The organism is Pseudomonas sp. NFR09, assembly GCF_900111535.1.
GTDB lineage: Bacteria > Pseudomonadota > Gammaproteobacteria > Pseudomonadales > Pseudomonadaceae > Aquipseudomonas > Aquipseudomonas extremorientalis.
On sequence record NZ_FOIH01000001.1, the window covers coordinates 402,193 to 459,863 of the forward strand.

Annotated in this window: 54 protein-coding genes (2 of these 54 only partly in view); 23 read left to right on the forward strand and 31 right to left on the reverse strand. The window is 61.2% G+C overall.

Going from position 1 to position 57,671, the window contains the following annotated elements; all coding sequences use genetic code 11:
• From BMX59_RS01775 to BMX59_RS01815, 9 genes are all read right to left on the reverse strand, one after another.
• A protein-coding gene (locus BMX59_RS01775) for a putative bifunctional diguanylate cyclase/phosphodiesterase (RefSeq protein WP_093119542.1) crosses the window boundary here: on the reverse strand, positions 1-1,857 show its 5' portion. Its footprint begins 480 nt before the window's first position; only the first 1,857 of its 2,337 coding nucleotides appear in the window; the start codon lies at positions 1,855-1,857; its stop codon lies beyond the left edge, outside the window.
• A gap of 464 nt (positions 1,858-2,321) precedes the next feature.
• Entirely contained in the window at positions 2,322-3,497 is a 1,176-nt protein-coding gene (locus BMX59_RS01780) for an ABC transporter substrate-binding protein (RefSeq protein ID WP_092240976.1), read from the reverse strand.
• Complete coding sequence (locus BMX59_RS01785) at positions 3,494-4,468, reverse strand: CobW family GTP-binding protein (protein WP_093119546.1); 975 nt, start codon at positions 4,466-4,468, stop codon at positions 3,494-3,496. Before BMX59_RS01785 ends, BMX59_RS01780 begins: the two co-directional genes overlap by 4 nt.
• Positions 4,465-4,764, reverse strand: coding sequence for a hypothetical protein (locus BMX59_RS01790; RefSeq protein ID WP_071488653.1), 300 nt, complete (start codon positions 4,762-4,764; stop codon positions 4,465-4,467). Before BMX59_RS01790 ends, BMX59_RS01785 begins: the two co-directional genes overlap by 4 nt.
• A 13-nt stretch (positions 4,765-4,777) precedes the next feature.
• Positions 4,778-5,527, reverse strand: a complete 750-nt coding sequence (locus BMX59_RS01795; protein WP_093119549.1) for an SDR family NAD(P)-dependent oxidoreductase — start codon at positions 5,525-5,527, stop codon at positions 4,778-4,780.
• 142 nt (positions 5,528-5,669) lie between these two features.
• On the reverse strand, positions 5,670-6,431 hold the full coding sequence (locus BMX59_RS01800) for an SDR family NAD(P)-dependent oxidoreductase (protein ID WP_092240970.1): 762 nt from the start codon (positions 6,429-6,431) through the stop codon (positions 5,670-5,672).
• A gap of 10 nt (positions 6,432-6,441) precedes the next feature.
• The gene (locus tag BMX59_RS01805) at positions 6,442-7,782 is read right to left on the reverse strand and encodes an MFS transporter (RefSeq protein WP_093119553.1); all 1,341 of its coding nucleotides are present in this window, start codon (positions 7,780-7,782) and stop codon (positions 6,442-6,444) included.
• Positions 7,783-7,812: 30 nt separating this feature from the next.
• Positions 7,813-8,691 (reverse strand): polysaccharide deacetylase family protein, encoded by an 879-nt coding sequence (locus tag BMX59_RS01810; protein ID WP_010212857.1) that lies wholly within the window; start codon positions 8,689-8,691, stop codon positions 7,813-7,815.
• An 11-nt stretch (positions 8,692-8,702) separates the two neighbouring features.
• Positions 8,703-10,025 (reverse strand): amidase, encoded by a 1,323-nt coding sequence (locus tag BMX59_RS01815; RefSeq protein WP_093119556.1) that lies wholly within the window; start codon positions 10,023-10,025, stop codon positions 8,703-8,705.
• 334 nt (positions 10,026-10,359) lie between these two features.
• On the opposite strand from BMX59_RS01815, the gene BMX59_RS01820 reads away from it, so the two are divergent.
• From BMX59_RS01820 to cmoB, 7 genes are all read left to right on the forward strand, one after another.
• A complete protein-coding gene (locus tag BMX59_RS01820) occupies positions 10,360-11,349 on the forward strand; it encodes a GntR family transcriptional regulator (protein WP_175486654.1) in 990 nt (329 codons plus the stop codon).
• 92 nt (positions 11,350-11,441) lie between these two features.
• Complete coding sequence (lon, locus tag BMX59_RS01825; RefSeq protein ID WP_092240961.1) at positions 11,442-13,862, forward strand: endopeptidase La; 2,421 nt, start codon at positions 11,442-11,444, stop codon at positions 13,860-13,862.
• Positions 13,863-13,999: 137 nt separating this feature from the next.
• Positions 14,000-14,389 (forward strand): protease inhibitor I42 family protein, encoded by a 390-nt coding sequence (locus BMX59_RS01830; protein ID WP_058425770.1) that lies wholly within the window; start codon positions 14,000-14,002, stop codon positions 14,387-14,389.
• 1 nt (position 14,390) lies between these two features.
• Positions 14,391-15,065, forward strand: coding sequence for a lysoplasmalogenase (locus BMX59_RS01835; protein WP_092240957.1), 675 nt, complete (start codon positions 14,391-14,393; stop codon positions 15,063-15,065).
• A 135-nt stretch (positions 15,066-15,200) separates the two neighbouring features.
• A complete protein-coding gene (locus BMX59_RS30015) occupies positions 15,201-15,611 on the forward strand; it encodes a hypothetical protein (RefSeq protein ID WP_139212839.1) in 411 nt (136 codons plus the stop codon).
• A 160-nt stretch (positions 15,612-15,771) separates the two neighbouring features.
• Positions 15,772-16,515: a carboxy-S-adenosyl-L-methionine synthase CmoA gene (gene cmoA / locus BMX59_RS01840; protein WP_093119564.1), complete on the forward strand. Its 744-nt coding sequence runs from the start codon at positions 15,772-15,774 to the stop codon at positions 16,513-16,515.
• Complete coding sequence (cmoB, locus tag BMX59_RS01845; RefSeq protein ID WP_092240953.1) at positions 16,512-17,468, forward strand: tRNA 5-methoxyuridine(34)/uridine 5-oxyacetic acid(34) synthase CmoB; 957 nt, start codon at positions 16,512-16,514, stop codon at positions 17,466-17,468. The genes cmoA and cmoB overlap by 4 nt, the downstream gene beginning before the upstream one ends.
• Before the next feature lie 142 nt (positions 17,469-17,610).
• Here cmoB and tadA read toward each other — a convergent pair whose 3' ends face one another.
• The 10 genes from tadA to lptF form a co-directional block, all read right to left on the reverse strand.
• Positions 17,611-18,108, reverse strand: coding sequence for a tRNA adenosine(34) deaminase TadA (gene tadA, locus BMX59_RS01850; protein ID WP_093119568.1), 498 nt, complete (start codon positions 18,106-18,108; stop codon positions 17,611-17,613).
• Positions 18,108-19,490 carry a multicopper oxidase family protein gene (locus tag BMX59_RS01855; RefSeq protein ID WP_139212840.1) on the reverse strand — a complete coding sequence of 461 codons (1,383 nt, stop codon included), beginning with the start codon at positions 19,488-19,490 and terminating at the stop codon, positions 18,108-18,110. Before BMX59_RS01855 ends, tadA begins: the two co-directional genes overlap by 1 nt.
• A gap of 130 nt (positions 19,491-19,620) precedes the next feature.
• On the reverse strand, positions 19,621-20,364 hold the full coding sequence (gene pdxJ / locus BMX59_RS01860) for a pyridoxine 5'-phosphate synthase (protein ID WP_093119575.1): 744 nt from the start codon (positions 20,362-20,364) through the stop codon (positions 19,621-19,623).
• 51 nt (positions 20,365-20,415) lie between these two features.
• Complete coding sequence (recO, locus tag BMX59_RS01865) at positions 20,416-21,105, reverse strand: DNA repair protein RecO (protein ID WP_058425777.1); 690 nt, start codon at positions 21,103-21,105, stop codon at positions 20,416-20,418.
• Between the two features lie 163 nt (positions 21,106-21,268).
• Positions 21,269-22,171, reverse strand: coding sequence for a GTPase Era (gene era, locus BMX59_RS01870; protein WP_033902448.1), 903 nt, complete (start codon positions 22,169-22,171; stop codon positions 21,269-21,271).
• Complete coding sequence (gene rnc / locus BMX59_RS01875) at positions 22,164-22,853, reverse strand: ribonuclease III (protein ID WP_012722401.1); 690 nt, start codon at positions 22,851-22,853, stop codon at positions 22,164-22,166. Before rnc ends, era begins: the two co-directional genes overlap by 8 nt.
• A gap of 150 nt (positions 22,854-23,003) precedes the next feature.
• Positions 23,004-23,858: a signal peptidase I gene (lepB, locus tag BMX59_RS01880; protein WP_071488638.1), complete on the reverse strand. Its 855-nt coding sequence runs from the start codon at positions 23,856-23,858 to the stop codon at positions 23,004-23,006.
• Positions 23,859-23,863: 5 nt separating this feature from the next.
• Entirely contained in the window at positions 23,864-25,663 is a 1,800-nt protein-coding gene (lepA, locus tag BMX59_RS01885; RefSeq protein WP_003188853.1) for a translation elongation factor 4, read from the reverse strand.
• Positions 25,664-25,814: 151 nt separating this feature from the next.
• Complete coding sequence (gene lptG, locus BMX59_RS01890) at positions 25,815-26,894, reverse strand: LPS export ABC transporter permease LptG (protein WP_071488637.1); 1,080 nt, start codon at positions 26,892-26,894, stop codon at positions 25,815-25,817.
• Positions 26,887-28,005 carry an LPS export ABC transporter permease LptF gene (lptF, locus tag BMX59_RS01895; protein WP_093119577.1) on the reverse strand — a complete coding sequence of 373 codons (1,119 nt, stop codon included), beginning with the start codon at positions 28,003-28,005 and terminating at the stop codon, positions 26,887-26,889. The genes lptG and lptF overlap by 8 nt, the downstream gene beginning before the upstream one ends.
• 284 nt (positions 28,006-28,289) lie before the next feature.
• On the opposite strand from lptF, the gene BMX59_RS01900 reads away from it, so the two are divergent.
• The 6 genes from BMX59_RS01900 (at position 28,290) to rlmF (ending at position 37,584) form a co-directional block, all read left to right on the forward strand.
• A complete protein-coding gene (locus BMX59_RS01900; protein WP_092240945.1) occupies positions 28,290-29,780 on the forward strand; it encodes a leucyl aminopeptidase in 1,491 nt (496 codons plus the stop codon).
• A gap of 51 nt (positions 29,781-29,831) precedes the next feature.
• Entirely contained in the window at positions 29,832-30,260 is a 429-nt protein-coding gene (locus tag BMX59_RS01905) for a DNA polymerase III subunit chi (RefSeq protein WP_012722396.1), read from the forward strand.
• A gap of 4 nt (positions 30,261-30,264) precedes the next feature.
• Complete coding sequence (locus BMX59_RS01910; RefSeq protein ID WP_083351543.1) at positions 30,265-30,651, forward strand: DNA polymerase III subunit chi; 387 nt, start codon at positions 30,265-30,267, stop codon at positions 30,649-30,651.
• 200 nt (positions 30,652-30,851) lie between these two features.
• On the forward strand, positions 30,852-33,698 hold the full coding sequence (locus BMX59_RS01920) for a valine--tRNA ligase (protein WP_093119584.1): 2,847 nt from the start codon (positions 30,852-30,854) through the stop codon (positions 33,696-33,698).
• A gap of 453 nt (positions 33,699-34,151) precedes the next feature.
• On the forward strand, positions 34,152-36,380 hold the full coding sequence (locus BMX59_RS30020; protein ID WP_139212841.1) for a hypothetical protein: 2,229 nt from the start codon (positions 34,152-34,154) through the stop codon (positions 36,378-36,380).
• A 187-nt stretch (positions 36,381-36,567) separates the two neighbouring features.
• On the forward strand, positions 36,568-37,584 hold the full coding sequence (gene rlmF / locus BMX59_RS01930) for a 23S rRNA (adenine(1618)-N(6))-methyltransferase RlmF (protein WP_093119588.1): 1,017 nt from the start codon (positions 36,568-36,570) through the stop codon (positions 37,582-37,584).
• A 67-nt stretch (positions 37,585-37,651) separates the two neighbouring features.
• Here rlmF and BMX59_RS01935 read toward each other — a convergent pair whose 3' ends face one another.
• Entirely contained in the window at positions 37,652-37,933 is a 282-nt protein-coding gene (locus BMX59_RS01935; protein ID WP_092240941.1) for an HU family DNA-binding protein, read from the reverse strand.
• 397 nt (positions 37,934-38,330) lie between these two features.
• Here BMX59_RS01935 and yejK point away from each other — a divergent pair, with 397 nt between their 5' ends.
• Positions 38,331-39,335 (forward strand): nucleoid-associated protein YejK, encoded by a 1,005-nt coding sequence (gene yejK, locus BMX59_RS01940; protein ID WP_010212893.1) that lies wholly within the window; start codon positions 38,331-38,333, stop codon positions 39,333-39,335.
• The gene (locus tag BMX59_RS01945) at positions 39,335-39,685 is read left to right on the forward strand and encodes a glutaredoxin family protein (RefSeq protein WP_093119592.1); all 351 of its coding nucleotides are present in this window, start codon (positions 39,335-39,337) and stop codon (positions 39,683-39,685) included. Before yejK ends, BMX59_RS01945 begins: the two co-directional genes overlap by 1 nt.
• Here BMX59_RS01945 and BMX59_RS01950 read toward each other — a convergent pair whose 3' ends face one another.
• The 5 genes from BMX59_RS01950 to BMX59_RS01970 are packed head-to-tail and all read right to left on the reverse strand — an operon-like array spanning position 39,686 to position 43,447.
• Positions 39,686-40,663: a FecR family protein gene (locus tag BMX59_RS01950; RefSeq protein ID WP_092240938.1), complete on the reverse strand. Its 978-nt coding sequence runs from the start codon at positions 40,661-40,663 to the stop codon at positions 39,686-39,688.
• A complete protein-coding gene (locus tag BMX59_RS01955; RefSeq protein ID WP_071488629.1) occupies positions 40,660-41,238 on the reverse strand; it encodes an RNA polymerase sigma factor in 579 nt (192 codons plus the stop codon). The genes BMX59_RS01950 and BMX59_RS01955 overlap by 4 nt, the downstream gene beginning before the upstream one ends.
• 8 nt (positions 41,239-41,246) lie before the next feature.
• Positions 41,247-41,573, reverse strand: a complete 327-nt coding sequence (locus tag BMX59_RS01960; RefSeq protein WP_092240936.1) for a DUF3325 domain-containing protein — start codon at positions 41,571-41,573, stop codon at positions 41,247-41,249.
• Positions 41,574-43,148 carry a PepSY-associated TM helix domain-containing protein gene (locus BMX59_RS01965; RefSeq protein WP_093119596.1) on the reverse strand — a complete coding sequence of 525 codons (1,575 nt, stop codon included), beginning with the start codon at positions 43,146-43,148 and terminating at the stop codon, positions 41,574-41,576. It abuts the gene before it with no gap.
• Positions 43,145-43,447: a DUF3649 domain-containing protein gene (locus tag BMX59_RS01970; RefSeq protein ID WP_071488626.1), complete on the reverse strand. Its 303-nt coding sequence runs from the start codon at positions 43,445-43,447 to the stop codon at positions 43,145-43,147. Before BMX59_RS01970 ends, BMX59_RS01965 begins: the two co-directional genes overlap by 4 nt.
• Before the next feature lie 170 nt (positions 43,448-43,617).
• Between BMX59_RS01970 and BMX59_RS01975 the strand changes: the two genes are divergently transcribed.
• From BMX59_RS01975 to fecA, 3 genes are all read left to right on the forward strand, one after another.
• Complete coding sequence (locus BMX59_RS01975; RefSeq protein WP_071488625.1) at positions 43,618-44,106, forward strand: sigma-70 family RNA polymerase sigma factor; 489 nt, start codon at positions 43,618-43,620, stop codon at positions 44,104-44,106.
• Positions 44,103-45,044: a FecR domain-containing protein gene (locus BMX59_RS01980; RefSeq protein WP_093119598.1), complete on the forward strand. Its 942-nt coding sequence runs from the start codon at positions 44,103-44,105 to the stop codon at positions 45,042-45,044. The genes BMX59_RS01975 and BMX59_RS01980 overlap by 4 nt, the downstream gene beginning before the upstream one ends.
• Positions 45,045-45,135: 91 nt before the next feature.
• The gene (gene fecA / locus BMX59_RS01985; protein WP_092240930.1) at positions 45,136-47,472 is read left to right on the forward strand and encodes a TonB-dependent Fe(3+) dicitrate receptor FecA; all 2,337 of its coding nucleotides are present in this window, start codon (positions 45,136-45,138) and stop codon (positions 47,470-47,472) included.
• Here the strand turns inward: fecA and BMX59_RS01990 are convergent.
• Entirely contained in the window at positions 47,469-48,341 is an 873-nt protein-coding gene (locus BMX59_RS01990) for a LysR family transcriptional regulator (RefSeq protein WP_093119601.1), read from the reverse strand. The two genes, fecA and BMX59_RS01990, sit on opposite strands and share 4 nt — an antisense overlap.
• Positions 48,342-48,446: 105 nt before the next feature.
• On the opposite strand from BMX59_RS01990, the gene BMX59_RS01995 reads away from it, so the two are divergent.
• A complete protein-coding gene (locus tag BMX59_RS01995; RefSeq protein ID WP_093119603.1) occupies positions 48,447-49,958 on the forward strand; it encodes an MFS transporter in 1,512 nt (503 codons plus the stop codon).
• Positions 49,959-50,009: 51 nt separating this feature from the next.
• Here the strand turns inward: BMX59_RS01995 and BMX59_RS02000 are convergent, their stop codons facing one another.
• A complete protein-coding gene (locus BMX59_RS02000; RefSeq protein ID WP_092240924.1) occupies positions 50,010-50,420 on the reverse strand; it encodes an HPF/RaiA family ribosome-associated protein in 411 nt (136 codons plus the stop codon).
• 212 nt (positions 50,421-50,632) lie between these two features.
• Positions 50,633-51,580 (reverse strand): LysR substrate-binding domain-containing protein, encoded by a 948-nt coding sequence (locus BMX59_RS02005; RefSeq protein ID WP_092240922.1) that lies wholly within the window; start codon positions 51,578-51,580, stop codon positions 50,633-50,635.
• Between the two features lie 137 nt (positions 51,581-51,717).
• Between BMX59_RS02005 and BMX59_RS02010 the strand changes: the two genes are divergently transcribed.
• Together BMX59_RS02010 and BMX59_RS02015 are read left to right on the forward strand one after the other, a co-directional pair.
• Positions 51,718-53,094, forward strand: a complete 1,377-nt coding sequence (locus BMX59_RS02010; protein ID WP_093119606.1) for an L-serine ammonia-lyase — start codon at positions 51,718-51,720, stop codon at positions 53,092-53,094.
• Between the two features lie 334 nt (positions 53,095-53,428).
• A complete protein-coding gene (locus tag BMX59_RS02015; protein WP_093119609.1) occupies positions 53,429-53,743 on the forward strand; it encodes a DUF3509 domain-containing protein in 315 nt (104 codons plus the stop codon).
• Here the strand turns inward: BMX59_RS02015 and BMX59_RS02020 are convergent.
• The gene (locus BMX59_RS02020) at positions 53,740-54,228 is read right to left on the reverse strand and encodes a phosphate-starvation-inducible protein PsiE (RefSeq protein WP_058427808.1); all 489 of its coding nucleotides are present in this window, start codon (positions 54,226-54,228) and stop codon (positions 53,740-53,742) included. The two genes, BMX59_RS02015 and BMX59_RS02020, sit on opposite strands and share 4 nt — an antisense overlap.
• A 248-nt stretch (positions 54,229-54,476) precedes the next feature.
• On the opposite strand from BMX59_RS02020, the gene BMX59_RS02025 reads away from it, so the two are divergent.
• The gene (locus BMX59_RS02025) at positions 54,477-54,737 is read left to right on the forward strand and encodes a YebG family protein (RefSeq protein ID WP_003171979.1); all 261 of its coding nucleotides are present in this window, start codon (positions 54,477-54,479) and stop codon (positions 54,735-54,737) included.
• A 54-nt stretch (positions 54,738-54,791) separates the two neighbouring features.
• On the opposite strand, the gene BMX59_RS02030 is transcribed toward BMX59_RS02025, so the two are convergent.
• Positions 54,792-55,811 carry a Glu/Leu/Phe/Val dehydrogenase family protein gene (locus BMX59_RS02030; RefSeq protein WP_071488616.1) on the reverse strand — a complete coding sequence of 340 codons (1,020 nt, stop codon included), beginning with the start codon at positions 55,809-55,811 and terminating at the stop codon, positions 54,792-54,794.
• A gap of 187 nt (positions 55,812-55,998) precedes the next feature.
• Here BMX59_RS02030 and BMX59_RS02035 point away from each other — a divergent pair, with 187 nt between their 5' ends.
• Positions 55,999-56,802: a SirB1 family protein gene (locus BMX59_RS02035; protein WP_093119616.1), complete on the forward strand. Its 804-nt coding sequence runs from the start codon at positions 55,999-56,001 to the stop codon at positions 56,800-56,802.
• A 142-nt stretch (positions 56,803-56,944) separates the two neighbouring features.
• On the opposite strand, the gene BMX59_RS02040 is transcribed toward BMX59_RS02035, so the two are convergent.
• A protein-coding gene (locus BMX59_RS02040) for an MFS transporter (protein WP_092240914.1) crosses the window boundary here: on the reverse strand, positions 56,945-57,671 show its 3' portion. Its footprint extends 644 nt past the window's final position; 727 of the gene's 1,371 nt are visible here — the last part of the coding sequence; its start codon lies beyond the right edge, outside the window — the gene reads right to left on this strand; its stop codon occupies positions 56,945-56,947.

The following is a 57,671-nucleotide window of genomic DNA, read 5'->3' on the forward strand; positions in this document are numbered from 1 at the left end:
GTCCACCGAAATATTCACCGACAACTGGATCAGCATGCCGCGCTGCGCCCACTCGGCGATCTGGCGCACCGCTTCTTCGATCACCCACAGCGTCAGGCTGCTCATGCTGCCGGTGCGTTCGGCCAGGGGGATGAACTCGGCGGGAGACACCTGGCCCAGGGTCGGGTGCTGCCAGCGCAACAAGGCTTCGGCCTGACGCACATGGCCGTGCTTGAGGTCGAGTTTGGGCTGGTAGCACAGGAACAACTCGCCCTCGATGGCCGCACGCCGCAGGTCGCGGATCAGGGTGATCTGGCGCTGATGGGCCAGGTCGCGGTCCTGCTGGTAGATCTGCAGATGCCCCGGCAGGCTCGCGGCGTCATGCCGGGCGATGGCGGCGCGGCTGACCAACTCTTCCACTTGCTGGCCGTCGGCGGGGTAAGCGGCGATGCCGATGCTGACTTCGTGGCGCAGTTCGTCATTGCCGATGCGCTGGGGCTCGGTGAGCAGCGCGTAGAGGCGGTCGGCGCGGGCCACGGCGCGGTCGACCTCGGTGTTTTCCAGCAACAGCAAAAACTCACTGCCGGCAATACGTGCCGCGGTGTCGCTGGCCAACAGGCTCATGGCCAGGCAGCGACTGGCTTCGCGCAGCATTTCCTCGACACCTTCGGGGCCAAAGCCTTCGTTGATCACCCGGTAATTTTCGATCCCCACATACAGCAACACCACCGGCCTGCCGGCGCTGATCGCACTGCCCAGGCGCTCCATCGCCAGGGCGCGATTGGGCAGGCCGGTGAGCGGATCATGCAACGCGTTGTGCGCCAGTTGCCGCTCACGCACAGCGATGCCGCTTTGCATGGCGTTGAACGCACGGGCCAACAGGCCGAACTCATCATGGCTGCGCACCCGCACCGGCGTGCGGTAGTCACCGGCGCCGATGCGTTCGGCCGCCTGCACCAGCGCATTGAGCGGGCGCGACACTCGCCGCGCCAAAAACAACGCGCCGGCCAACGACACCACCAGCACCGCCAGGGCAATCCCGAGGAACTGCCGGTCCAGCGGCGCAAAGGATTCCAGGGCGTGGTCCAGCGGACTTTGCAACAGCACCCGCACGTCATCGCCGTCGCCGGTGTTGGCCAGCGGTAATACCTGGCTGAGCACACGCTGGCCGTAGAACAAATGGATCCGCGGTTCGGGGTCGACATGCCCGTCGCGCAACAGGCTGAGGGTACCGGCCTGGTAGGCGTCCGGCTGCGTGCTGAACAACGGGCCGGGCTTGCCGTCCTGCACGCTGAGGAACGACACCTCCAGGTTGCTCATGGAACGCAGTTCACTGGCGAACAGCTTATCCATGGGGAACCCCATGACGATGCGAGCGATAGGCAGCGGGTCGAGTACTTCATCCTGCACCAACAAATACGGACGCCCATCCATGGCCACGATCAACATCTGCAGCCCCGTGCGCCGCGCGTGACGCAGGGCATCGTCGTAGGGGAAAAACTGGCCACGGGTGAGGATCGGCAACGTGCTGACCATGACCTTGCCATCCAGGCCCAGCACAAACACCTCGCTGGAGCGGATACCCGTGCCGTGACGGCGCAGCGCAGCAAGGATCGGCACGGTCTTGCCGTCGGCCACGGCTTGCTTGAACGGCAGGTCGGCGGTCAGCCAGTCCAGGCCGTATTGCAGGCGACGCCCGCGCAGATCGAGCAAGCGTTCGAACACCTGGCTGCCGGTTTTCAGTTGGACTTGCGCCTGGTTTTCCACTGCGCGGGCGGTGGCGGTCTTTACCGAGAAATAGGTGGCGGCCACGACTACCAGCAGCAGCAGCGCAAGCACCCCGGCGATGCGGGTCTGGAACGTGTGGCGCCACTTCATCGCAGTGCCCTCTGGCAGCGTTCGCCTCTCTCTGCCACTACGTCCCTTTGTCATGTGCATTCCCTGCGACTGCTGACCTGGCGTCAAAAAAATATCCATTTTGATTGAATATTCGATTTGAGGAGATTAGCTGGGAGTGGGCGTATGTGCACCCAATAAAGCCGGGGAACTGGGTGGCGGTTTTTTGGCGACAAAGGGTTGGCTGAGGTTTTGAGTTGAGTACATATCCGTTATTTTGATAACGGCGACTTATGGCTCCACTCTTACAGTTGCGAACACTGCAATTGTGGCGAGCGGGCTTGCCCCGCGCTGGGTTGCGAAGCGACCCTGAAGAAGGAATTCGTTGAGTCAGATACTCTTCGGTCGCCGGTTTTGGGGCTGCTTCGCAGTCCAACGCGGGGCAAGCCCGCTCGCCACAGGGTAGTTATCGCCGGCTCTACTTAACGACCTTGATATGAACACAATCACCCACCCCGAGCCCGCATGAAATCCCCCCACCGCCGCACCAGATAATTGTGCTCATCCATCACCGAATTCCACACCGCAATATGCCCCATGCGCTGCTCATACGACCCCCCGTCCCGCACTTCCCCCACATCGATCAACGGCAAACCATCGCTGCCCAACAACTCCTCCCGCGCCGGCAACCCCGCATACCAGTAATCCCATTCGGCACTGCTCAAGTGATCACGACTGCGCGCGGGGTTACCAATGTAGTAACCCTGGCGCGCCATCACCGCCCCGGGCCAGCCGGACAGCCACCAATTCAAGTACGCATACGCCGCATCCAGCACCGGCCCCTTGGCATGCCGCGACAACGACAACCCGCCAAACCACGCGCGATACCCTTCACGCGGCACGGCAAGGCGGTATTTCACCCCTGCGCGATGCAGACGCATCAGGGTCGGCGACCACAGGCTCTGGATATCGATACTCGGGCTGAGCATCAACTGCGCAGCTTCTTCATCGTCGGACCAGAACGCCGCAAAGTGCCCTTCTTTCTGTTTACGCACCAGGATGTCAGCGAGCACGTCGATCTCTTCGATGCTCATATTGCCGATGTCCCTGAAGCTGGCCAGCCCCGCGCCCTGCACCGCCAGTGCGGCATCCAGGGCGCCGATGGCGGCGTCGCTTTGCAGCGCAGTGCGCGCACGCCAAGCCGGGTCCAGCAGCCAGCCCCAGCTCTCGTTACCGTGGCAAAAACCGTCGGGCAAGCGCTCGGGGCGGTAGGCGAAACTGTCGGCGTTGTGGGTCAGCGGCAGCATGCTGATGCGCTCGGTGACCGTGCTGCCGAGGCTGCCGTCGTGCTGCACGAACAGCCGCTCACTGGGCACGCTGCCACTGCCCAGGCGGTCGTCGGCCGACAGGCGCCCGCGCTTGGGCAGGTCGTTGATTTCATGCCACAAGGCGATGCGCCGGGTGTCGATAGGCTGGATCGCCTGGGCCGGCCACACAAAGTCGACGTTGTGGAACCACTGGTCGTACAGGTCGTAGCTGTCGGGCTGCATCACCGCAATACGCTGGGCCTGTTCGACATCGTGCACCTGGTACACCAGACGAATGCCCAGCTCTTGTTCGGCACGTACGCGCAGGCATTCAAGCAGGGTCACGGAGGTGCCGAGGACGCGCAGTGTGATCATGCCGCCCACCGCCGCGAAAAGACTTCAAACGAGCGCCTTAACAGCGCAGGGTCGAGGCCACGCAGGATAAACACCAGGCGCGATTGGCGATCACTGCCCGGCCACGCCGGCAGATGCACCGGCGCGTGCAGGCAGTGCTGCACGCCATGGATGACGATGGGAGCGTTACTGGCGTTCACGTTGAGCAGCCCTTTGACCCGGAGGATTCGTTCGCCGTGGCATCTTAACAGCATCGACAACCACACCCCGAACCCCACCCAATCCAGAGGCTGGTCGAACGTCAGGCTGCACACTTGCGCGGCGCCGTGAGTGGCAGTGGGGATGCGATGCAACTGCCAGCGACTGACTTCAACGGCGGGCTCGGCGCTGCGCAGGCCTTCGCCGAGCAGCAGCTGGTCACCGCTGTGGATGTCGTGGGTATCGAGGATCGGCGTGCCGGCATTGAGTGCCTGCAAATGGGTCCGTAGCGCTGCGCAATCCCCCGCCAGATCGGTCTTGCTCAGCAGCAAGCGATCCGCCGCCGCCACCTGCGCCAGCCATTCCGGGTGCAGGCGTTCTTGCAGGGCTGCGTGGCTGGCGTCGACCAGGGTGATCACCAGGCCGATATGGAAACGCCCGCGCAACTGCACGTCGTTGTTCAGGGTGGCGAGGATCGGTGCCGGATCGGCCAGGCCCGTGGTCTCCAGGATCACCCGTTTGAAGGCCGGGATTTCACCGCGCTCGCGGCGCTGCAGCAGGCCAAGCAGCGCGTCTTTCAGCTCGCCCCTGATCGAGCAGCACACACAGCCGCTGGGTAGCAGCACGGTGTCCGGCGCAACCTCCTCAACCAGCAGATGGTCGATGCCGACGTCGCCGAATTCATTGATCAGCAACGCGGTGTCGCCCAGGCTTTCGCCTTGCAGCAGGCGCTTGAGCAAGGTGGTCTTGCCGCTGCCGAGGAAGCCGGTGATGACGTTGAGGGCGATGCTCATACGCAGGCCTCCAGATGATCCAGCAGGCGCGGATCGAGCGGGTCCAACGGACGGCCAAGCAGGGTCTCGGCAGCTTGCCAGAGTTGATCCAGGCCGCTGGCCAATGCCTGTTTACCGGTGGCGCCCAATAGCAGATAGGACGCGCCCTGGAAGTCTTCGACCTTGAGCCGGAACACCGCCAGTACCTGGTTGATCGCCGCAATCCGGCGCAGGCGTTCGCGACGCCGGGGCAATTCATCGCCCAGGGGGTCGCTCCAGTGCAGGTCTTCACCAAGCAATCCACAGAGTCCGCACATGGCTACACCTCACTCATGGCATGACATCGCCGGAGTTCGGGCCCAGGGTCTGGCCAACGAACAGGTTGCCGCCCGGCTCGCTGGCCAGCAGCACCGCGACCGGCGCCACTTCATCCGCCAGGCCGAAACGGCCCAGAGGCAGTTCCCTGGCCTTGGCGCGTTTCCAGTCGTCGCTGATGCCGCCGACCAGGGGCGTCTCGATCGGGCCGGGGGCGATAGCGTTGACCAGCACATTGTCCTTGGCCACTTCCAGCGCCAGGGATTTGGTAAAGCCGATCACCCCCGCCTTGGCCGCTGCGTAATGGGTCAACTCGGCGCCACCCTTGATGCCCAGTTGCGAAGCCACATTGATGATCCGCCCCCAGCGCTGCGCGAGCATGTGCGGCAACGCACGCTGGCTGGCGACGAACACACTGGTAAGGTCGACGCGCAGCATGTCGTTCCACATTTCAAGGGTCAGGTCCACGCAACGCGCCTGGGTGAGCATGCCGGCGTTGTTGACCAGAATGTCGATGCCGCCAAAGTGCTCGACGCAGCGGTCGACACTGGCCTGGGCGCCTTCGACGGTACCGACATCGGCCAGGCATTCGAACACCTCGGCGCCGAGGTTGCGGCAGCTGATCGCGGTTTCCGCGAGGCTGGCCGCATTGCGGTCGGCCAGCACCAGGCGGGCACCTTCAGCGGCGTAGGCACGGGCGATGGCGGCACCGATGCCGCTGCCGGCGCCGGTGATCACGGCGCGGCGGTTTGAAAGTTGGGACATGTAAATTCTCCTGAACAAAACACAGGTCCAATGTGGGAGGGGGCTTGCCCCCGATGGCAGTGGTTCAGATAAAACAACGGTGACTGATGCACCGCTATCGGGGGCAAGCCCCCTCCCACACTGGACCCAGTAAACCAGTTAGTCAGTCGGGCCAGCGCACGGTCAGGCCACCGTCGATGACGATGCTTTGCCCGGTCAAATAACTCGACGCCTCACTGGTCAAGAACTGCACCAGCGACGCCACTTCATCCGCCCGCCCTACCCGGCCCAAGGGAATCGCCCGCGCCGCTTTCGCCAAGCCTGCCGGCCCCAGCGAATTCTTCGCATCCAGCGACTGCGGCGTCTCGATCAACCCCGGGATCACCGCATTGCAACGAATCCCCAGCGGCGCCAACTCCACCGCCAGCGACCGGCACAACCCCGGCACACCGGCCTTGGCCGCCGCGTAATGGCTGTGTTCCTGCCAGCCGTATACGCCACCGGCGATCGACGAAATCGCCACCAGCGCACCGCCTTCAGCCATATGGCGGGTGGCCGCACGGAAGGTGCGCATCACCCCCGTGAGGTCGACATTGAGCATTTCGTCCCACAGCGCGTCGGTCATCTCCAGCAACGGTGCGCGGCGCAGCAGGCCGGCGTTGGCCACGGCGTAGTCCAGCCGGCCGAAATGCGCCACCGCCTGTTCGGCCAGGGCGTCCACCGAGGCGGTATTGCCCACGTCCAAGGGCAGCATCAGGCATTTGCCGCCGGCCTCTTCCACCAGGCCTACGGTGGCCTGCGGGTCATGGGGATCGGCCGGGTAATACCCGCCCACCACCGCCACACCCACGCGGGCATAGGCCACCGCGAGGGCTTGGCCGATGCCGCTGGCGGCACCGGTAATCAAGGCAACTTCAGGGATCATCGATCACTCCTTACTGAACGGTTTCCGGACGCACATGCCGTGCGGCGAACATCAGCGCGCCGGAGAGGAAGCACGGCAGTGCGCCAAACCACAGCGCGGCGGTCTGCCAGTCGCTGCCGGCAGACAACACTTGGGTCGCGCCAAAGCCTGCGACTACAGCGCCGATCGGCCCCATGGCATGGATGATCGCGCCACCGGTGGCGCGGATGCTGGTGGGGAAACTCTCGCTGATAAAGAACAGCGCCGCCGAGTACGGCCCGATCAGGAAAAACAGGCCCAGGCTGTACAGCCCGACCACCATCGGCATATTGCTCGGGCCAAACAGCATCCCGGCGAACGACAGCCCGCCGAGCATCCAGCCCAGGCCGATCACGTTGCGACGGCCGATCTTGTCGCCCATCCAGCCGTGGCTCAGATAGCCGCAATAGCCCACCAGGTTCGACAGCACGAGGATGATCAGCGAGTTCTCGAACGAGATGTGGTGCACGCTGACGATCACCGAAGTGCCCAGCACGCTGAACACCTGGATCGCGGCCCAGTTGAGCAACAGCGCGGTGCCGATCACCAGGGTGGCGCGGCGCGCCGGGCCACGGAAGGCGGCCTTGAGGCCGGCCTTGCTGTGTTCGTCGTAATCCACGCCGTAGGTCACGGCGACGTTCTGCGCTTCTTTCACCGCACCGCTTTTACGCAGCTCGCTGATGCGCTGGTGGATCTGGAACTGCGGGCTCTCCTTGAGCTTGCGCGCCATGATCGCGATGACGATGGCCGGGATCGCGGCAAAGATAAAGCAGCCCTGCCAGCCGATGATCGGCAGCAACAGCGCGGTCAACCCGGCGGCGATCAACGCACCGACCGGCCAGCCGCCTTGCACCAGGCTGTAGATAAAGCCACGGCGTTTGGTCAGGCGCGGGTCTTCCGAAGCGCCGTACAGCTCGCTCAGGTAGGTGGCGTTGACGGTCTCCTCGGCATAGCCCAGGCCGCCCAACGAACGGATCAAAATCAGCGGCGACTTGCCCCACGCACCACCGATAGCGGTCAGCGCCGAACACAGCGCGGACCCCGCCACGGTGAAGATAATGCCTTTGCGCCGGCCCAACTTGTCGACCACCGGCCCAATGGCAAACGCCACCACCGCCGTGCCCACCGCGACCCAGGTCGCGATTTCCGCTTGCTCCACTTCACCCCAGCCGAAGTGCCGGCCAATCTCCGGCAGCAAGGTGCCGAACAGGATGAAGTCGTACACCGCAAACACCCAGGCGAAAAACGCGATCCAGGTGGCGAAGCGCACTTCCTGGGACGTCAGTTGCCGGGGTTTCCAGCCAGTCAGGTCAAGCTTGTTGTAGATGGACATGGGTCGCGCCTCAGGGGTGGTTGCAAAGGTTCAGGTACGCGGTTGGCGGCGGATGAAGTCGTCGGCGATTTCGTCGAAGGTGACGAAGCGCACGCCGGCATGGCTCTGGATGTGTTCGATCAGGCGCTCCAGCATCAGCAGCACTTGCGGGCGACCGGACACGTCCGGGTGGATGGTCATGGTGAACACCGCGTGTTCGTGTTCGCGGTAGACCCAATCGAACTGGTCGCGCCACATTTCTTCGAGGTGACGCGGGTTGACGAAACCGTGGCTGTTGGGGGCTTTCTTGATAAACATCATCGGCGGCAGGTCGTCGAGGTACCAGTTGGCGGGGATCTCCACCAGGTCGGTTTCTTCGCCGCGCACCAGGGGTTTCATCCAGGTGTCGGGGTGCTGGCTGTAGTCGATCTTGGTCCAGCTGTCGCCCTTGCGCACGTAGTAGGGATGGAAGTCGTTGTGCATCAGGCTGTGGTCGTACTTGATGCCTTTTTTCAGCAGCAGTTCGTTGGTCACCTTGCTGAATTCCCACCACGGCGCGACATAGCCGGTGGGGCGCTTGCCGGTGACCTGGGTGATCAGTTCGATGGATTTATCCAGCACGATTTCTTCCTGCTCGGCCGTCATCGCGATAGGGTTTTCGTGGCTGTAGCCGTGCACGCCGATTTCGTGACCGGCGTCGGCCACGGCCTTCATCTGTTCCGGGAAGGTTTCCATCGAATGGCCGGGGATGAACCAGGTGGTGCGCAGGCCGTAGCGTTCGAACAGCTTGAGCAACCGTGGCGCGCCGACTTCACCGGCGAACAGGCCACGGGAGATGTCGTCCGGCGAGTCTTCGCCGCCGTAGGAACCGAGCCAGCCGGCGACGGCGTCAACGTCGACGCCAAATGCACAGAGGATGTCTTTAGCCATGGTGTGTATCCTTAAACGTTAAGTACGGTTTCGACGGACAACGCCGCGCGCAACAGGCGAGCGTCTTCTCCGGTGGGGGCGCTGAGAAGCAGCCCGGTGGGCAGGCCCTGGGCATCGCGGCCGCTGGGCAGGTTCACGCAGGCCATGTCGAGCAAACTGCCGGGCATGGTCAGGCGCAGGGTGGCGAGATTGGTTTTGACAAACAGGTCGTCGTCGGCCTCCAGCGGTGCCAGGGCTGGCGCGACATGGGCGACGGTGGGGGTGATCAGGATGGCGCCGTCGACGTCGTCGATCAGTTGCTGTTGCAGGCGGCGGCGTGCATCGGTCAGGTGGATAAGCTGACTGGCGGGCAGTGCGCGCGCGGCTTCGAGGCGGCGACGTACGCGAGGGTCGAGTTGCTCGGCATCAGGGCCGTCGAGCAGCGCTTCATGCAGGGCAAAGGCTTCGAAGGAACCGAGCCAGCCGTGGTGCTTGATCAGGTCCAGGGTGGCCTGGAAGGTCGCGCATTCACGTTCTTCAACCAGTGCGCCCCGGGCCTTGAGTTGCTCCACGGCGCGCAGCAGATTGTTGCGCACAGCGGGCTCGACGTCCTGTTGCGCCAACACAAAGCGCTGGCCCTTGAGGCTGCGGGCAGTGTGGATCTGGGTACGGCCATGCAGCAGGTCGTCGATGGCCAGTGCATCGCGCACGCTGCGGGTCAGCGGCCCCAGGCTGTCGAGGGTATGGGCCAGGGGGAACACGCCGTCACGGCTGTAGCGTCGGCGGCTGCTGCGGTAGCCCACCAGGCCATTGAACGCCGATGGGATGCGGATCGAGCCCGCAGTGTCGGTGCCCATGGCGATGGGCACGATCCCGGCCGCCACGGCCACCGCCGAGCCGGACGACGAGCCGCCAGGAATGCGCGGCTGGTCGTCGCCATGGGGATTGTGCGGCGTGCCGAAATGCGGGTTCAGGCCCAGGCCGGAATAGGCCAGTTCGCTGAGGTTGGTCTTGCCGACACTGACCATTCCGACGCGGCACAACAGGCCGACCACAGGTGCATCGAGCAACGCGGCAGGCGCGTTGCGGCGATAGGCAGCGCCTGCGGTGGTGACGCTGCCGGCCACATCGAACAGGTCCTTCCAGGCCAGCGGCACACCATCGAACACGCTCAATGGCTGCCCGGCGCGCCAACGGGCAGCCGAGGCTTCGGCTTCACGGCGCGCACGCTCGGCAGTCAGGCTGATAAACACGGCCGGGGCCTGGCTGGCCTTATCGAGTGCCTGTTCGAGGGCTTGCACCGGGTCACTGCGACCGCTGGCAAAATCCTCGGCCATGGAAGTGGCGTCTGACATCGGCTTGATCCTCAAAACGTACATATTCATAAAATGTACATTTTACAAAGGCAGATTCCGTGCCAGTCTGTATCGGCACGTGTGTGCGCGATGAGGGAAGCTTGCCCAGAGCATCGGGATAGATGCTTTTAGACGGCAGGAAAAATCTTGCCAGGACGAGGGAAAACACCTTCAATGAAATAATGTATCTTTTATTAAAAAGTACATTTTGGTGCAGAAAAGTAACATCCTCGCTTTCAAGGCCCCAAAAAAGTGCCACCGACGTGGCGCAGAGTGACAGGCACGACTTATGAGAGAATCCTCGGCCACCTTCCTACAGCCTCCAGAGAAAACGATGAAAGCAGTGTCCGCCTCGGCCTCCCGTTACGCGATGATTCACAAGGTGATGCGTGACGCGATCGTCAACGGCACTGCGCGCCATGGCCTGGTGTTGCTGGAAGCGCCGCTGGCCGAATTGTTCGGCACCAGCCGTGTCCCAGTGCGCAAGGCCCTGGACCTGCTGCATGACGAAGGCCTGATCTGCCGCTTCAACGGCCGGGGTTACCTGATCAATCCCGAAGGCCTGGCCATGGAACCGCTGCGCCTGCCGCTGAGCCATGCACACCTGGGGCTCAACCGTGACGATGAACTGGTGGACACGCGCCCCCTGGGCGAACGCATCGTCGAAGAAATCGGCGCGGCGCTGTCCACCTGCATCGCCTTCGGCCATTACCGCCTCGACGAGCAAGCCGCCGCCGACCACTACGGCGTCAGTCGTGCGGTGGTGCGCGAAGCGCTGATGCGCCTGCGCGACCGTGGCCTGGTGGAAAAGGAGCCCTACTCCCAATGGCTGGCGGGGCCTTTGACGGCGCGGGAAGTCACCGAAGACTACGAACTGCGCGCCTGCCTGGAACCCGAAGCGCTGCGCCAGAGCGCGCCCCACCTCGACCGCGAGTTGCTCGAAGCCATGCTGCAGCGCGTGCTGGCCGCCCAGGACAGCCCCCACTGCAGCCTGGAGGCCATCGAACAGATCGAGGACGACTTGCACCAACGCTGCCTCGCCGGCCTGCAGAACCGCAAGATCGCGGCGTTGATCCGCCAGGGCCAGAGCCCCATGATCATCAGCCGGATTTTCTACCGCTTGCTGGGGATCGGCGCGGATCCAGCCATGCTGGCCGAACATCGGTTGATATTGGAGCTGCTGCTGCATGGTGCGTTTGATGCGGCGGCGTTGAACCTGCGCGAGCATTTGCAGCGGGCCAGGCAACGTATGTTGCAGCGGTTGAAGGTGCTGTCGGTGTTACCGGAGCAGCCGTTGCCGAGTTATCTGCACAAGATCAGCTGAATTCATGCAATTTGTTGCTAACTCCACCCCGCCATTGAAACCACCACTGCCCCGCCCCATCTAAGCACCATACTTCCTTATGCAGGTGCCCCATGAGCGACCAGCAAGATTTCCCCGATTACGACCTCAACGACTACGCCGACCCCGAAAACGCTGAATCCGCGTCGTCCAATACCGGCCTGGCCCTGCCTGGGCAAAACCTGCCGGACAAGGTCTACATCATCCCGATCCACAATCGGCCGTTCTTCCCGGCGCAAGTGCTGCCGGTGATCGTCAATGAAGAACCGTGGGCCGAAACCCTGGAGCTGGTAAGCAAGTCCGACCATCACTCCCTGGCCCTGTTCTTCATGGACACGCCGCCGGAAGACCCGCGCCACTTCGACACCTCCAGCCTGCCGTTGTACGGCACCCTGGTGAAGGTGCACCACGCCAGCCGCGAGAACGGCAAGCTGCAATTCGTCGCCCAGGGCCTGACCCGCGTACGCATCAAGACCTGGCTCAAGCACCACCGCCCACCGTACCTGGTGGAAGTTGAGTACCCGCACCAGCCCAGCGAGCCGACCGACGAGGTCAAGGCCTATGGCATGGCACTGATCAATGCGATCAAGGAACTGCTGCCGCTCAACCCGCTGTACAGCGAAGAACTGAAGAACTACCTCAACCGTTTCAGCCCCAATGACCCGTCGCCGCTCACCGACTTCGCCGCCGCGCTGACCTCGGCCACCGGTAACGAGTTGCAGGAAGTGCTGGATTGCGTGCCCATGCTCAAGCGCATGGAAAAAGTGCTGCCGATGCTGCGCAAGGAAGTCGAAGTCGCACGCCTGCAAAAAGAACTCTCCGCCGAGGTGAACCGCAAGATCGGCGAGCACCAGCGCGAGTTCTTCCTCAAGGAACAGCTCAAGGTCATCCAGCAGGAGCTGGGCCTGACCAAGGACGACCGCAGCGCGGACGTCGAACAATTCGAGCAACGCCTGGAAGGCAAGGTGCTGCCGGCCCAGGCGAAGAAACGCATTGACGAAGAGTTGAACAAGCTGTCGATCCTCGAGACCGGTTCGCCGGAATACGCGGTGACGCGCAACTACCTGGACTGGGCCACCTCGGTGCCGTGGGGCGTGTACGGCGAGGACAAGCTCGACCTGAAACATGCGCGCAAGGTGCTGGACAAGCACCATGCGGGCCTGGACGACATCAAGAGCCGCATCCTCGAGTTCCTCGCGGTGGGCGCCTATAAAGGCGAAGTCGCCGGTTCCATCGTGCTGCTGGTCGGCCCGCCGGGTGTGGGCAAGACCAGTGTGGGCAAATCCATCGCGGAGTCCCTGGGGCGGCCGTTCTACCGCTTCAGCGTCGGCGGCATGCGCGACGAGGCCGAGATCAAGGGCCATCGCCGTACCTACATCGGCGCGCTGCCCGGCAAGCTGGTGCAGGCGCTCAAGGACGTGGAGGTGATGAACCCGGTGATCATGCTCGACGAGATCGACAAGATGGGCCAGAGCTTCCAGGGCGACCCGGCGTCGGCGCTGCTGGAAACCCTCGACCCGGAGCAGAACGTCGAATTCCTCGATCACTACCTGGACCTGCGCCTGGACCTGTCCAAGGTGCTGTTCGTGTGCACCGCCAACACCCTGGACTCCATCCCCGGCCCGCTGCTGGACCGTATGGAAGTGATTCGCCTGTCGGGCTATATCACCGAAGAAAAAGTCGCCATCGCCAAGCGTCACCTGTGGCCCAAGCAGCTGGAAAAAGCCGGTGTGGCGAAAACCAGCCTGACCATCAGCGACGGCGCCCTGCGCGCACTCATCGACGGCTACGCCCGCGAAGCCGGGGTGCGCCAGTTGGAGAAACAGCTGGGCAAACTGGTGCGCAAGGCGGTGGTCAAGCTGCTGGATGAGCCGGCCTCGGTGATCAAGATCGGCAGCAAGGACCTGGAAAGCTCCCTGGGCATGCCAGTGTTCCGCAATGAGCAAGTGCTGTCCGGCACCGGCGTGATTACAGGCCTGGCCTGGACCAGCATGGGCGGCGCAACCTTGCCGATCGAGGCCACGCGCATCCATACGCTCAACCGCGGCTTCAAGCTCACCGGGCAATTGGGTGAAGTGATGAAGGAATCTGCCGAAATCGCCTACAGCTACATCAGTTCGAACCTGAAGTCATTTGGCGGCGATCCGAAATTCTTCGATGAAGCCTTCGTTCACTTGCATGTGCCGGAAGGCGCCACGCCCAAAGACGGCCCGAGCGCCGGGGTGACCATGGCCAGCGCGTTGTTGTCGCTGGCGCGTAACCAGCCGCCGAAAAAAGGCGTGGCCATGACCGGCGAACTGACGTTGACCGGGCATGTGCTGCCGATTGGCGGGGTGCGTGAGAAGGTCATCGCGGCGCGGCGCCAGAAGATCCATGAACTGATCTTGCCGGAGCCGAATCGCGGGAGTTTTGAAGAGTTGCCGGAGTACCTGAAGGAAGGCATGACGGTGCACTTTGCCAAGCGCTTTGCGGATGTGGCGAAGGTGCTCTTCTGACAGCTATCCATCGCCTGGTAGGCCCCCTGTGGCGAGCAGGCTTGCCCTGCTCGCCACAACAAGCCCGCTGCCCTGTTGTCACACCTTGTCTCATCTTCGGTTATGCTCGCCCTTCGTCGTGAATGAACGGAGCCCCCATGACCGCTGCCCGCCTGCTTCTCCCCTTGAGCCTTGCCCTGCTGGCCGCGTGCGCCAGTGCACCGAAGCAAAACGTCACCGTGGACAACCAGAGCGCCTGTCCGCTTCAGCTTAAAAGCGGGCAAAACCTGACCCTCACCCTCCCGAGCAACCCCACTACCGGTTACCGCTGGGCCATCCAGGATTCCGCCGGCGGCGTACTGCGCGCGTTGAGCCCTGAGGTCTACAGTAGCAGCGAGTCGGGTGTGATCGGCGGCGGCGGCCAATCGACCTGGCGCTTCCAGGCCTTCGCCGCCGGCCAGGGCCGTTTGCGCCTGACCTCCCAGCAACCCTGGGAGCCGGAGGCCGAACCTGTCGAAACCTTTGACTGCGCCATTACGGTGAACTGATATGCCCTGGCTGATTCTTGCGTTGATGGGCGCCGGCACTTTTATCTACGGCCTGAGCACCCATGCCACCTTGCTGTGTCTATTGGTCAAGCCGCTGCCGGTACTTGCGCTGCTGGGCTGGCTGCATGATGCACCGCCCACCGACTATAGACGCTGGATCAGCCTTGGGCTGATTTTTTCCCTGGTGGGCGATGTGCTGCTTGCCTGGCCCGGCGACCTGTTTATCTTTGGCCTGGGGGCGTTCCTGTTTGCGCACCTGGCGTATCTCAAGGCCTATTTCAGTGATTGCCGCCGCCTGGCGCTGCTGCCGCTGGTATTGGCGCTGGGCATGGGGGTTGTGCTACTGAGCATCCTGATCTCGCACGGCCTCGGTGATTTGCTGATCCCCGTGGTGGTTTACGCCGCCGTGATCAGCGCGATGCTCTGGCGAGCGTTGGCACGCCTGGGCAGCGAAGTGCCAAAACGCTCGGCTCTGCTGGCGGCGGCGGGTGCCGTGTCGTTTGTGTTTTCCGACACACTGATTGGCATCAATCGGTTTGTGGTGGCGTTCGATGCGGCCCCGTACTTGCTGATCACTAGCTATTGGCTGGGCCAGTGGGGAATAACAGCAGCGGCATTCTCTCCAACCGCTACTCAGCCATTCGCGAATGTACCAACGAAAGAACTTATTGATTAGATCAACGCTAACATTTATAGCCAAAACTTCTACAACACTGTCATTACTAACAGTATCCGACCTCTCGAATCAAGAATAGCCTTCCTACTACTCGGCAAGTCAAACCTCATTCACCGAAGATGGGAGTCTTGAATCATGAGCACAGCACAACCTAAAGGACAAAAAGCAACGGGACGCCTTACGGGCACCATTACCAGGAATGATCAACCGACAGCGTTCAATGGTACAGATCACTATATATATAAAGACAACAACGAACTTGAGATTTACTCAGGCGAAGAAACTCCCGGAGGAGCTTGGAAATCAATAAGTTTGAATCTGGACCCAAACATTACAGCAGGCACACATAAGCTAGGTTCTTTTTCAAGTTTTCGGAGCGCCACGGTCGTTCCAGGCAACACTGATGTTCTTCTAAACTACTCGGGCACTCTGGATATAAAACCCGACCATGCAAATCGACATTACACTGGCAGCATTTCTCTCTCTGCAAAAAACAATGGCTCAGATACCTACCAGATAGAGGCAACGTTTGATCTCAAAGAATGAAAGTAGCCAACGCCAGCAATCATCCACTTTAAAAACTGTGCTCGCCTCATAAGCGAGTGCAGTTTTTTTCTGAATCGATGATGTCTTTCAGACAAACCGCGCACGCCCCCTTCAACCTGGCTAAAATACTGGCCTTTCCCAGATCAATGCCGGAACAGCCGTGAGCAAAGAACCCGATCGCCTATTCGCCCAGCCCCTGCCCCAGGTGCCGGACTTCGCCTTCAACGAAGACGTGGTGCGGGTGTTCCCGGACATGATCAAGCGCTCGGTGCCCGGTTACCCGACCATCGTCGAGAACCTCGGCGTACTCGCGGCGCAATTTGCCCAGCCCAACAGCGTGCTGTATGACCTGGGCTCGTCCCTCGGCGCCGTCACCCAGGCCCTGCGCCGCCATGTGCGCACCGACGGTTGCCGGGTGATCGCGGTGGATAACTCGACAGCCATGGTCGAGCGCTGCCGTGAGTACCTCAATGGCCAGGACTCGATGTTCCAGGAGTTGCTGCCGGTCGAGGTGATCGAGGGCGATATCCTCGCGCTGCAATTTGCCCCGGCCTCGGTGGTGGCGCTGAACTTCACCCTGCAATTCATTGCCCCCGATGAGCGCCTGGCGTTGCTCTCGCGCATCCGCCAGTCTCTGTTGCCGGGTGGTGCGTTGATCCTCTCGGAGAAGCTGCGCTTCAACGATGCCGAAGAACACGCGCTGCTCACCGACCTGCATATCGCGTTCAAACGCGCCAACGGCTACAGCGAACTGGAAATCGCCCAGAAGCGCAGCGCCATCGAAAACGTCATGAAGCCCGACAGCCTCGAAGAACACCGCGAACGCCTGCTGGCAGCCGGGTTTTCGAAAGTCGTGCCGTGGTTCCAGTGTCTTAACTTTGCCTCGTTGATTGCCTTGCCATGATTGATCTTTCCCCCCTCGCCCGCCATCTGGTCGGCACTCCCCTGGCCGTGTGGGCCCAGGGCCTGCAAGCGCAGCTCGACAGCAAGATGGAAAAGGGCCATGGCGACCTGGAGCGTTGGCAGAGTGCGTTGGATGCGCTGCCAAAGATCCAGCCCAGTGACGTGGATTTGCTCAACGGCCTGACACTCGATACCGACTGCGACGATGACACCCGCGCGCAGATGCACACTGCATTGATGGGCCTGAGCCCGTGGCGCAAAGGGCCGTTTAACCTGTTCGGCGTGCATGTGGACACCGAATGGCGCTCGGACTGGAAGTGGTCGCGGGTTGCGCCGCACCTGAACTTGAAGGGCAAACGTATCCTCGACGTAGGCTGCGGCAACGGTTACTACATGTGGCGCATGCTTGGCGCCGGCGCTGACAGCGTGATTGGCGTGGACCCGAACTGGTTATTCTTCTGCCAGTTCCAGGCGGTACAGCGCTACCTGTCCGAGCCCAGGGCCTGGCACCTGCCGTTCCCGTTCGAAGACCTGCCGGCAAACCTGGAAGGCTTCGACACAGTGTTTTCCATGGGCGTGTTCTACCACCGTCGTTCGCCGATCGAACACCTGCTGGCGCTGAAAGACACCCTGGTCAAAGGTGGCGAACTGGTGCTGGAAACATTGGTGGTCGAAGGCGATCAGCAACAAGTGCTGGTGCCGGAAGATCGCTACGCGCAGATGCGTAACGTGTGGTTCCTGCCCTCAGTGCCGGCGCTGATGCTATGGCTGCGCCGTGCAGGCTTCACTGATGTGCGCTGCGTGGATGTGAGCGTGACCACCGTCGAGGAACAGCGCGGGACGGAGTGGATGAAGTACCAGTCGTTGAGTGACTTCCTCGATCCCGAAGATCACAGCAAGACCATCGAAGGGCTGCCGGCGCCGATGCGGGCGGTGATCATCGCCAGGAAATGACGCTGATACCTCACTGATAAAATAGAGTTCCAAATGTGAGAGGGGGCTTGCCCCCGATGGCGGTGCATCAGTCATAAATATGCTTACTGACACACTGCTATCGGGGGCAAGCCCCCTCCCACCTTTTGATTTCCAGCGTCGTTTAGAGAGCAGATTTGGCCCGGCGGGCCTTGAAGAACTCGCTCAAGACCGTCCCGCACTCCTCAGCCAGCACCCCGCCTTCAAACAACACTCGATGATTCAGAAAGCCCTGGGTAAAAAACTGCCCCTGGCTTTGCACGACTCCCGCCTTGGGCTCCAATGCGCCATACACCACCCGCGCAACCCGCGAATGCACGATCAAACCGGCGCACATGCTGCACGGCTCCAGGGTCACATACAGCGTGCTGCCCACCAGGCGGTAATTGCTGATGGCTTGCGCGGCGGCGCGGATGGCGACCATCTCGGCGTGAGCGCTGGGGTCGTTGCCGCTGATCGGGCAGTTGAAGCCTCGGCCGATGATCTCACCGTCCTGCACCAGTACCGCGCCGACGGGCACTTCTCCCAGCGCGGCGCCTTGGGCGGCGAGGGCCAGGGCTTCGCGCATGAAGTCCTGGTCGCGGCTGCGATCAATGATTGCGGTTGGGCGGATCTGGCGCATCACGCCACCTCGATGGCGGCCATCAGGCCGGTTTCCATATGGTCGATCACGTGGCAATGGAACATCCAGACGCCTGGGTTATCCGCCACCAGTGCCACGCGGGCACGCTCGTTCTTGCCCAGCAGGTAGGTGTCGGTGAAATACGGGATCACCTTGTGCCGGTTCGAGGCGATCACCTTGAAGCTCATGCCGTGCAGGTGGATCGGGTGCTGGTACTGGGTCATGTTCTTCAATTCGAAAATGTAGCTCTTGCCCTTATCCAGCTTGGCAATCGGGCGGTCGGCGCACGTCTTGTCGGTGATGTCCCAGGCCTTGCCGTTGATCTGCCACAGGCTGGGTGGCTTGCCGTTGTCGGTGTTGACCGAGACCGAACCCACCCACTCGAAATTGAAGTTGAGTTTCTCGGCATTGGCCAGGTCCGGTTCGCTGATCGGGTTGGCGGGCAACGCAGGCGGCCATTCGCCGGGCGCATCGGTGTTGGCGACCGAACGGAAGGTGCCGAGGCGTACCGGGCCGTTGCGGATCGACAGTTCCTCACCCACCGGCGGCGCCTTGATCGCCAGGCAGATACGCATGCCCGGGCCCAACCAATATTCCTTGCCCAGGGGGCGTGGCTCGATGGGGTTGCCGTCCAGCGCGTAGATCTGCGCTTCAACATCCGGGATGTTGATGCGATAGGTCAGGGTGTTGTCGAGGTTGAGCAACCGCACGCGGGTGATCTGCCCGGCCGGCAAATCGATCACCGCCTGGGACACGCCGTTGATCGTCGACAAGCGCCCTGCCGTACCGCCCCGGGCCGCCTCACGCGGGATACTGAATGCGACGAAAGCCCCCTCTTCGTCTACATGCCAGCTTTTCAGGCTGAGGGTGCGCTCGTGCTTGAAACCGGTGGGTTCGCGCTCTTCGATGATCAGCGGGCCAACCAGGCCACGGCCAAGTTCTTCGCTGCTGTTCACGTGGGGGTGGTACCAGTAGCTGCCGGCGTCGGGTACGCGGAATTTGTAGTCGAAGTATTCGCCGGGCAGGACCGGCAATTGAGAGACGTAGGGCACGCCGTCCATTTCCAGCGGCAGGCGGATGCCGTGCCAGTGAATGGTGGTGGCGACCGGCAGGTGGTTGATAAAGCGTACCCGCAGCCATTCGCCCTGGCGCACCCGCAACTCGGTGCCCGGCGCCGAAGGGCCGAACGCCCAGGCTTCGGTCTTGTGCCCTGGCACCAATTCCACGTCCAGTGGCGCGGCGATCAGCTCGTAGTCGTGCCCCGCCTCGGCTTCGGCAACTTTCCCCAGCCAGTAGCGGTAGCCGCCACCGGCACCGACGCCCACTACGGCCAGGCCTGCAAGACCACCCAGGATTTGTCGACGGGAAAAGGATCGGGACACAACAACCTCACGTATCGGCCGCAGGCCCAAGGCCTGCAAAGGGCAGATACGATACACCTGCAACGGCTAAACAGTAAGGGTTCGCATGTGGGAGGGGGCAATCCCTCCCACATTGCAACTGCATCGTTGTTTAGTGCTTGGCGGCAGCCAGGATCAGGGCTTTCATTTCGGCGACAGCGCCTTTGAAACCGACAAGCAGCGCATGGGCCACCAGCGCATGGCCGATGTTCAGCTCGTTGATACCCTTGATCGCGGCCACGGCTTCGACGTTATGGTAATGCAGGCCATGGCCGGCGTTGACGATCAGGCCTTGCTTGAGGCCGCAGCTCACACCGTCGATGATGCGTTGCAGTTCCTCGGCCACTTCGGTGGGTGTGGTGGCGTCGGCGTAGCGGCCGGTGTGCAGCTCGATCGCCGGTGCACCGACACGACGCGACGCTTCGATCTGGCGCTCGTCGGCGTCGATGAACAGCGAGACTTCACTGCCGATCTTCGACAGGCGCTCCACGGCGGCTTTGATCCGCGCTTCCTGGCCGGCCACGTCGAGGCCGCCTTCGGTGGTCAGCTCCTGGCGGGTTTCCGGCACCAGGCAGATGTGTGCCGGGCGGATGCGCTCGGCGAACTGCATCATTTCTTCGGTAACGCCCATTTCGAAATTCATGCGGGTTTGCAGCACATCCTTGAGCAGCAGCACGTCGCGCTCCTGGATGTGGCGGCGGTCTTCGCGCAGGTGCACGGTGATGCCGTCGGCGCCCGCTTCTTCGGCGTCCAGCGCGGCCTTGACCGGGTCAGGGTAACGGGTGCCCCGGGCCTGGCGCAGGGTGGCGACGTGGTCGATGTTGACGCCAAGAAGAATGCGATTGCTGGTGCTCACGGAAGCGCTCCTGAAAAGGGAAAGAAACGCCGCACAGCATACACGGGGTTGTCAGGGCTTTCGAAACAACTCGCGGCTGACCAGCGGCCGTCCGCCCAGGTGCACGGCCAGGGCCTGGCGCATCAGGCGCTTGGCGGCGGACAAGGCGCCGGGCGCCGTCCAGTCCGCTTCGCTCATGGCCAGCAGCTCGGTGCCCTGGAACAGGCCAGGTTGCAGCAGGTACACGCGCTCCAGGCCGGCGTCCACTTGCAGGCGATACATACCATCGGCGGCGATGGGCTCGCCGTGCAGGTCGTTGGCCAGTTCGAAGCCGTAGCCCAGGTCGTCGAGCAGGCGCCATTCGAACGCACGCAGCAAGGGTTCCAGGGGACGGCCTTCGGCCAGGGCGAGCAAGGTGGCAGCGTAGTGATCGAATACTGCCGGGTGCGGGTCTTCGGCGGGGAGCAGGCGGATCAGCAGTTCATTGAGGTAAAGGCCACTGAACAGCGCATCGCCGTTGAGCCAGGCCGAGGTACCCACGCTTTCCATGCGGCCGACGTTTTTCAGCTCACCCTTGCCGCGAAACTCCACGTCCAAGGCCACGAACGGCCGCGCCAACGTGCCCGCCTTGCCCCGTGCACTGCGCAAGACGGCGCGCAGGCGGCCTTGGGGCGTGAGGAAGTCCACCAGGGCGCTGGTCTCGCGGTAGGCGCGGCTGTGCAGGACGTAGGCAAGTTGGCTTGGGGGTGGGGATTGGGACATGGCTGCTCACTGCTGGAATGCACTTTTGAAAACGACACAAACCTAATGTGGGAGGGGGCTTGCCCCCGATGGCAGTGTGTCAGTCACTTATTTGTCAACTGACCCACCGCTATCGGGGGCAAGCCCCCTCCCACATTTTCAGCCCCGCGGTGCATTCAGGACCTTACAGGTCGCCATAGCCCAGGGAACGCAGTGCACGCTCGTCATCGGACCAGCCGCCCTTCACCTTCACCCACAGGTTCAGCATGATCTTGGAATCGAACAGCAATTCCATGTCCTTGCGCGCCTCGGTGCCGATGCGCTTGATACGCTCGCCCTTGTCGCCAATGATGATTTTCTTCTGACCGTCACGCTCGACGAGGATCAGCGCATGGATGTGCAAGGTCTTGCCCTGCTGCTTGAACTCTTCGATTTCCACGGTGATCTGGTACGGCAGCTCCGCGCCCATCTGGCGCATGATTTTCTCGCGCACCAGTTCAGCGGCGAGGAAACGGCTGCTGCGGTCGGTGATCTGGTCTTCCGGGAAGAAGTGCTCGTTCTCCGGCAGGTGCTCGGCGATCACGCGCTCCAAGGCATCGAGGTTGTGGCCGTGCTGGGCCGAAATCGGGATGATCTGGGCGTTCGGCAGTTGTTCCTGCAGCCAGCTCAAGTGCGGCATCAGCTCGGCTTTGTCTTCGATACGGTCGGTCTTGTTCAGCGCGACGATCAACGGGCCGGTGACGTACTGCACGCGCTCCAGGACCATCTGGTCTTCGTCGGTCCACTTGGTGCGGTCGACCACGAAGATCACCACGTCGACGTCTTTCAACGCCGCCGAAGCGGTCTTGTTCATGTAGCGGTTCAGGGCTTTCTCGCCACCTTTGTGCATGCCTGGGGTGTCGACGTAGACCGCTTGCACGGTGCCTTCGGTCTTGATGCCCAGCATGTTGTGGCGGGTGGTCTGCGGCTTGCGCGAGGTGATCGCCAGCTTCTGGCCAAGGATGTGGTTGAGCAACGTGGACTTGCCCACGTTCGGGCGGCCGACGATGGCAACATAGCCACAGCGTGTTGCGGTTGAATCAGTCATGGCCATTCTCCACGCCCAGGGCAATCAGTGCTGCGGCGGCCGCTACCTGTTCGGCAATACGGCGGCTCACACCCTGACCTCGGCTTTTTTCGTTCAGTAAGGTGATTTCACATTCCACGAAGAACACGCGACAATGGGGCTCACCCTGGATATCCACCACTTCGTAGCGTGGCAGTTCGCACCCGCGGGACTGCAAAAATTCCTGCAGGCGGGTCTTGGGATCTTTGTTGGTGTCGACCAGCGTGAGGCTTTCGATCTCGGAAGTCAGCCAGGCGGTGACACGTTCCTTGGCGGCTTCCATGCCGGCATCGAGGTAGATGGCACCGATCAGCGCTTCAAGGGCATCGGCCAGGATCGACTCGCGACGAAAACCGCCACTCTTCAACTCGCCGGACCCCAGGCGCAGGTACTCGCCCAGGCCAAAGCCACGGGCCAGCACGGCCAGGGTCTCGCCCTTCACCAGGCGCGCACGCAGGCGCGACAACTGGCCTTCACGGGCTTGGGGGAAGCGCTCGAACAGCGCCTCACCGGCGACGAAGTTGAGGATGGCATCACCGAGGAATTCCAGGCGCTCGTTGTTACGCCCGGCAAAGCTGCGGTGTGTGAGGGCAAGGACCATCAGTTCCTGGTCCTTGAAGGTGTAGCCGAGCTGGCGCTCGAGACGTGCTAGAGAAACGGTCACGGTTTATCCATATCTAGTTGGTGGCACCGGCGGCCATCGACGATTGACGCAGTGTTCAAATTCAAATCCTGGTTGGTGCCGCATGAGGCAGGACCGATTTGTCCCCACCCCAGAAAAGCATTCGGCGCTGTGATCACAGCGCCGCCTGTATTACTTGATCAGCCCGATCCGCGAGAAGTTCGGCAGGTGGCTGAGTTTGGGTTCCGGCCAGCTCATCCAGACCGCAAAGGCCTTGCCGACGATATTCTGGTCGGGAACCATGCCCAGCAGGTCCTTGGGAATGTTGGGGTCATCCCAGTACCGGCTGTCATTGGAGTTGTCTCGGTTGTCGCCCATCATGAAGTAGTGCCCGGCCGGAACCTTCCACTGCCCATCAGGCTGGGCACGGTAGCGGCTCATTTCCTTGCGGATTTCGTGCTCCACCGCACCGAGTTTTTCCTGGTACAGCTCGGCGCTGCCCAGGCTGTTCGGCTCGGAACCCAGCAGCTTTTCAGCCACCGACTCACCATTGATGAACAGGCGCTTGTCACTGGTGTAGCGAATCACGTCGCCCGGCAGACCAACCACACGCTTGATGTAATTGACGTTCGGGTCGCTCGGGTAGCGGAACACCATCACATCGCCGCGCTGCGGGTCACCGACTTCGATGACCTTCTTGTCGATCACCGGCAGGCGAATGCCGTAGGAAAACTTGTTCACCAGGATGAAGTCGCCCACGTCCAGGGTAGGCTTCATCGACCCCGACGGGATCTGAAACGGCTCCACCAGGAACGAACGCAGCACCAGCACGATGAACAACACCGGGAAGAACGACTTGCCGTATTCAACCAGCAAAGGCTCTTTGTTCAGCTTCTCGATCACCACGCCATCGGGCTGGCTGACGCTGCCCTGATAGGCCGCGATAGCCGCCCGCCGACGCGGGGCGAAGAACACCAGATCGAGCAACGCCAGGAGACCGCAAACGGCAACGGCGATGACCAGCAACAGCGGGAAATTTAGCGACATAGGACCTAACTATCCAACCTGAGCACCGCAAGGAAGGCTTCTTGTGGAACTTCCACGTTACCTACTTGCTTCATGCGTTTTTTACCGGCCTTTTGCTTCTCAAGCAGCTTGCGCTTACGGCTTACGTCACCGCCGTAGCATTTGGCCAGTACGTTCTTTCTGAGTGCCTTGACGGAGGTCCGCGCAATGATCTGCCCGCCAATGGCGGCCTGGATCGCGACGTCGAACATCTGGCGCGGAATCAGTTCTTTCATCTTCTCGGTCAACTGGCGACCTTTGTAGTGCGCGTTGTCCTTGTGCACGATCAGTGCCAGGGCATCGACCTTGTCGCCGTTGATCAGTACATCCAGTTTCACCAGATTAGCCGATTGGTAACGGTCGAAATGGTAATCCAGCGAAGCATAGCCGCGACTGGTGGATTTGAGACGGTCGAAGAAGTCCAGCACCACCTCGTTCATCGGCATGTCGTAGGTCACTTGGACCTGAGTGCCGAGGAACAGCATGTCGCGCTGTACGCCACGTTTCTCGATGCACAGGGTGATAACGTTGCCCAAGTGTTCCTGCGGCACCAGTATATTGGCGCGCACGATCGGCTCGCGCATGTCTTCGATCGCCGAGAGATCCGGGAGCTTGGACGGGTTGTCGACGTAAATCGTTTCACCGGTTTTCAGCAACAACTCAAAAATAACGGTCGGCGCAGTGGTGATCAGGTCCAGGTCGTATTCGCGCTCGAGGCGCTCCTGGATGATTTCCATGTGCAGCATGCCCAGGAACCCGCAACGGAAGCCGAAGCCCAGGGCGTCGGAGCTTTCCGGGGTGTACTGCAACGACGAGTCGTTGAGGGTCAGCTTCTGCAAGGCTTCGCGGAAGTCTTCGAAATCGTCAGAGCTGACCGGGAACAGGCCGGCGTAGACCTGCGGCTGGATGCGCTTGAAGCCTGGCAGCACGTCGACGTCCGGCGTGGAGCTCAGCGTCAGGGTGTCACCTACCGGTGCGCCGTGAATATCCTTGATACCGGCGATGATGAAGCCCACTTCACCGGCTTTCAGATCAACGGTCGCGGTGTGCTTGGGGTTGAATACCCCGACGCTGTCCACCAGGTGGATCTTGCCGGTGGACTTGACCAGGATCTTGTCGCCCTTCTTCACGCGGCCATGGCGCACGCGCACCAGGGAGACAACGCCCAGGTAGTTGTCGAACCAGGAGTCGATGATCAACGCTTGCAGCGGATCTTCGTAGTTGCCGGTCGGCGCAGGGATGGTGTGCACCAGGCGCTCGAGCACTTCGTCGACACCCAGGCCGGTCTTGGCGCTGCAGGTGACGGCGTCGGTGGCGTCGATGCCGATGATCTTCTCGATCTCTTCCTTGACGCGCTCAGGCTCGGCCTGGGGCAGGTCGATCTTGTTCAGCACGGGCATGACTTCCAGGCCCTGCTCGATCGCGGTGTAGCAGTTGGCAACCGACTGCGCCTCCACGCCCTGGCCGGCGTCCACCACCAGCAGGGCACCTTCACAGGCCGCCAGGGAACGGCTGACTTCGTAGGTGAAGTCGACGTGGCCCGGAGTGTCAATGAAGTTCAGCTGGTAGGTGATACCGTCTTTGGCCTTGTAATACAGAGTAACGCTGTGGGCCTTGATGGTGATGCCGCGCTCGCGTTCGAGGTCCATGGAGTCCAGGACCTGGGCTTCCATTTCGCGCTCGGCAAGGCCACCGCACATTTGGATAAACCGGTCGGCCAGCGTCGACTTGCCATGGTCAATGTGGGCGATGATGGAGAAATTGCGGATATGACTCAAATCACTCACGGATCAACACTCAAAAAGGCTGCAGGCAGATTGCCCGCTGAAAAATAGCCGGGAATTGTACCTGATGCTCAGGCCAGACGTCATCTTTGCTGACCAGAACAAAAATGCCCCGATCTCTCGACCGGGGCATTTTTTGATCATAAGCGCGACATCAGCCAGCTCGACGCAACAGCCAGAACCCGGCCAGGGCGCAGATGCCGGTGGGCACCAGCACCGCAAACAGCGGCGAGAAGCCAAACACCAGGCTCGAAGGGCCAAGCAGGTCCTGGGCGATGCGGAAGGTGAAGCCCACCAGCACACCCGTGAATACACGCTGGCCCAGGGTCACCGAACGCAGCGGGCCGAAAATGAAGGAAATCGCCATCAACACCAGCGCAGCGGTCACCACCGGTTGCAACACCTTGACCCAAAATGCCAGCCAGTAGCGGCCGTTGTTCAGGCCCTGGTCCTTCAGATAGTGGATATAGCCCCACAACCCGGAGATCGGCAGGCTTTCCGGAATCATCACCACGGTATTCAGCAACTCCGGCTTGAGGGCGATATCCCATTCCTGGCTCGGTACGTTGATCACTTCGGTGCTGGCCTTGGTGCCTTGGCCAATATTGCGGAAGTAGGTGGTGGTTACATCGCTGAGTTGCCACTTTTCGCCACCGTACTGCGCACGTTTGGCGAAGCTGGACTCCAGCAGGTGACGCTCCTTGTCGAACGTATAACGGGTCACACCAATCAACAGTCCGCCGGGCTGCACGGCGTTGATATGGATGAACTCATCGCCCTGGCGGTGCCACAGACCATGCTTGGAGCTTTGCGCATCGCCTGACCCCTGGGCCAGGGCGCGATTGGCCTGGGCAGTGGTTTCGGCTGGTGGCGCGACGTATTCGCCGATCAGCACGCTGCAGGCCATCAGCAGCAGCATGGGCTTCATCACCGCCCAGACGATACGACCAATGGACACGCCGGCAGCGCGCATGATGGTCAGTTCGCTATTACTGGCCAGGCTGCCCAGCCCGATCAGGCAGCCGATCAGCGCGGCCATCGGCATCATGTCATAGAGGCGACGCGGCGCGGTGAGGGCCACGTAGCTCAGCACGTCCCACACGGTGTAGGTGTCGCTGACATTACTCACTTCATCGATGAAGGCGAACAACGACGCCAGCCCGAGGATGATGCCCAGTACCGCCAGGATGGCGATCAGTACGCTGCTACCAATGTAGCGATCGAGCTTAGCCACGAGCCAACTCCTTCTGGCCACGACGGCTCTTCAGTTTCAAACGGATCGGTTCCCAGTAGAGCAGCCCCAGGCCGATCACCAGGAACATCCCGTGCACCGCCCACAGGCCCAGGGCCGGCGACAACTTGCCCTTCTCCAGGGAGGTACGGGCGGAAATCAGGATGGTCAGGTAGGCCATGTACAGCAGGATTGCCGGCAACAGCTTGAGGAAGCGGCCCTGGCGCGGGTTGACGCGAGACAGCGGCACAGCCATCAAGGTCACGATGAACACCAGCAGCGGCAGGGAGAGTCGCCATTGCAACTCGGCGATGGAACGCAGTTCCTTGCTGCCCCACAGATCAGGCGTCGGGATGGCATCACGGTCGGTGACTTCGTCGCTGATGTCCGGACGAGCCAGCATCACGCCATAGGTGTCGTACTTGATCGCGCGGTAATCGGCCATGCCCGGGCTGCCGTCATAGCGGTAGCCATTTTCCAGGATCAGGTAGCGGCTGCCATCAGGGCGGACTTCCTGGCGCCCCGAATCGGCCACCAGCACGGAAATGCCACGGTCTTTCTTGTCCTGGCCCAGGCGTTTCTCGGAAATGAACACGCCCCCCAGGTTGGCGCGGTCGTCGGTCAGGGTTTCGGTGTAGGTCACCCGGGAACCGTCATTGAGCGCCTGGAAGCGACCGGGCTCGAGGGTGTCGAACTCGGTCATCGCGTCCTGCTTGTTCAGCACCAGCTGGAACTGCAGGGCACCCTGGGGCGCCAGACTCAGGCTCAGCCAGGCCACGATCAGCGCGATGCCGGCGGCCGGGATCATGGTCATGCCCAGCAGGCGCTGCTGGCTCATGCCGGTGGCCGAGAGCACGGTCATTTCGCTTTCGAGGTACAGGCGGCCATAGGCCAGCAGTATCCCGAGGAACAGGCCCAACGGCAGGATCAACTGCAGGAAGCCCGGCAGGCGAAAGCCCATGATCAGGAACAGCGAACCCGGGTCGAGGGCGCCGGAGGCAGCCTGGGCCAGGTATTTGACGAAACGACCACTCATGATGATGACCAGCAGCACCGCACTCACGGCACTCAGGGTCAACAGGACTTCGCGGGACAGATAACGGAAGACGATCAAACCAGACACTCCAGTGTTGTCAGGCTAAGGCGGCCAAACAAGCAAGCATACCGAGACAGCCCATTTACACAGGGCCGGCTAAAAAGATGGCGCATTATCCTGTGATTGACCGCGCCTGTCACGGAGCTTGCTCGTGCACACGCACAAAGCGTGCACCAAGGGTTGTCAGGCTCCGTCGGCGAGGTTCAAACTGCGGCCTTTGTCGCCGGCGGCTTACACGGCTGCCTGGTATTAAAGCCGGAGTACAGACTCCTGGCTAACCGACCTTTATAAGGGACCCGAAAATGGAACTGGTTGTAAAAAGCGTTAGCCCCGAAACGTTGAAAACCGCCACCCTCGTGGTCGCCATCGGCGAAGGCCGCAAGCTCGGCGTGGCCGCCAGGCAACTCGACGAACTCAGCGGCGGCGCCATCAGCGCGGTACTCAAGCGCGGCGACCTGGCCGGCAAAGTCGGCCAGAGCCTGCTGCTGCAAAGCCTGCCCAACCTGAAAGCCGACCGCGTATTGCTGGTGGGCGTGGGCAAGGACGCCGAACTGGGTGACCGTCCGTTCCGCAAGATCATCAGCGGCATCCTCGGCACCCTCAAGGGCCTGGGCGGCAGCGACGCGACGCTGGCCCTCGACGAAGTCGTGGTCAAAGGCCGTGACAGCTACGGCAAGACCCGCCTGCTGGCCGAGAGCCTGGTGGACGGCGGCTATATCTTCGACCAGTTCAAGAGCACCAAGACCGAACCCCGCGCCCTGAAGAAAATCACCCTGCTGACCATCAAGGCCGCCCAGGCTGAAGTCCAGCGCGCCGTGACCCACGCCACAGCCATCGCCAACGGCATGTCGTTCACCCGTGACCTGGGCAACCTGCCGCCGAACATCTGCCACCCGACTTTCCTCGGCGAACAGGCCAAGGCGCTGGGCAAAGAGTTCAAGGGCCTGAAAGTCGAAGTGTTCGACGAGAAGAAGATCAAGGAACTGGGCATGGGCTCTTTCTATGCCGTGGGCCAGGGCAGCGACCAGCCGCCACGCCTGATCGTGATGCAATACAACGGCGGCAAGAAGTCCGAGAAGCCTTACGCCCTGGTGGGTAAAGGCATCACCTTCGACACCGGCGGCATCAGCCTCAAGCCGGGCCTGGGCATGGACGAGATGAAGTACGACATGGGCGGCGCCGCCAGCGTGTTCGGCACCCTGCGTGCCGTGCTGGAACTCAAGCTGCCGATCAACCTGGTGTGCATCCTGGCCTGTGCCGAGAACATGCCGAGCGGTGGCGCGACCCGTCCGGGCGACATCGTCACCACCCTGAGCGGCCAGACCGTCGAAATCCTCAACACCGACGCCGAAGGTCGCCTGGTGCTGTGCGATGCCCTGACCTACGCCGAGCGCTTCAAGCCGCAGGCTGTGATCGACATCGCCACCCTGACCGGCGCGTGCATCGTCGCCCTCGGCTCCCACACCTCCGGCCTGCTGGGTAACAGCGACGAGCTGATCGAGCAATTGCTCAGCGCCGGTAAAGCCGCCGACGACCGCGCCTGGCAATTGCCGCTGTTCGATGAGTACCAGGAACAGCTGGACAGCCCGTTCGCCGACATCGCCAACATCGGTGGCCCGAAAGCCGGCACCATCACCGCGGCTTGCTTCCTGTCGCGTTTTGCCAAGAACTTCAACTGGGCGCACCTGGACATCGCCGGCACGGCCTGGACCAGCGGCGGCAAGGACAAGGGCGCCACTGGCCGTCCGGTGCCGCTGCTGACCCAGTACCTGCTGGATCGCGCCAAGGCCTGAAACTGAAGATTCCAGGGCGACGCTTATGTCGCCTCGGTCTCGGGAACCGCAATGACCCAAGTCGACTTCTACATACTGCCCAGCGCCGATCCGCTCGCGCGCCTGGACTTTGCCTGCAAACTCACCGAAAAAGCCTGGCGCATGGGCCACCGCATCTACCTGCATTGCAGCGATGCTGCCCAACGCGATGAGCTGGATGCCCGCCTGTGGCGCTTCAAGGGCGAAAGCTTCGTACCCCACGGCCCCGCCGAGTCTGAACCTGAAGGGCTGGTGGTGCTCGGTTTGGGCGACAGTTGCGGCGATCACCATGACCTGTTGGTCAACCTGGACCTGAAAGTGCCGCCGTTCGCCAAGGCGTTTGCCCGTGTGGCCGAGGTGGTGGTGGAAGATCCGGCTATTCGTCAGGCCGCGCGGGAGAGTTTCCGTTTCTACCGCGAACAGGGCTATCCTCTCCAGGATCACCGGCTACAACGACTTTGAGTAAATGATGGACACGCCAAACCCGCTGAAAAAAGATGACCACCTGCTGGACGACCTGGAGTCGATCCGTCAGTTACTGGGTGATGATGACTTGCAACCGCCGCTGTTGACCGAAACGGTCGAGGGCGAGGTACAGATTCCGCTGCTGTTCGACATGGTCGGCGGCAAACCTGTCGCGCCGGAGCCGGTTGTCGAAGCACCCGCCGTCGCACCTGCCCCCGCTGAAAAAGGGCCCGACGCCCTGCTACTGCACCTGGACAACGAACTGCGCGCCGCCGCACAACTGATCATGCAGGACGTGATCGACGACTTTGCCCCGCACATCGAAACCGAGATCAAGCGGCGACTGGATGCGCGGATGGAGCGGCTGCTCAGCCAGTACCAGTCCTGAGCCTTGCATAATCTCCCTGTGGGAGGGGGCTTGCCCCCGATAGCGATGGGTCAACGACTGCTGCGTTGACTGACACGCCGCCATCGGGGTAAGCCCCCTCCCACATTTGATTCGCACAAGTCTTCAACTCGCCCTCAGCTCCCAGCCCCGTTATACTTGCCGGCTTTCCTGAATTAATGCCAACTAGGGTCCCGCCGCGCATGGATAAGACCTACCAGCCGCACGCCATCGAAACTTCCTGGTACAACACCTGGGAATCCGAGAATTATTTCGCCCCGCAAGGCGCGGGCGATTCCTACACCATCATGATTCCGCCACCGAACGTCACTGGCAGCCTGCACATGGGCCATGGCTTCAACAATGCGATCATGGATGCCTTGATCCGTTTCCGCCGCATGCAGGGCCGCAACACCCTGTGGCAACCGGGCACCGACCACGCCGGTATCGCCACCCAGATGCTGGTGGAACGCCAACTCGAAGCCACCGGCCAGAACCGTCATGACCTGGGCCGCGAGAAATTCCTGGAAAAAATCTGGGAATGGAAGGACCAGTCCGGCGGCAATATCAGCCGTCAGATCCGTCGCCTCGGTTCGTCCGTAGACTGGAGCCGCGAGCGCTTCACCATGGACGATGGCCTGTCGGAAGCCGTGAAAGAAGCCTTCGTGCGCCTGCATGAAGACGGCTTGATCTACCGCGGCAAGCGCCTGGTCAACTGGGACACCAAGTTGCACACGGCGATTTCCGACCTCGAAGTGGAAAACCACGACGAGAAAGGTTTCCTGTGGAACCTCAAGTACCCGCTGGCCGATGGCGCCAAGACCGCCGAAGGCAACGACTACCTGATCGTCGCCACCACGCGTCCGGAAACCATGCTCGGCGACGCTGCCGTGGCGGTTAACCCGAATGATGAACGCTACCAGGCGCTGATCGGCAAGTTCGTCGAGCTGCCGCTGGTGGGCCGCCGTATCCCGATCATCGCGGACGACTATTGCGACCCTGAGTTCGGCACCGGCTGTGTGAAAATCACCCCGGCCCACGATTTCAACGACTACGAAGTCGGCAAGCGCCACAACCTGCCGCTGCTGAACATCTTCGACAAGAACGCTGCCGTGTTGCCGGCCTGCCAGGTGTTCAATCTGGACGGCACGCTGAACGAAACTGTCGATGGCAAGATCCCGGCTGAATACGCCGGCCTCGACCGGTTCGAAGCACGCAAGCAGATCGTTGCCGCCTTCGACGCCGCGGGTTTGCTGGTGAGCGTTGACGACCACGGCCTGAAAGTGCCGAAGGGCGACCGCTCCGGCACCGTGATCGAGCCGTGGCTGACCGACCAATGGTACGTCTCCACCAAGCCGCTGGCCGAACCGGCCATTGCCGCCGTGGAAGACGGCCGCATCCAGTTCGTACCCAAGCAGTACGAAAACATGTATTTCTCGTGGATGCGCGACATCCAGGATTGGTGCATCAGCCGTCAACTGTGGTGGGGCCACCGCATTCCGGCCTGGTACGACGAGTCGGGCAAGGTCTATGTAGGCCGCGACGAAGCCGAAGTGCGTGCCAAGCACAACCTGGGTGCCGGCGTTGCGCTGCAACAGGACAACGACGTACTGGACACCTGGTTCAGCTCGGGCCTGTGGACCTTCTCCACCCTCGGCTGGCCGCAGCAGACCGAATTCCTGAAGAAATTCCACTCCACCGACGTACTGGTCACTGGCTTCGACATCATTTTCTTCTGGGTTGCCCGGATGATCATGCTGACCATGCACCTGGTGAAAAACGAGGACGGCACGCCGCAGGTACCCTTCAAGACCGTGTACGTGCACGGCCTGGTACGTGATGGCCAAGGCCAGAAGATGTCCAAGTCCAAGGGTAACGTGCTGGACCCGCTGGACATCATCGACGGCATCGACCTGGAAACCCTGGTGCAGAAACGCACCTCGGGCCTGATGCAGCCGAAACTGGCGAAGAAGATCGAGAAGCAGACCCGCGACGAATTCGCCGACGGCATCGCCAGCTACGGCACCGACGCCCTGCGCTTCACCTTCTGCTCGCTGGCATCCACCGGTCGCGACATCAAGTTCGACATGGGCCGTGTCGAAGGCTATCGCAACTTCTGCAACAAGATCTGGAACGCGGCGCGCTACGTGCTGGATAAAGGCGAAGACTGCGGCCAGAACGGCGAAGCCGTCGAACTGAGCCTGGCCGATCGCTGGATCATCTCGCAGCTGCAACGCACCGAAGCCGAAGTGACCCGCCAGCTCGACCAGTTCCGTTTCGACTTGGCCGCACAGGCCCTGTATGAGTTCATCTGGAACCAGTATTGCGACTGGTACCTGGAACTGTCCAAGCCTGTGCTGTGGGACGAGAACGCCCCGATCGAACGCCAGCGCGGCACCCGTCGCACCCTGGTGCGCGTACTCGAAGTCGCGCTGCGCCTGGCGCACCCGTTCATGCCGTTCATCACCGAAGAAATCTGGCAGCGCCTGGCGCCACTGGCCGGTATCGAAGGCAAGACCATCATGCTGCAACCCTGGCCGGTAGCCAACGAAGCGCGCATCGATGAGGCGGCCGAAAGCGATATCGAATGGCTCAAGACCCTGATGATGGGCACGCGTAACATCCGTGCCGAAATGAACATCGGGCCTGGCAAGCCATTGGCGGTGTTCGTGAAGAACGCCAGTGCCGAGGACCTGCGTCGTCTCGCCGAGAACGATGCGCTGCTCAAGAAGCTGGCGAAGCTGGAGTCGATCACCGTATTGGCGGCCGGCGAAGAAGCACCGCTGTCCGCGACCGCACTGGTTGGCGAGATGGAAGTGCTGGTGCCAATGGCCGGCCTGATCGACAAGGGTGCCGAACTGGCCCGCCTCGACAAGGAAATCGCACGCCTGCAAGGCGAAGTGCAGCGGGTGGGTGGCAAGCTGTCCAACGCGGCGTTCGTCGACAAGGCGCCGGCTGAAGTGATCGAGAAGGAACGCGCCAAGCTGGCCGAGGCCGAACAGGCCCTGGGCAAACTGGCGGAGCAACATGCGCGGATTTCCAGCCTGTAAGGATCAAACCGTGTGAAAAAAGAGACCTTCGGGTCTCTTTTTTTATGAAGATCAAATGCAATACGCCTCCTCAGGCCATTAAATTAACTCTCTTCACGTCCCCAAGCGGATCACTGTTCCTAATGACGTCCGCCGACGCTATTAAAGCGATCAACTTAGCACTTGCGAGCATAATGATTATAGAGAGGATAAAGCCACCACTTATAACTTCAAGATATAAGTTTTATAACCGTCGCCACACAACGCATTGCGTAGCCATATTGGAGGCCTGAGTGTCTATAGGAGAAGTAAGTGGGACACTGGCATAAAGAACCTTCATAACTTGGTTCCTTGAAGCAAAAATACTTACAAAAAAATTTGCACTCCATGAAAGATTCTGATCAGGATTCCTCCCTCCAACCTTCCTAAAGTCAAAGGGGCTTTACTTTCCTCGTCCAATACAGGAATCCCCTCATGCCAGTCATCCCGAATAATATTTCATCGTTATCGCCGGCATCTGCAAAAAACACTTACATTGAGCATGATAGTCTCTCGCTTCCCAGCGCCGCAGACAAAAACCCCGCCATTAAAAGCCAAACATTTCGCAGCTGGGAAACAGAGCACACTATTACTCATGACGAAAAAGACCGGTTACATACGCCAGAGGCAAAGGACCCTCGTAACTACCCTAAGACCCATGACAAATATGACCTCGCTTACTTACGAAACTGGAACAAACCCAAAGGCCCTGTTTGCACTGAAAAAGCGGCGAAGAAGTGCAATATCAATCAACTGGCGTTACTCACCCCTCCGAATACCCAGGCGCTCTTCAAGTTATACGACAACAAAGAGGGCTGGGGCGGTGTCCCGGGCTTTATCGATGCATTCTTGCGCGGGGAGCCAGGAGGAAGGACTGAGGGGTTTGGAGCACGGCCCGAACAGTTTTCGACCACGTCCTTTGACCCTCAACTAGGCGGTTTCCTGATATCGCCAAACCCCAGCAACATTCCTGAACGTGGCAAAACGTATACGGATGACGCCACTACGTTACTTGAAAAGACACGTGGCAAGAATGGCTTCGGGTTGGTTTGCTACTGGATTCCCCCAGGAACCTATGAACGTTACCCTACCTTCCAAAAATTATTTCCACACGTAAAGATTCCAGAATCTTCACCTGCATTCGAAGAACGCGGGCATCTGCCGCCAAACCGACAGGACAGGGATTTCAATACCGAGTCTAATCAACAATACCTCCAGAGAACCGGAAACAGATTTCTATCGGTACCTGTGAACTTGGAGCGCAAACACATCCCCTTGCTTGAAGAGCTGACCAGTACCGTCAATAAGGTTTTGAAGGAGGTATATCAAACGGATCCTGAGAAAGAAAAAGTTGAGATATTCACTCACAGTCCTGTATACGATATGGATTCGTGCGGCCTTCATGTACATGTGCGAATCAATCAAGGGCGCCACCCCCTTGAAGAGGACCTGCGGAATTTGCCTATTGGTCAGTCAAATCCGAATCCGACTGTCATCGCCCCCGACAGTCATTTGAATCATTTCCCCCATAACCGGACTCTGATCGAGCAGTTGGAAAGCAATGGGAGACTCACCGACTTCCCACAAACCAAGAATAAACATTTCATCTCCTATAATATCGCCGCAAAAATGGAAAGAGCCAGAGATAATGGCATTGAGTTTTTAACTGTCCCGAATGTTTTCAAAAATCCAGCCCTCGCTGTCAGCAAGCAAAGCCTTACGCTATCTCCACACCCCTTGATCAATAGAGAAAACGACCCCAACAGTATTCAAATATCAAAAAAATCCGCGGCCAAATATAATTGTCCAGAAATAGGCTTGGTGCCCCCTGAAGGCATGCAAGAACGCATTTCACGTTATGCCAACAATGAAATACTGCCAACGTTCATCTATAACTTCTTTACTAAAGAGGACGACCCGAAGGCAAAGGCATTCCAACAGCACCCAGAACAGTTTCCTGCCACCCACTTTTCCACAGAGGGCGGCATGTTTTTAATGCCCAATACAAAATATGTCCCCGGAAAATCCGAATCCTTTGAGCGTCCGGAGGACATTCTGGCAAGTACCCGCAACACGGGTGGGTTTGCCTTGGTCGGCTATTGGGTCCCGCCTGGTGTTTTTGAAGGCAAAGAACCGTTCAATAAACTCTTTGGCGTAAACACCCAGCGGGCTGAAGGTCCTGAAAGTCGTGAGACCATCGCTGCGTATAACAAACGAACTGACTCATCTTTTATTGTCAACCCGATTGACCTGCAAAAAAAACATATTCCGATGCTCAATGAGTTCAAGGAAATGAGCCTTAAACACTTGCAGGATGTATACGGGGTCCAGCCTGACAAAGAAAAAGTCGATATTTACCTGCACAGCCCGATCTACGGAAACCGGACGGCCGGCCTTCATATTCATGTGCGCATTAACCAGAACCTGCCTGCGGGAGAAATAGATAGTAATCGGCTTGGCTTCGACAAGCTCATGTCCATTTTGAACGATGAAAAAATTTCTGATAGCCACATTCGGGAGCACATTTTGAACAGCGGCCTCAAGACGAACTCTGGAAGCTTTTTGTCATTCAGTTCTGCTTGGGGAAGGCAACAATTCGAAGGTACAGCGACCACCTACGTACCCAACCCATTCCGACGTCCGGACCTCATGACAAGCACATGAAGAGCTAAGTGCATTGGAAGATGAACACCCTCAACCAAAACCGGCAAGCCTCCACCACAGGGGGAGGCTTGCGCATGAGTGCGCCGGTTTGGGTCCACGAGTAACCCTTCCCACTACGACACGCGGTAGCGGTATATGTGTGACAATACCTGCCACTTTTGAAACAGCCTCAGAATCGACGCAGCCAATGACCGCCCCCAGCACGCCAAAACCTCCGCGCAAGAAGCCTAAAACCGCAGCCACGGCCAAACCCGTGGTGCCGCGCAAAGAGGCCACCCTGCATCCGCGCAACCGCCACACAGGGCGTTACGACTTCCCGGCGCTGATCAAGACTACGCCGGAACTGGCGCAATTCGTGATCATCAACCCTTATGGGAAAGAGAGCATCGACTTTGCCAGCCCCGATGCGGTGCGGGTGTTCAACCGTGCACTGTTGAAGGCGTTCTACGGCATCCAGCATTGGGACATCCCGGCCGACTACCTTTGCCCACCAGTGCCGGGGCGTGCGGACTACGTACACTTCCTCGCCGACCTGCTGGCCAGCACCAATGACGGCAAGATCCCGCGCGGTTCGATCGTCAAGGTGCTGGACATCGGCATGGGCGCCAACTGCGTCTACCCGCTGATTGGCTACATGGAGTACCGCTGGAACTTCCTCGGCTCCGAGGTCGACCCTATCGCCGTGGCTGCGGCCAAGGCCATCGTGCAGTCCAACGACCTGAGCAAGGTCATCCAGCTGCGCCAGCAAACCAACCCCAGGCAGATCCTGCTGGGCTTGCTGGAGCCGGGTGAGCGCTTCGACCTGACGATGTGCAACCCACCGTTCCATGCGTCCATGGACGAAGCCACCAAGGGCAGCGAACGCAAATGGCGCGCCCTGGGCAAGGCCGATCCCAAGCGCAAGTTGCCGGTGCTGAACTTCGGTGGCCAATCGGCTGAACTGTGGTGTGAAGGTGGCGAGGCGCGCTTTGTGACGCAACTGATCGCTGAAAGTGCGCATTTTGCCCACAAGGTGTTGTGGTTCAGTTGCCTGGTGTCAAAAGCGTCGAACTTGCCCGCGATCGAGACGGCGTTGAAAAAAGCCGGCGTGCTGGAAAGCCAGGTGGTGGAGATGTCCCAGGGACAGAAGCAGAGTCGCTTCGTGGCCTGGACCTTCCAGACCAAGAACGAGCAGCAGATCTGGCGCCAGCGCTGGGTGCGCTAGACACAAATTGCAGGCAACAAAAAACCGTGCCCGGATCGCTCCGGAGCACGGTTTTTTTTGCTGCGGCTTACTTGTTAACAGCGTCGGTCAGGCCTTTGGCCACAACCAGCTTGATAACTTTCTTGGCAGCGATTTCGATGGGGGCGCCAGTCGAAGGGTTACGGCCAGTACGGGCAGGACGCTCGGTCACTTTCAGTTTGCCAATGCCTGGCAGAGTGATTTCGCCGACGGTTTCCAGCTGGTCAGCAACAACTTGGCTCAGTTGGTCCAGCAGAGCGCGCACGGTAGTTTTTGGTGCGTCTACTGCTTCAGCCAGGTCAGCGATCAGTTGGTCTTTAGTAATAGCCATTGTGGTGTTCCTTCCCTATCAAATTCATATGGATTGCAGAGTGCAGTGTCAGCCGTCGAGCCCGACCGTCATGGCCTGGCACCCCAGGCTTATAACCACGGAGATCGCGGTTATAGATGCTTGAAACGGGGATTGGTTCGACCTGACAGATGCTGAATGCACGCTTATCGCCGAGACTTGGCGTAAGACGGGGCAAAACTAGCACAGAGACGGGGAAATATCCGCCTCTACCTACCCATTTGGTCAGCTTTATCGCTCTAAACCGTGAAAAAAAGGCATATGCCCCGTCGGAAGGTGCCCAAAACACCCTTCGAAGCACGTCTTGGCCAATGGTGCGGTACACTTGGCGACTTTTCGGGGAGGCCCACCGCTCCCCTCTCAACCAGCCGAGAAGCCTATGCCGATCCGTCATTGCATCGTCCACCTGATCGACAAAAAACCCGACGGCACACCTGCAGTTCTCCATGCCCGCGACTCCGAGCTTGCCGAGTCGGCCGCCATCGAGAACATGCTTGCCGACCTCAACGAGAGCTACAACGCCAAACAAGGCAAGGCCTGGGGTTTCTTCCATGCCGAGTCGGGCGCGCACCCGTTCAGCGGCTGGTTGAAGGAGTATTTCGACGGTGGGCAGGATTTCACCACCTTCAGCCGCACCGCAGTCGAGCACCTGCAGAAGCTGATGGAAGAATCCAACCTTTCCACCGGCGGCCACGTGCTGTTCGCCCACTACCAACAAGGCATGACCGACTACCTGGCCATCGCCCTGCTGCACCACAGCGAAGGCGTGGCGGTGACCGACGAGCTGGACGTGACCCCGTCCCGTCACCTGGACTTGGGCCAATTGCACCTGGCGGCGCGGATCAACGTGTCCGAATGGCAGAACAACAAGCAGTCCAAGCAGTACATCTCGTTTATCAAGGGCAAGAACGGCAAGAAGGTGTCGGAATACTTCCGCGACTTCATCGGCTGCCAGGAAGGCGTCGACGGCCCAGGAGAGACCCGCACCCTGCTCAAGGCCTTCAGCGACTTCGTTGAAAGCGAAGACCTGCCCGACGAATCCGCCCGCGAAAAGACCAAGACCCTGGTGGACTACGCCAGCAGCCAGGCCAAGCTTGGCGAACCCATGGGCCTGGAAGAACTCTCGGGGTTGATCGATGAAGATCGGCCAAAGGCGTTCTACGACCATATCCGCAACAAGGATTACGGCCTCTCGCCGGAGATTCCGGCGGATAAACGCACCCTCAACCAGTTCCGTCGCTTCACCGGCCGCGCCGAGGGCCTGTCCATCAGCTTTGAAGCACACCTGCTGGGGGACAAGATCGAGTACGACGAAGCCGCCGGCACCTTGATCATCAAGGGCCTGCCGACCCAGCTGACCGACCAGCTCAAGCGCCGTAACTGATGCTGGGCGGGGTCTTCAAGAAAGTCCTGCTGGTATTGCTGGTGGTGGTGGTGATCCAGAACTGGGGCAAGATCGAGCGGGTGTTCAACCCATCGCAGGTAGCCCCTGAACAAGTGCGCGCTTCGGCGCGCGTGGTGCTGTATGCCACCGCGTGGTGCGGGTACTGCAAGCAGATCCGCCGTTTCCTGGACCAGAAAGGCATCCCCTACCAGGCGTTCGATATCGAGAAAGACGCCCAGGCGCGCAAGACGTATGAGGCGTTGGGCGGCGGCGGGATTCCGTTTGTGGACGTGAACGGCACGCTGATTCGCGAATACAGCCCCGAGAAGATCATGGCGGCGCTGAAGTAATCAGCGCACCACGATCATGCGCCCCAGCACCTGGTGCTGTTCAAAACCGAGAACCACCTGCAAGGCATTCAGCACAGCCTGTGGGTCTTTGCTCGGGAAGCTGCCGCTGACGCGCCTGGCGCCCATCTCTTCGTTAAGCAACAGGATGCGACCTGGGTAGTAACGGCCCAGGTCCTTCACTACGTCCGCCAAGGGCGCCTTGTAGTAGTTGAGCCAGCCGTCGCGCCAGGCCAGGCGTGATTCGCTGTCGACCCCATGCATTGGTTCGGCAATGCCATCGGCGTAGGCCACTTGCTGGCCGGCGGTAAGAACCTGCTGTTGGCCCTGCTTTGACGGCGTCACGCCAACCCGTCCGGACAACACCGTCACCTGGGCGCCTGCCGGTTGCAGGCGCACTTCGAACTGGGTGCCCAGCACCCGCGCTTCACCGCTGCCCGCCGCCACCACGAAGGATTGCCCGGTGTGGGTCACGCTGAAAAAGCCGGCCCCGCGACGCAATTGGATACGCCGCTCGCCATGGTTGAAATCCACGGCGATGGCGCTGTCAGCGTCCAGGGTGACTTGGGAGTTGTCGGCCAGCGTGACGGTCTTGATTTCCCCGGGTGCCGTCACGTAGTCAGCGCCAAGGTCATCGACCCAGCGCGACGGCTGCCAACCAGCCCCCATGGACACCATCACCACCAGGCAGGCAGCCATGGCCAACGCCCCGGACCAACGCAGCACCCGCGAACGCTTCGGGGTGTTCATCGCATTGAGGTAGCCCTGCAAGGCCATGGCTTCTTCGTCCGCCAGCTTGCGCGCCGGGACTTCGCTCAACTCCCACAGCACCTGGGCCTGGGAATAGGCCTCGACATGTGCAGGGTCGGCCCGCAGCCACTGGCTGAACGTGGCCTGGTCGCCACTGCTGGGCTGGTCGTGCAGCAGGCTCAACCAGGCCAGGGCCGCTTGTTCCTGGGCGGGCGTGGGGATGACGTTCACGGTGCTTTCCCTGGCGTGCGTGGGGATGAGGGGTCGCGAAGGCTGGCTTTGCAGGCTTCGAGGGCACGCATCATATGTTTTTCCACGGCACTTTGGGACAGGCCCATGGCCTTGGCGATTTGCGCGTACTTGCGGCCGTGGATGCGGTTGAGCAGGAAAATCTGCCGCGTGCGCTCGGGCAAACTGCGCAGCGCCGCTTCGACATGGCGCAGATCATTGCCGGCTTCCAGCGCCGCCTGGGGCTCGGAGCCTTGGTTGTCGTGCTGTTCGGGCAGCCAGCCTTCGCTGCTGCGCACCCGCGCGCCTTCGCTGCGCAGGTGATCGATCGCGATATTGCCGGCGCAGCGCAGCAGGTAGGTGCTGAGTTCTTCGACCTGCACCAGCGGCCGGCGCCAGAAGCGCAGGAACAGGTCCTGCACCAGGTCGGCCGCCGTGGCGCGGCACCCCACGCGGCGACTCACCAGGGCCTCCATCTGCGAACGCTGGGACAGGAACACCTGCAGGAAATGCGCACGCCCACCGGCCGCGTCAGCGTGCTGGCTGTCCTGGGGTTCCGGTGGGGTGCTGATCATCATGGACGGGCTCAGAGTGTGGCGAAGGCTGCGACAGGGCTGGCGAGCAGGCCGACACCCGCCAGGATCAGGGCCAGCCTTGGCCGATACGGCAACAGCAGCACCAACAGCAGTGCGCTGAGCATCAACACGGCGCACCACTCCACGAGGCCCTGGCCCCAACCGGAGATGGCCACGGCGGGCCAGATCGACACGGTCAGCAGCAACCACCCGGCCACACGCAAACCCAGGCGCCGGCGAGGCGTGGGTCTACTGTGCAACAGTTCGCCGTGATGACGGTCGGTGGACAAGCACAGCGCAGCAAACCCGGCGTAGCACATCAGCAGTGCAAGCAGCATTCAGTTCGCCTCCTGCTTGAGCGTCAACCCGCGTGTGCGTTCAACCTTGGGCGCAGGCACGGTGCGATGCCGCATCTTCCAGGCGGCCCAGCCGAGGAATATTCCGCTGGCCAGGCACGTCAGGTCGAAGCCGGCCATGGCCCAGTCTCCGGTGGCCAATGAAACGCCCAGGTGATGCGAGGTGGTCAACGCGTTGAGCAATGGAATGGCTATAAACAGCAATGCGCCGACGCTCAACTGCTCGACCCAACCCTGGCGGCCACGCCGCAGGATGGCGTGCAGCAGGCTCAGGCCCCAGGCAATAAAGAAGGTTTGCACTTCCCAGCCGGAACGTTCGGCGAAGGTCACCGGCAGCAGGCGGTTGGCCCAGAAAAACGCCGCGATGGCGATCATCAGGCCGGACATGCTGGCGATGTTGAGTACTTCCACAAGACGCAGTTCAAACGGCATCACATTGCTCTTGAGGTGCTTGAGCTGACGCTTGCCAAGCCAGATGACCAGCCCGGTGCCGATCATCGCCGTGCCCGCCAGCCCGCAGATAAAGTACAACCAGCGCAGCACCGGGCCGGCGAAATGGCCCATGTGCAGGCCGTAGAAACTGCCGCCGATGGCCGCCGGCAGCGACTGCCCGCCGCTCACTCGCAACAGTTCGCCGGTGCTGCCATTGAAGGACACGGTACTGCCGAAATCGTGCACTACGCTGTCGGAACCGGCGCGCAATACATTGACCGAGGCGTTCACATCGCCGGGGTTATTCACCGCCACGCGCCCCACATGCCCGCCCGCCCACTGTGCCCGCGCCTGCTCGTACATCGGCACCAGCGGCAGCAACATGCCTGGCTGGCCCGATGCAGGCGCGTTGTTGGTGTTCGGGAACACCTCGCTGAAAAAGGCGCGGGTGTCGTTGCCATAGGAAGCCAGGATCGGCGCCGGCATCACCATGCTCATGAAGATCACCAGGCTGCTGTAGGTGATCATCAGATGGAAAGGCAGCACCAGCACACCCACCGCGTTGTGCCCGTCGAGCCAGGAACGCTGGCCTTTGCGGGGACGGAAGGTGAAGAAGTCCTTGAAGATTTTCTTGTGGGTGATGATGCCGGTGATCAGCGCGATGAACATTACCATCGCGGCGATGGTCGACAGCCAGCGCCCCCACGGGTGAGGCATTTGCAGTTGGAAGTGGAACCGGTAGAAGAACTCGCCGCCCATGCTTTCACGGGCCTGCACGGCCTGGCCGGTGACGGGGTCGAGGGTTTTCTGGATGAAGTTGCCACGTTTGCCGGGGTCGACTTTGTCCTGCCACATCACCGACAGGCCGGGGTCGCGGCTGTCCGGCAAGGTGATGAACCAGCGTGCGGCGGTGGGTGCGACCTGCTGCAGATAGGTTTGGGCGACGGTGAGGCTGCGTGCATCGTCCAGAGGACGCGCCTGCACTTCGGGCTGCATCCAGTGGCTGATCTCATCCTTGAAATACGACAGGGTGCCTGTCAGGAAAATCGCAAACAGCAGCCAGCCGAAGATCAACCCGGCCCAGGTGTGCAACCAGGCCATGGCCTGACGGAAACCCTCTTTCATACTCGTGTCATCCACAAGCCCACGCCCGCCAGGGTGGCGAACGCCGCACTTGGCAGCAGCACACCGAACCAGGCGCGTGCGGCACTGCGGCAGGCGAAACACCAGAGCACAGCGAGCAGGTAAAACACGAAGGAACTCATCATTCCGGTGATCACCGCATCGGCGCGAGAAGTAGGCAGCCACAGCGCCAGACAGATGCTGGCCAGGGACGCCATCAGGTAACCGCCCACCACGGCAGCCAGCACACGCGAGGTCACGGCGAGACGATAGGAGACAGGCAGCGAGGTTTTGCTTTTCATGCGGGAGGCGCCAGGTTCATCAGCGCGCAATATTAATGATAAATATTCTCATAAGCAAAACAGAACGGATGAATCACCTGTGCGGATGGATTGCCGAAGCCACCCATGCGCCCTACAATGCGAACAATTCTTGTTCTCTAAAGCATGGCGATGCTTGTGGAGTGTCCCCGTTGAGCCCGTCCAACACCGTCGAAGTTTTGTACACCGACCATCACCACTGGCTCACCGGCTGGTTGCGACGCAAGCTCGGCTGCCCGGAAAGCGCCGCCGACCTGGCCCAGGACACCTTCATGCGCGTGCTCACCGCGCGGGAAACGCCCACCCTGGTCGAGCCCCGCGCGTTTCTCACTACGGTTGCCAAGCGCGTGCTGTTCAACTTCTACCGCCGCCAAGACCTGGAACGCGCCTACCTCGATGCCCTGGCACACATGCCCGAACACGTGGCGCCATCGGAAGAAGAACGCGCAATCATCCTGCAAACCCTGGTCGAGCTGGACCAACTGCTCGACGGCCTGCCGGTGCAGGTCAAGCGCGCCTTCCTGCTGGCGCAACTGGATGGGCTGACCTACGCGCAAATCGGCGCGGAGCTTGGGATTTCCATCGCCACCGTCAAACGTCACCTGACCAAAGCGGCCATGCGCTGCTATTTCGCCCTATGAACTTCTCCACTCAAGTCGCCGAACAGGCCGTGCATTGGCTGATGGAAATGCAGCAAGGTGGACTCAACCCTCGCCAGCAGGCTGCCTGGCAACACTGGCTGAACGCCCACAGCGAACACCAGCGCGCCTGGGACCACATGCAACGCGTCAACCAGCGCCTGCGCGGCATGCCCTCGCCCCTTGCCCATGCGGCGTTGAACGCGCCAACCTCCACCAGCCGCCGCCAGGCGCTCAAGTTGCTGTTGATCCTCGGCGCCGGTTCGGCCGCCGCCTGGGGCCTGCGCCAGCAACATATCCTGCCGCCGCTGAGCGCCGACTACCGCAGCCCCATCGGCCAACGCCGCAAGGTGCAATTGGCCGATGGCAGCCAGTTGCAACTCAATACCGGCAGCGCGGTGGATGTGCACTTCGATGGCAGGCAACGACTGATCCGCCTGCTTGAAGGCGAAATCCTGCTGACCGGTATCGCCGGCAACACACCGCTTAACGTGTTGACCGGCCAGGGTCTACTTACCAGCCAGGCCGCACGCATGAACGTGCGTCAGTTCAACGACCACACCCAGTTGGCGGTATTCAATGGCCGCGTCGAGGTAATGCCCAACACCTACAGCGGCCTGCCGCTGACGGTTGAGGCCGCGCGCCAGGTCAACTTCACCCGCAAAGGCTGGGACACCCCGCGCCCTAGCGACGCCAACAGCGGCGCCTGGGCCGACGGCATGCTGGTCGCAGCTCACATGCGCCTGGAAGATTTCCTCGGCGAACTCGGCCGTTATCGTCGTGGCCAGGTCAATTGCGACCCACAGGTGGCCAACCTGCTGATCTCCGGCAGCTACCCGCTGGACGACAGCGAACGGATTCTGGACCTGCTGGAAGTGAGCCTGCCGGTGAAAGTGCGGCGCTTCACGCGGTATTGGGTGACGGTGCAGGCACGCGCCTGAAATTAATTCAAAACACTGTGAGCCGTTTTCCACACCTCGCGTGACAGAGAAGGAAAGCCCCCTTGATCCTTCCTTCTCAGGACCGCTCTTCATGCCCCAGCAACCCACGCTTCTCGCCCGCACCCTGCGCCAGTTCCTACTTGGCGCCAGCCTGAGTCTTACGGTACTGCCACACGCCATGGCGGCCGATGCCAAGCCGTATCACATCGCGCCGACTTCGCTGGAAGCGGCGTTGAATCAATTCGGACGTGAAGCGGGTGTGCTGATTTCCTTCGGTTCGCAAGTCACCGCAGGCATGCAGAGTCGTGGCTTGTCCGGTAACTATGGCGCCGCCGACGGCCTGCAGAAACTGCTGGAAGGCACCGGCCTGCAAGCCCGCGCCGAAGGCGACAATGCCTACAGCCTGCAACCGGCCAATGCACCGACCACTATTGAGTTGGGCACCTCCAGCGTGGTCGGCGACTGGCTCGGCGACGCAGCGCAAACCAATGTGTTCGAACACCCCGGCGCCCGAGATGTGATCCGCCGCGAAGAGTTCGAACGCCAGGGCGCCACCCAGGCCAGGGACGTGCTCAATCGCATCCCCGGCGTCAACGCCCCGGACAACAACGGCACCGGCAGCCACGACATGGCGCTGAACTTCGGTATTCGCGGCCTCAACCCGCGCCTGGCCTCGCGCTCCACGGTGCTGATGGACGGTATTCCGGTGCCGTTTGCGCCGTACGGCCAACCACAACTGTCGTTTGCGCCGATCAGCATGGGCAACATGGATGCCGTCGACGTGGTGCGTGGCGGCGGCGCCGTGCGCTACGGCCCGCAGAACGTCGGTGGCGTGGTCAACTTCGTGACCCGGGCGATCCCGGATGCGCCCACGGTCAAGGGCGGCCTGCAGACCGAAACCAGCCCGTCCTCCAGCCATGACGGCTTCAAGACCACCGGCAACCTGCTGGCCGGCGGCACGGCCGACAATGGCCTGGGCGGTGCGCTGCTGTACTCCGGCACCCGTGGCGGCGACTGGCGCGAGAACAGCAACACGCGCATCGATGACCTGATCCTCAAGGGCAAATACCAGCTCGACGACGCCAACAGCTTCAACGCCATGGCGCAGTACTACGAAGGCCAGGCCGATATGCCTGGGGGGTTGAACGTTGCGGACTACAAGGCCGATCCATACCAGTCCACCCGCCCCTACGACAAGTTCTGGGGCCGCCGTACGATGTTCAACGTCGGCTATCGCTATGAGCAGGACCGTCGCGAATTCACCGTGAACAGCTTCTTCACCAAGACCTTGCGCAGCGGTTATCTGGACCAAGGCACCTTCCTCTCGCTGTCCCCGCGCGAGTACTGGGTGCGTGGCATCGAGACCCGCTTCGCCCAAGGCTTTGATGTGGGCCCGACCAGCCACGAAGTAGGCGTCGGCTACCGCTACATCAACGAGGCCGGCCACGAGCTGCGCTATCGCACGCCGATTGCCGCCAACCAGCAGATTCCCACTACCAACAGCCGCAACGACCGCGACACCCGTGGCGGCACCGAAGCCAATGCATTCTTCATCGACGACCGGATCGATATCGGCAAGTGGACCATCACCCCGGGCGTGCGCTACGAGATGATCGAGTCCCAGCAGACCAACAACCTGAGCAACGTCAAATACAAGGGTGACTACAACACCGCGCTGCCGGCACTGAACGTGCTCTACCACCTCACCGACAGCTGGAACCTCTATGCCAACACCGAAGGTTCGTTCGGCAGCGTGCAGTACAGCCAGATGCCCAACCGCGTGACCAGCGGCGAAGTGAAACCGGAAAAAGCCCGCACCTGGGAACTGGGTACCCGTTACGACGACGGCACCTTGCGTGCCGAGATCGGCGCGTTCCTGATCAACTTCGACAACCAGTACGAAAGCAACCAGACCAACGACTCGGTTATTGCCCGTGGCGAAACCCGCCACCAGGGTATCGAGACCAGCGTCAACTACGCGCTCGATGGCTTGAGCCCGGCGCTGGCCGGGTTTGATGTGTACGCCACTTACGCCTACGTCGACGCCACCATCCGCGAGGACGGCCCGAACAAAGGCAACCGCGTGCCCTTCTCGTCCAAGCACAAAGGCACCCTTGGCGTGGGTTACACCGAAGGCCGCTGGAAACTCAACCTGGACAGCAGCTACCAGAGCAGCCAGTTCGCCGACAACGCCAACACCCAGGCCGAAAGTGCCGACGGTGCCAACGGACGTATCCCGGGCTATATGTTGTTCAGCAGCCGTGCCGCCTACGACTTCGGCCCGCAGTTGTCGGATTTGAACGTGGCGGTGGGGGTGAAAAACATCTTCAACAAGCAGTACTACACGCGCTCGTTCGACGATAACAACAAGGGCAAATACGTCGGCGAGCCGCGCACGGTGTACGTACAGACCTCGATTGCGTTCTAACTGCCCGCCAGGCAACTGGGAGTGGCCGCGACCAGGGCGTCGATGGCGCAGCGGGTCTTGGCCGGCATATGCGCGGCGGTCGGCCAGATCACGTGGATCGGCGAGGGTTGCTCACGGTAGGCGGGCAACACCGCTTCCAACTGCCCGCGCAGCACATAGTGTGCAATCAACCAACTGGGCAACCAGGCCAGGCCGACGCCCGCGATAGCAGCGTCCGCCACGGCCTGGAGGTCATCCAGCACCAACGGCGATACGACCCGCGAACGGTGCGGGGTGTTGCTGCGGTAGGCAATGCCGCGGTGGCCGGCAAGGTCATCCGTCGATTCAATCCGTCCCACCCGCTGCAAGTACGCCGGTGAAGCGGCCAGCCCCACGGACTGTTCGCCCAGGCGCCGTGCACTCAAGCGTTCGGTGTCAGGCAAAGCACCGATTCGCACGGCGATATCGAAGCCTTCCTGCACCAGGTCGGTGATACGGTCAGCAAAACACACCTCGATCTCCAGTTGCGGGTAACGGTCCATCAACCCCCATAACGCGGGCGCCGCATAGTGATGCCCGAAGGCCAGCGGCACGCTGGCGCGCAGCCGGCCGCGTGGCAACTGCCGGCCACTCTCCAGCACCGATTCGGCGGCTTCGAGTTCGGCCAGTGCGCGCAGGCAATGCTCGTAGTAAGCCTGCCCGTCTTCCGTCAGACGCTGGCGGCGAGTGGAGCGCTGCAACAGGCAAGTCCCCAGCCGCGCCTCCAGCCGCGCCAGACCCTTGCCCACCGCCGAGCGCGTCAGGTTCAGGCGTTCGGCGGCTTCCGTCAGGTTGCCGCTTTCGACGATCTGCAGAAAGAGTTCAATGCCATCGAAACGCGCAGTGGCCATGATTTTATTGTCGCCCTTGATTCCCCTGTTGACGGAAAACTTATCACGAATAAAGAAACAGATTCCCCTGAAAATCTAACGGCCCCTCGACCTCAGGAGAATCCCATGCCACCCGCCGCCACCTTATCGGCCATCAACCCACCTCGCACCGCCAGAAACGGCCTCGCCCTCACCGCCGTGTGCCTCGTCGCCCTGATGTTCGGCCTGGAAATCTCCAGCGTGCCGGTGATCCTGCCCACGCTGGAGCAGCAATTGGGCACAGGCTTCCAGGATGCCCAATGGATCATGAATGCCTACACCCTGGCCTGCACCAGCGTATTGATGGCAGCCGGTAGCCTGGCGGACCGTTTTGGCCGCAAGCGCATACTGGTGCTGTGCCTATGGTTGTTCGGACTGGCTTCGCTGGCGTGTGGGTTGGCGAACGATGCACCGACGCTGATTGCCGCGCGCTTCGTCCAGGGCGTGGGCGCCGGGGCGATGATGATCTGCCAGTTCGCGATTCTGTCGCACCTGTTTCGCGAACCGGCGGCGCGGGCACGGGCGTTCGCAATCTGGGGTGTAATCGCCGGCGTGGGCCTGGGCTTCGGGCCGATGGTGGGGGCGTTGATCCTGGCAGTAGCGGACTGGCGCTGGGTGTTCCTGGTGCATGTACCGCTCACCCTGTTCACCCTGGTGCTGTTGCATGTCAGCGTGCAGGAGTCCCGTGACCCGGCCGGCCATCGCCTGGACATCGCCGGTATGCTCACCTTGACGCTGTCGGTGTTCGCGCTGGTCTATTTCATCACCCAGGGCACCGAGAACGGTTTTGGCACACCGGTCATGCTCGGCTGGGCGGGACTGACGGTGGCCGGGTTGCTGTTGTTCATCGTCGTTGAACGACGCAGCGCCCACCCGATGTTCGACTTCTCGGTATTGCGCATCCAGCGCTTCAATGGCGCCTTGATGGGCTCGATCGGCATGAATTTCAGCTTCTGGCCGTTCATGATCTACCTGCCGTTGTATTTCCAGGCCGGCCTGGGCTACGACACCCTGACCAGCGGCGGCGCCCTGCTCGCCTACACCCTGCCCACACTGCTGGTACCGCCGCTGGCTGAGCGCCTGGCCCTGCGCTATGGCGCCGAGCGCATCATTCCGTTGGGCCTGGGCTTGATGGGTGTAGGTTTCCTGGCCATGGCCGCTGCCAATGGGGTGGCGCAACCCAGTATCCTGCTGATCCTGGGCACTTGCATCATTGCCGGCACAGGCCTGGCGCTGACCAACTCCCCCACCACCAACACCACGACCGGCTCGGTGTCGGCGGACCGCGCCGGCATGGCCTCGGGCATCGACCTCAGCGCACGGCTGATTACCCTGGCGCTCAACATCGCGTTGATGGGGCTGGTGCTGTTGCTGGGGATCAGCGATCAACTGGCCGGTGTGCTGCCCGAAACCACGGCGCTGGATTGGCCGGGCATCAGCCAGAACATTGCGGCCGGCAAGCTCGATGTACCGGCGTTGAACGCCGCGCAGGCCCAGGCCGCACTGCGCCACGGTGCCGGCTGGGCGATGCTGTTTGCAGGGTTGGGTGCGTGTGGGCTGGCGCTATCGAGCCGGTACTTTTTCCGACGCGGACAGTAAATGAAAACGGGCCTGCAGTTGCAGGCCCGTTTGTAGGGGGGTGAAAATCGGTCAGCCGTTAATGACAGCGTTTTCGTTTTCCAGGAATTCCTCTTCCAACGCGTCTTCATTCACTTTATTGATTGGCTGGTTTTTCGCGGCAGCGCGTGGCTTGCCTTGCAGTTTGCCAAACAGATGTTCCAACGCATGGTCCAGCTTGGTCGCCGCACCGTCGATGGCCTGTTCCAGCGTATCGGCCTTATGCAGCACCGACAGTGGCTGATGGCCTTTTGGCCGCGCTTCCAGGCGGCAACTCAAATCGTGGGGACCGGGCTTGTCGCCGTTCTCATCCCGCAGGTAGACCTCCACTCGGGTCAGGTCTTCTTCGTAACGTTCGAGCGTGCTCTCAATGGTAGTACGTACCCACTCCTCCAGTCGGATGCTGCTTTCAATATGGTTATCGCTATTGACTTGGATTTGCATAGTTCTTCCCTTATTTCAGCTAGCTCGCGAGAGGTCACAACTGCGACACCGGGGCGGTGAAACCATGACCTCTTGATTACACAATTGAGCAGTCCGCAGAACAATTCAACCCCTTTGCAAAGATAAATCCTACATTACAAATTAAGCCTGACGACGAGCAAAAACGCTGTTAGGGTGGGGAGTTAGTTACATCTTCTTACGTGCAATCAACCTTACAGTTGCCCCTCACCCAACGGGTGCAATCCGCGAAAGATCTCCGCCTCCTCCACCAGCCAATCATGTACCGCACGCACGCCCGGATGGCTCAGCGCACCCGGCGCATACAGCAGTACGTAGCGTTTATGGTTAGGCACGGCCAGGCCGAAGGGCACGATCAAGGTGCCGCGCTCCAATTCATCGTTGAGCAAGGTGCGGCGTGCGATGGCCACGCCCATGCCGGCGATGGCGGCTTCGATGGTCAGGTGGTTGCGGTTGAAGGTGTGGCCACGGCGCACATCGGCGTCGTGGTAGCCGATGGCATTCAAGTAAAACTCCCACTCCGCATACTCATAACTGCCACGCCAGGCGGTGATGTCATGCAGCAGCGGGAAATGCACCAGGTCGGCCGGCCCATGCAACGGTGGGCGACCGCGTAGCAGGCTCGGCGCGCACACCGGGAAGATCTGCTCGTCGAGCAAGGCGGTGGATAACAGGCCGGGGTAGCTGCCGTCGTTCAAGTCGACGGCCAGGTCGAAGTCGCCCTCATGCAAGGCGATGCTGCTGTCCTCGGCGACCATACGCAATTGGATATCCGGAAAGCGCTGCTGCAAACGCGGTAACCGAGGGGTCAGCCACTTGCCGAGAAACGACGGGATCGAGCGCAGGCGCAGGGTGCCGCTGATCATTCCCGCGTCCAGGCGCTGCAACTCCGCGTCGATGCTGCCATAGGCCTCGCCCACCGTCGCGGCCAAACGTTGCCCCTCGGCACTCAGCTCCACCCCACGGGCGCGTCGATGAAACAGACGAAACCCCAATCGCTCTTCCAACTGGCGGATTTGCTGGCTCACCGCGCCCGGCGTGATGTGCAGTTCTTCGGCGCAACGGGTGAACGACAGGTGCCGCGCAGCACAGGAAAAAACGTGCAGCCAGACATACGTCTGGCCATGGAGGGGCCGGATCATAGCGTTTAGTCCTGCTAAAGGGTGTCTTAGGATAATTCGTTGGTCAGTGCCGTGCCAGAGGCTCAGTATCGCGCCAATTGCGCTCGTCCTACAAAACATGGCAGCGATTCCTACTCCATTGCTTGTAAGGGTTTAGCATGGCTATCAGTGTTTTTGATCTATTCAAAGTGGGCATCGGCCCTTCCAGCTCCCATACCGTCGGCCCCATGCGCGCGGCGGCGACCTTTGCCCAAGCCCTGATCGACCAACGATTGTTGAGCGGCACCCGCCGCGTGGAAGTACGCTTGTATGGCTCGCTGTCCGCCACCGGTGTAGGCCATGCCACCGATCGCGCCTGTGTGATGGGCCTGATGGGTGAGTGGCCGGACACCGTCGACCCCACCTCGATCAATGCGCATATCCAGCAACTGCGTGAATCCGGCCGACTGTTACTCGCCGGCCAGCAGGACATTGCCTTCAACTGGCACACCGACCTCCTGCTACTGGACGAAAGCCTGCCCTACCACCCCAACGCCATGTCCCTGCACGCCTACGGTGAAAACGGCCTGCTGAGCGAGCAAACCTATTACTCGGTAGGCGGTGGTTTCATTATCGAAGCCGCCGAAGCCGCCTCCGGCATCGCACCAGCCAGCGATGTGCAATTGCCCTACGACTTCTCCAGCGCTGTCGAACTGCTGGCTTTGTGCAACAAGCACGGCCTGCGGGTTTCCGAACTGATGATGGCCAACGAACGTGCGTGGCGCAGCGACGCCGATATCCGCAGTGGCCTGCTGCATATCTGGTCGGTGATGCGCGAATGCGTGGAGCAAGGCCTGCGCGATGAAGGCATCCTGCCGGGCGGCCTGGATGTGCCACGTCGCGCGGCGAAACTGCACCGCAGCCTGTTGGAAATCGGCAAGCCGAATGTCATCACCTCCACCTTGTCCGCCATGGAATGGGTCAATCTGTTCGCCCTCGCCGTCAACGAAGAAAACGCCGCCGGCGGGCGCATGGTCACAGCGCCGACCAACGGTGCCGCCGGGATCATCCCGGCCGTGCTGCATTACTACATGAAGTTCAACGCCGACGCGTCTGACGACGACGTGGTCAATTTCTTCCTGGCCGCCGCCGCCGTCGGCATCCTCTGCAAGAAAAACGCTTCCATTTCCGGTGCCGAGGTTGGCTGCCAGGGCGAAGTCGGTTCGGCCTGCGCCATGGCAGCCGCCGGCTTGGCCGACGTGCTCGGTGCAACCCCCGAGCAACTGGAAAACGCCGCGGAAATCGGCCTGGAACATAACCTGGGCCTCACCTGCGACCCGGTCGGTGGCCTGGTGCAAGTGCCGTGCATCGAGCGCAACGCCATCGCCGCCGTCAAGGCGATCAACGCCACGCAAATGGCCCTGCGCGGTGACGGCAAGCACTTCATTTCCCTCGACCGGGTGATCCGCACCATGCGCGATACCGGCGCCGATATGCATGACAAATACAAAGAAACTTCACGGGGCGGCCTGGCGGTCAGTTGGGTGGAGTGCTGATTGGCTTGATTGCGCTGTCAGCGATCGTTTTCTCGGGACTGCCCTGAAACAGGTCACCCCACTCAAGCACGACCCAAAACAACGGTGGGAGGGAGATTGCCACCGATAGCGGTCTTCCAGCCAAGTATTCATTGGCTGAAAGTCTGCTATCGAGGGCAAGCCCCCTCCCACATTGGGATACGCGCTCCACACGGCACGGCCTTTGCTGTACAGCTCATGAGGCAAACGGACTTTGTTAAACCTCAACGACGAAGTGGCCGGTGGTCAGGAGACGCGAACTAATCCCGACACCGGTCGTCAATGACTGCATGTTCTTATCAGGCGGTAACACACCATGGACAATCCTTTTCAGATCATCACCGACACCTTCACCCCGCAATACCGCGTCAATCTGAGCATCCAACGCCTGGACGGCAGCATCATGCTGACCCTCTCCAACGAGCAGGGCGTGGTAGCCAAACGCATGATCAGCGCCGAGCAACGCAATGATCCCAAGCGGCTCAAGCGTCTGGTGCAGAGCATCCAGTTCGGCATCGCCATCGAGCAGGGCCACAGCGCCATGGACATCCTCACGGTGATGACGGATGGCGACCACAAACTGCTACAGCGCCCGCCTGCCCGTACCCTGCCCTTCAGCGTCGGGCTTTAAAGCTCGCCCTTCTCGGTTTCCAGGCTCGCCTCGCCCTTGCGACGCGGGCCTTCGACCTTCACGGAAGGGAATGCCGATGAGGCATAGCGCACCACCAGGATCGAGAACGCCAACAGCAGAATCCCACCGCACAGGTAGATGATGCCTACATCCGGCGGGTTGTGATGGGACACGTTGGAGATCAGCAGACGCGTCAGCGCAGTGATTGCCACGTAGATCAGGAAGCGTACCGGCATGTGGTTGGTCTTGAAGTAAATCCCCACCATCGCGCCCAATTCCAGGTAGATGAACAGCAGCAAGATGTCATCGATCTTGATGTGTCCGTTCTCCAGCATCCCCAGAAACTCCATCACCGCCGCCCAGGCCGTCACCGCACCAATGGCGAACAGCGCCAGGTAGTGGAACGACTCGACGAACAGATTGCCCAGGGACTCGGCCAGACCATGTACTTGCTGGCGCAGCCTTTCGGCCCAGTTGATTTTCACGATGATGCTTCCTTAGGTCGACTCGACCGGATAATGCGGGTTGGACGTGACGGTTGTTCTGCATGCAGAAAAAAGGCCAGGGGCAGGTATAAGATGATGGCGGGGTGATATAAGGCACTCCAATCCCGTATTTCCAGACTACATTAAAAAACTGCTACCCAAACCCCACGGTTTGGCTTACCCTTTTCGCTGTATATAAATACAGTAGTCGCAAAACACAACTATCGTGAAGGCATGTGAGGTGGTGAATGGCCGTCGAAGTGGTATACCGCAGCAGCCGAGATCTGGAGCGTTTGTTCATGGATAAAGCCGAAGCTGACCGTCATGACAAGATGCTTGAACTCGCCGAGTTGCTCGCAGAAGTGTTGCAAAAAGCCGTGCCGTCCCTGAGCGAGCAGCAGGTGGAAGAAGCCGGGATCTACATGGCGAAGAACCGCGATGTGTTCGCCAAGGCGTTCAAGAGCCAGCCGGACGCGTTGTCCGAGTTGCTGAACGCGGCGGCGGAATAAAGCCCGAATTGAACAGGCCCTGAATCATTGGTTCAGGGCCTTTTTAATACCTGGCTATTGGTAAAGCAGGCGCTCGGCGAGTTCGTCGGCCACGCGGGCGGGTGAGCGTTTTTCGGCCTGGGCGTGGGCGAAGATTTCGGTGAGGCGCGTGCCGATGTTGGACAGGTGCGCGGTGATGGAAGGGAGCTCTGCGCCGCTGTGCCTGAGGGCGACGTAGATCAGCCCTCCCGAGTTGATCACGTAGTCCGGTGCGTAGAGGATGCCACGCGCCTCCAGTTGATCCGCGTTGTCGAGGTGGGTCAGTTGTGCACTGGCGGAACCGGCCACGGCGGCGCAGCGCAGTTGGCCGACGCTCTGGCGGTTGAACACGGCACCGAGGCCGCAGGGGGCGAGGATGTCGCACGGCGTGCTGAGCAAGGCGTCATTGGCGATGGGGTGTGCGCCCAGTTGCTCCATGGCCAGTTGCACCTTGCCGTGGTCGATGTCGCTCACCAGCAGTTCGGCCCCGGCCGCGTGCAGTTGTTCAGCCAGGGCGAAGCCGACGTTGCCCAGGCCCTGGATGGCGACACGCAAGCCTTCGAGGTTGTCGCTGCCCAGGCGTGCCATGGCGGTGGTGCGGATGCCGGCGAACACGCCCATGGCAGCGTGGGGCGAAGGGTCGCCCGCAGCGGTGGTGCTGGTGACGTAGCGGGTGTGCTGGGCGATGCAGTCCATGTCGGCCACCGAAGTGCCGCTGTCGATGGCGGTGATGTAGCGTCCGTCGAGCTGTTCGATGCAACGTCCAAAGGCTTCAAACAAGGCGGCACGGTTTTCCACATGAGCGGGACGCAGGATCACGGCGGTGCCACCGCCCACCGGCAAACCGGCCAGGGCCGCCTTGTAGCTCATGCCTTGGGCCAGGCGCGCAGCATCTGCCACGGCACTTTCGTCGTCGGGATAGGAGAGGTAGCGACAGCCGCCAAGGGCAGGCCCCAGACGGCTGTTATGGATGGCAATGACCGCCTTCAGCCCGGTGACCGGGTCGACGCTCAAGTGCAGCGATTCAAGGCGGGTGCTGTGCATGAGAGCAAACATCGTCAAGCTCCCGAGTCACTTCTGGTAGTGGGCCAAGTATAGGCTTGCGGTAGAAAACTGCCGGAATACGCTGGAATAAGCCGTTCAATTTCGCAGGACTTGCGACATAAGCGCGCAGGATATTTCCCAAGCCACTGGACGAAAATTCCCAGCAAGGCTAAAACGGGGGCATCCGCCGGAGAACGCAATGAACCCCCGCAAAGCCTTTTTCGCCTGCCTGGAACGCTCCCCACCCGCGCTGTTTGAAGCAGCGTTGTGGATTGCGGCCGAGCATGACCCGGCGGTGCAGCCATCCGTGATCCTGCAGGAGCTGACGCTGCTGCAACAACAGGTGAGCATCGGCATGCCCATGCTGCCGGCGGATGAGCTGGGCCAGCCGCTGCTGCGGCGCCTGAATGACCTTGGGTTTGCCCAGGATGAATTCACCCCGCTGCGCCCCGCCGCCGCCCTGCTGGACAAGGTGTTGCAACGCAAGCGCGGACAACCCCTGGCGATGGGGCTGATCGCCATGGAGCTGGCGCGACGGATGGATATCCCCATGGTCGGCGTGAACTTCCCCGGGCATTTCCTGCTGCGCGTACCCGGCGCCGATCACCTCTTGGACCCATGCGGCGGCCGGCGCCTGTATCCCAATGATTGCCGCGACCTGCTGCAACGCCAGTACGGCCCCAACCTCAAGCTGCAGGCCGACCACCTGCACACCGCCGACCCGCGTTCGATCCTGCAGCGACTGTCCCGCAACCTGCGGCAATTGCACCTGTCCAACGACGCCCCGCTCGAGGCCCTGGTCGACGCCGAACGTGTGCTGGAACTGGGCAATGCCAGCGCCGCCGATTACCTGGCACGGGCCAGCCTGTACCAGCGCCTGGACTGCCCCAACGCCGAGCGCTTCGATCTGGAACACGCGCTGATGCTCAGCGAAGACCCGATCCAGCGCCTGCGCCTGACCGAACGGCTGGGGCATTTGCCGCCCAACTCAGTGGTGCACTGAACCCACGACTTTCAGGAGATTATCTCTTTCTGTGGCGAGCGGGCTTGCCCTGCGTTGGACTGCGTAGCAGGCCCAATTTAGGGGCCGCTTCGCGACCCAGCGCGGGGCAAGCCCGCTCGCCACAGCTAGTTCGCTCGCAGTGTCAGTGATTGGCCGGTGCCTTGAGAATATCGCCGGGCATCGCGCTCTTCGGCCCCCCAGCCCCAGGCGAACGCACCTGGATAATCAACAACGCCGCCACTACCGCCGGTATCGCGCAGAAGAAGAAAATCTGCTCCACCGGGATATGCATCGCCAGCAACATGCTGCCAAACAATGGGCCCAGGATTGAACCAAACCGCCCCACCCCCAACGCCCAGCCCGTCCCCGTGGCGCGCACCTGTGCCGGATAAAAATTGCTGGCAAAGGCATTGAGCGTCAGTTGCCCACCGATGATGCAAAACCCGGCTGCAAACACACAGGCCACCAGGTAACGGGGGTTGTCATGGTTCAGGCCGAGCAGGATGGTGCACACCGCCGCTATCGCCAGCACGCCGGACAACAGCCGCACCTTGCTTTTCAAACGGTCGGCGAACCAGGCCATGCCGATGGCGCCCAAGGTCCCGGCAAACAGGAACATCGAGGTCACCAGGTTGGCTTCTTTCAACGCCAGTCCACTTTCCAGCAGCAGCGACGGCAACCAGCTGATCATGAAGTACAACAGGATCAGGCTGACAAAAAAGGTCGCCCAGATCAGCAGCGTCGGTCGTGCATAACCATTGCGGAACAACTCCACCACCGTCAGTTTGCTGCCCTGCTCCTGTTGGTTTTGCGCCTCGGTGGCCAACGGCGGTTGCCAGCCCGGCAACATCCGCGACGTCACGCTTTGC

Excerpts from the sequence above, each read along its gene's own strand:
- BMX59_RS01790 (WP_071488653.1), bottom strand. The coding sequence starts at position 4,764 with ATGTGCGGACTCTGTGGATTGCTTGGTGAAGACCTGCACTGGAGCGAC.
- BMX59_RS02015 (WP_093119609.1), top strand. The coding sequence starts at position 53,429 with ATGGACAATCCTTTTCAGATCATCACCGACACCTTCACCCCGCAATAC.
- BMX59_RS01965 (WP_093119596.1), bottom strand. The coding sequence starts at position 43,148 with ATGAAAGAGGGTTTCCGTCAGGCCATGGCCTGGTTGCACACCTGGGCC.
- BMX59_RS01900 (WP_092240945.1), top strand. The coding sequence starts at position 28,290 with ATGGAACTGGTTGTAAAAAGCGTTAGCCCCGAAACGTTGAAAACCGCC.
- BMX59_RS01780 (WP_092240976.1), bottom strand. The coding sequence starts at position 3,497 with ATGATCACACTGCGCGTCCTCGGCACCTCCGTGACCCTGCTTGAATGC.
- BMX59_RS02000 (WP_092240924.1), bottom strand. The coding sequence starts at position 50,420 with ATGCAAATCCAAGTCAATAGCGATAACCATATTGAAAGCAGCATCCGA.
- BMX59_RS02005 (WP_092240922.1), bottom strand. The coding sequence starts at position 51,580 with ATGATCCGGCCCCTCCATGGCCAGACGTATGTCTGGCTGCACGTTTTT.
- BMX59_RS01920 (WP_093119584.1), top strand. The coding sequence starts at position 30,852 with ATGGATAAGACCTACCAGCCGCACGCCATCGAAACTTCCTGGTACAAC.
- BMX59_RS01980 (WP_093119598.1), top strand. The coding sequence starts at position 44,103 with ATGAACTTCTCCACTCAAGTCGCCGAACAGGCCGTGCATTGGCTGATG.
- yejK (WP_010212893.1), top strand. The coding sequence starts at position 38,331 with ATGCCGATCCGTCATTGCATCGTCCACCTGATCGACAAAAAACCCGAC.
- BMX59_RS01820 (WP_175486654.1), top strand. The coding sequence starts at position 10,360 with ATGAAAGCAGTGTCCGCCTCGGCCTCCCGTTACGCGATGATTCACAAG.
- recO (WP_058425777.1), bottom strand. The coding sequence starts at position 21,105 with ATGTCCCAATCCCCACCCCCAAGCCAACTTGCCTACGTCCTGCACAGC.
- tadA (WP_093119568.1), bottom strand. The coding sequence starts at position 18,108 with ATGCGCCAGATCCGCCCAACCGCAATCATTGATCGCAGCCGCGACCAG.
- lon (WP_092240961.1), top strand. The coding sequence starts at position 11,442 with ATGAGCGACCAGCAAGATTTCCCCGATTACGACCTCAACGACTACGCC.
- BMX59_RS01805 (WP_093119553.1), bottom strand. The coding sequence starts at position 7,782 with ATGTCCATCTACAACAAGCTTGACCTGACTGGCTGGAAACCCCGGCAA.
- cmoB (WP_092240953.1), top strand. The coding sequence starts at position 16,512 with ATGATTGATCTTTCCCCCCTCGCCCGCCATCTGGTCGGCACTCCCCTG.
- BMX59_RS01995 (WP_093119603.1), top strand. The coding sequence starts at position 48,447 with ATGCCACCCGCCGCCACCTTATCGGCCATCAACCCACCTCGCACCGCC.
- BMX59_RS01905 (WP_012722396.1), top strand. The coding sequence starts at position 29,832 with ATGACCCAAGTCGACTTCTACATACTGCCCAGCGCCGATCCGCTCGCG.
- BMX59_RS02035 (WP_093119616.1), top strand. The coding sequence starts at position 55,999 with ATGAACCCCCGCAAAGCCTTTTTCGCCTGCCTGGAACGCTCCCCACCC.
- BMX59_RS01960 (WP_092240936.1), bottom strand. The coding sequence starts at position 41,573 with ATGCTGCTTGCACTGCTGATGTGCTACGCCGGGTTTGCTGCGCTGTGC.
- BMX59_RS01815 (WP_093119556.1), bottom strand. The coding sequence starts at position 10,025 with ATGTCAGACGCCACTTCCATGGCCGAGGATTTTGCCAGCGGTCGCAGT.
- BMX59_RS30020 (WP_139212841.1), top strand. The coding sequence starts at position 34,152 with ATGCCAGTCATCCCGAATAATATTTCATCGTTATCGCCGGCATCTGCA.
- fecA (WP_092240930.1), top strand. The coding sequence starts at position 45,136 with ATGCCCCAGCAACCCACGCTTCTCGCCCGCACCCTGCGCCAGTTCCTA.
- BMX59_RS01795 (WP_093119549.1), bottom strand. The coding sequence starts at position 5,527 with ATGTCCCAACTTTCAAACCGCCGCGCCGTGATCACCGGCGCCGGCAGC.
- era (WP_033902448.1), bottom strand. The coding sequence starts at position 22,171 with ATGACTGATTCAACCGCAACACGCTGTGGCTATGTTGCCATCGTCGGC.
- BMX59_RS01835 (WP_092240957.1), top strand. The coding sequence starts at position 14,391 with ATGCCCTGGCTGATTCTTGCGTTGATGGGCGCCGGCACTTTTATCTAC.
- BMX59_RS01785 (WP_093119546.1), bottom strand. The coding sequence starts at position 4,468 with ATGAGCATCGCCCTCAACGTCATCACCGGCTTCCTCGGCAGCGGCAAG.
- BMX59_RS01945 (WP_093119592.1), top strand. The coding sequence starts at position 39,335 with ATGCTGGGCGGGGTCTTCAAGAAAGTCCTGCTGGTATTGCTGGTGGTG.
- BMX59_RS01810 (WP_010212857.1), bottom strand. The coding sequence starts at position 8,691 with ATGGCTAAAGACATCCTCTGTGCATTTGGCGTCGACGTTGACGCCGTC.
- BMX59_RS01935 (WP_092240941.1), bottom strand. The coding sequence starts at position 37,933 with ATGGCTATTACTAAAGACCAACTGATCGCTGACCTGGCTGAAGCAGTA.
- BMX59_RS01800 (WP_092240970.1), bottom strand. The coding sequence starts at position 6,431 with ATGATCCCTGAAGTTGCCTTGATTACCGGTGCCGCCAGCGGCATCGGC.
- BMX59_RS02010 (WP_093119606.1), top strand. The coding sequence starts at position 51,718 with ATGGCTATCAGTGTTTTTGATCTATTCAAAGTGGGCATCGGCCCTTCC.
- BMX59_RS02030 (WP_071488616.1), bottom strand. The coding sequence starts at position 55,811 with ATGTTTGCTCTCATGCACAGCACCCGCCTTGAATCGCTGCACTTGAGC.
- BMX59_RS02025 (WP_003171979.1), top strand. The coding sequence starts at position 54,477 with ATGGCCGTCGAAGTGGTATACCGCAGCAGCCGAGATCTGGAGCGTTTG.
- BMX59_RS30015 (WP_139212839.1), top strand. The coding sequence starts at position 15,201 with ATGAGCACAGCACAACCTAAAGGACAAAAAGCAACGGGACGCCTTACG.
- rlmF (WP_093119588.1), top strand. The coding sequence starts at position 36,568 with ATGACCGCCCCCAGCACGCCAAAACCTCCGCGCAAGAAGCCTAAAACC.
- BMX59_RS01910 (WP_083351543.1), top strand. The coding sequence starts at position 30,265 with ATGATGGACACGCCAAACCCGCTGAAAAAAGATGACCACCTGCTGGAC.
- lepB (WP_071488638.1), bottom strand. The coding sequence starts at position 23,858 with ATGTCGCTAAATTTCCCGCTGTTGCTGGTCATCGCCGTTGCCGTTTGC.
- BMX59_RS01830 (WP_058425770.1), top strand. The coding sequence starts at position 14,000 with ATGACCGCTGCCCGCCTGCTTCTCCCCTTGAGCCTTGCCCTGCTGGCC.
- BMX59_RS01970 (WP_071488626.1), bottom strand. The coding sequence starts at position 43,447 with ATGAAAAGCAAAACCTCGCTGCCTGTCTCCTATCGTCTCGCCGTGACC.
- BMX59_RS01990 (WP_093119601.1), bottom strand. The coding sequence starts at position 48,341 with ATGGCCACTGCGCGTTTCGATGGCATTGAACTCTTTCTGCAGATCGTC.
- BMX59_RS01955 (WP_071488629.1), bottom strand. The coding sequence starts at position 41,238 with ATGATGATCAGCACCCCACCGGAACCCCAGGACAGCCAGCACGCTGAC.